Origin of the sequence: Thalassospira sp. MCCC 1A01428, from assembly GCF_002115825.1 — a bacterium.
Taxonomy (GTDB): domain Bacteria; phylum Pseudomonadota; class Alphaproteobacteria; order Rhodospirillales; family Thalassospiraceae; genus Thalassospira.
This window is the reverse complement of the sequence record NZ_JFJZ01000001.1, coordinates 230,686-288,356: the sequence shown is the minus strand read 5'-3', so window position 1 is coordinate 288,356 and position 57,671 is coordinate 230,686. Positions and strand designations below refer to the sequence as shown.

Annotated in this window: 55 protein-coding genes (2 of these 55 only partly in view); 40 read left to right on the top strand and 15 right to left on the bottom strand. The window is 56.2% G+C overall.

Annotated elements, in window-relative coordinates; genetic code table 11:
• The 4 genes from THS27_RS01340 to THS27_RS01315 form a co-directional block, all read left to right on the top strand.
• On the top strand, positions 1-91 hold the final stretch of the coding sequence (locus tag THS27_RS01340; protein ID WP_085587195.1) for a DUF932 domain-containing protein. It extends 737 nt beyond the left edge of the window; 91 of the gene's 828 nt are visible here — the last part of the coding sequence; its start codon lies off the left edge, out of view; its stop codon occupies positions 89-91.
• An 89-nt stretch (positions 92-180) separates the two neighbouring features.
• Positions 181-2,196: a ParB/RepB/Spo0J family partition protein gene (locus THS27_RS01335; RefSeq protein WP_246832791.1), complete on the top strand. Its 2,016-nt coding sequence runs from the start codon at positions 181-183 to the stop codon at positions 2,194-2,196.
• A 358-nt stretch (positions 2,197-2,554) separates the two neighbouring features.
• Complete coding sequence (locus tag THS27_RS01325; protein WP_085587192.1) at positions 2,555-3,310, top strand: hypothetical protein; 756 nt, start codon at positions 2,555-2,557, stop codon at positions 3,308-3,310.
• Positions 3,311-4,042: 732 nt separating this feature from the next.
• Complete coding sequence (locus THS27_RS01315; RefSeq protein ID WP_085587191.1) at positions 4,043-4,357, top strand: DUF736 domain-containing protein; 315 nt, start codon at positions 4,043-4,045, stop codon at positions 4,355-4,357.
• Between the two features lie 94 nt (positions 4,358-4,451).
• Here the strand turns inward: THS27_RS01315 and THS27_RS01310 are convergent, their stop codons facing one another.
• The 3 genes from THS27_RS01310 to THS27_RS01300 form a co-directional block, all read right to left on the bottom strand.
• Entirely contained in the window at positions 4,452-6,254 is a 1,803-nt protein-coding gene (locus THS27_RS01310; RefSeq protein ID WP_085587190.1) for an ATP-binding protein, read from the bottom strand.
• Complete coding sequence (locus tag THS27_RS01305; protein WP_168184792.1) at positions 6,251-7,453, bottom strand: SIR2 family protein; 1,203 nt, start codon at positions 7,451-7,453, stop codon at positions 6,251-6,253. Before THS27_RS01305 ends, THS27_RS01310 begins: the two co-directional genes overlap by 4 nt.
• A gap of 97 nt (positions 7,454-7,550) precedes the next feature.
• The gene (locus THS27_RS01300) at positions 7,551-7,838 is read right to left on the bottom strand and encodes a helix-turn-helix domain-containing protein (RefSeq protein ID WP_085587269.1); all 288 of its coding nucleotides are present in this window, start codon (positions 7,836-7,838) and stop codon (positions 7,551-7,553) included.
• Positions 7,839-8,123: 285 nt separating this feature from the next.
• Here THS27_RS01300 and THS27_RS01295 point away from each other — a divergent pair, with 285 nt between their 5' ends.
• The 9 genes from THS27_RS01295 (at position 8,124) to THS27_RS01250 (ending at position 15,548) form a co-directional block, all read left to right on the top strand.
• Entirely contained in the window at positions 8,124-8,453 is a 330-nt protein-coding gene (locus tag THS27_RS01295; RefSeq protein ID WP_022989477.1) for a DUF2958 domain-containing protein, read from the top strand.
• A 321-nt stretch (positions 8,454-8,774) separates the two neighbouring features.
• Positions 8,775-9,572 carry a DNA -binding domain-containing protein gene (locus THS27_RS01290; protein ID WP_085587188.1) on the top strand — a complete coding sequence of 266 codons (798 nt, stop codon included), beginning with the start codon at positions 8,775-8,777 and terminating at the stop codon, positions 9,570-9,572.
• Positions 9,573-9,655: 83 nt separating this feature from the next.
• Complete coding sequence (locus THS27_RS01285) at positions 9,656-9,940, top strand: AlpA family transcriptional regulator (protein ID WP_085587267.1); 285 nt, start codon at positions 9,656-9,658, stop codon at positions 9,938-9,940.
• A gap of 26 nt (positions 9,941-9,966) precedes the next feature.
• Positions 9,967-10,821 carry a replication initiator protein A gene (locus THS27_RS01280; protein WP_085587268.1) on the top strand — a complete coding sequence of 285 codons (855 nt, stop codon included), beginning with the start codon at positions 9,967-9,969 and terminating at the stop codon, positions 10,819-10,821.
• A 286-nt stretch (positions 10,822-11,107) separates the two neighbouring features.
• Complete coding sequence (gene parA, locus THS27_RS01275; RefSeq protein ID WP_085587187.1) at positions 11,108-11,746, top strand: ParA family partition ATPase; 639 nt, start codon at positions 11,108-11,110, stop codon at positions 11,744-11,746.
• Positions 11,743-11,994: a chromosome partitioning protein ParB gene (locus tag THS27_RS01270; protein WP_022989482.1), complete on the top strand. Its 252-nt coding sequence runs from the start codon at positions 11,743-11,745 to the stop codon at positions 11,992-11,994. Before parA ends, THS27_RS01270 begins: the two co-directional genes overlap by 4 nt.
• A complete protein-coding gene (locus tag THS27_RS01265) occupies positions 11,991-12,524 on the top strand; it encodes a DUF2840 domain-containing protein (RefSeq protein ID WP_085587186.1) in 534 nt (177 codons plus the stop codon). The genes THS27_RS01270 and THS27_RS01265 overlap by 4 nt, the downstream gene beginning before the upstream one ends.
• Positions 12,521-13,120: a S26 family signal peptidase gene (locus THS27_RS01260; RefSeq protein WP_085587185.1), complete on the top strand. Its 600-nt coding sequence runs from the start codon at positions 12,521-12,523 to the stop codon at positions 13,118-13,120. Before THS27_RS01265 ends, THS27_RS01260 begins: the two co-directional genes overlap by 4 nt.
• Before the next feature lie 436 nt (positions 13,121-13,556).
• The gene (locus THS27_RS01250) at positions 13,557-15,548 is read left to right on the top strand and encodes a relaxase/mobilization nuclease and DUF3363 domain-containing protein (protein WP_085587183.1); all 1,992 of its coding nucleotides are present in this window, start codon (positions 13,557-13,559) and stop codon (positions 15,546-15,548) included.
• A gap of 20 nt (positions 15,549-15,568) precedes the next feature.
• Here the strand turns inward: THS27_RS01250 and THS27_RS01245 are convergent, their stop codons facing one another.
• Positions 15,569-16,360, bottom strand: coding sequence for a TetR/AcrR family transcriptional regulator (locus tag THS27_RS01245; RefSeq protein WP_246832789.1), 792 nt, complete (start codon positions 16,358-16,360; stop codon positions 15,569-15,571).
• Positions 16,361-16,455: 95 nt separating this feature from the next.
• Between THS27_RS01245 and THS27_RS01240 the strand changes: the two genes are divergently transcribed.
• From THS27_RS01240 to THS27_RS01150, 19 genes are all read left to right on the top strand, one after another.
• Positions 16,456-17,955, top strand: a complete 1,500-nt coding sequence (locus THS27_RS01240) for an efflux transporter outer membrane subunit (protein WP_085587182.1) — start codon at positions 16,456-16,458, stop codon at positions 17,953-17,955.
• Complete coding sequence (locus THS27_RS01235; RefSeq protein ID WP_210402796.1) at positions 17,952-19,133, top strand: HlyD family efflux transporter periplasmic adaptor subunit; 1,182 nt, start codon at positions 17,952-17,954, stop codon at positions 19,131-19,133. The genes THS27_RS01240 and THS27_RS01235 overlap by 4 nt, the downstream gene beginning before the upstream one ends.
• A gap of 4 nt (positions 19,134-19,137) precedes the next feature.
• Positions 19,138-20,673 carry a DHA2 family efflux MFS transporter permease subunit gene (locus THS27_RS01230; protein WP_085587181.1) on the top strand — a complete coding sequence of 512 codons (1,536 nt, stop codon included), beginning with the start codon at positions 19,138-19,140 and terminating at the stop codon, positions 20,671-20,673.
• A gap of 48 nt (positions 20,674-20,721) precedes the next feature.
• Positions 20,722-22,470 (top strand): thiamine pyrophosphate-dependent enzyme, encoded by a 1,749-nt coding sequence (locus THS27_RS01225; protein WP_085587180.1) that lies wholly within the window; start codon positions 20,722-20,724, stop codon positions 22,468-22,470.
• Positions 22,467-24,062 (top strand): FMN-binding glutamate synthase family protein, encoded by a 1,596-nt coding sequence (locus THS27_RS01220; protein ID WP_085587179.1) that lies wholly within the window; start codon positions 22,467-22,469, stop codon positions 24,060-24,062. Before THS27_RS01225 ends, THS27_RS01220 begins: the two co-directional genes overlap by 4 nt.
• A gap of 195 nt (positions 24,063-24,257) precedes the next feature.
• Positions 24,258-25,202, top strand: coding sequence for a LysR family transcriptional regulator (locus THS27_RS01215; protein WP_085587178.1), 945 nt, complete (start codon positions 24,258-24,260; stop codon positions 25,200-25,202).
• Positions 25,199-25,477: an entry exclusion lipoprotein TrbK gene (locus THS27_RS01210; RefSeq protein WP_085587177.1), complete on the top strand. Its 279-nt coding sequence runs from the start codon at positions 25,199-25,201 to the stop codon at positions 25,475-25,477. The genes THS27_RS01215 and THS27_RS01210 overlap by 4 nt, the downstream gene beginning before the upstream one ends.
• A 231-nt stretch (positions 25,478-25,708) precedes the next feature.
• A complete protein-coding gene (locus THS27_RS01205; RefSeq protein WP_085587176.1) occupies positions 25,709-27,718 on the top strand; it encodes a conjugal transfer protein TraG in 2,010 nt (669 codons plus the stop codon).
• Positions 27,715-28,191 carry a ribbon-helix-helix protein, CopG family gene (locus THS27_RS01200; RefSeq protein ID WP_085587175.1) on the top strand — a complete coding sequence of 159 codons (477 nt, stop codon included), beginning with the start codon at positions 27,715-27,717 and terminating at the stop codon, positions 28,189-28,191. Before THS27_RS01205 ends, THS27_RS01200 begins: the two co-directional genes overlap by 4 nt.
• Positions 28,188-29,204, top strand: coding sequence for a P-type conjugative transfer ATPase TrbB (gene trbB / locus THS27_RS01195; RefSeq protein ID WP_085587174.1), 1,017 nt, complete (start codon positions 28,188-28,190; stop codon positions 29,202-29,204). Before THS27_RS01200 ends, trbB begins: the two co-directional genes overlap by 4 nt.
• Positions 29,201-29,578, top strand: coding sequence for a TrbC/VirB2 family protein (locus THS27_RS01190; protein WP_085587173.1), 378 nt, complete (start codon positions 29,201-29,203; stop codon positions 29,576-29,578). Before trbB ends, THS27_RS01190 begins: the two co-directional genes overlap by 4 nt.
• Positions 29,575-29,859 (top strand): VirB3 family type IV secretion system protein, encoded by a 285-nt coding sequence (locus tag THS27_RS01185; protein ID WP_085587172.1) that lies wholly within the window; start codon positions 29,575-29,577, stop codon positions 29,857-29,859. The genes THS27_RS01190 and THS27_RS01185 overlap by 4 nt, the downstream gene beginning before the upstream one ends.
• 12 nt (positions 29,860-29,871) lie before the next feature.
• The gene (gene trbE / locus THS27_RS01180; protein ID WP_085587171.1) at positions 29,872-32,331 is read left to right on the top strand and encodes a conjugal transfer protein TrbE; all 2,460 of its coding nucleotides are present in this window, start codon (positions 29,872-29,874) and stop codon (positions 32,329-32,331) included.
• On the top strand, positions 32,328-33,056 hold the full coding sequence (gene trbJ / locus THS27_RS01175; RefSeq protein WP_085587170.1) for a P-type conjugative transfer protein TrbJ: 729 nt from the start codon (positions 32,328-32,330) through the stop codon (positions 33,054-33,056). The genes trbE and trbJ overlap by 4 nt, the downstream gene beginning before the upstream one ends.
• 12 nt (positions 33,057-33,068) lie before the next feature.
• On the top strand, positions 33,069-34,436 hold the full coding sequence (gene trbL / locus THS27_RS01170; RefSeq protein WP_085587169.1) for a P-type conjugative transfer protein TrbL: 1,368 nt from the start codon (positions 33,069-33,071) through the stop codon (positions 34,434-34,436).
• A 30-nt stretch (positions 34,437-34,466) separates the two neighbouring features.
• Complete coding sequence (gene trbF, locus THS27_RS01165; protein ID WP_085587168.1) at positions 34,467-35,171, top strand: conjugal transfer protein TrbF; 705 nt, start codon at positions 34,467-34,469, stop codon at positions 35,169-35,171.
• Positions 35,168-36,160 (top strand): P-type conjugative transfer protein TrbG, encoded by a 993-nt coding sequence (gene trbG, locus THS27_RS01160; protein WP_085587167.1) that lies wholly within the window; start codon positions 35,168-35,170, stop codon positions 36,158-36,160. The genes trbF and trbG overlap by 4 nt, the downstream gene beginning before the upstream one ends.
• A 2-nt stretch (positions 36,161-36,162) precedes the next feature.
• Complete coding sequence (locus THS27_RS01155) at positions 36,163-37,437, top strand: TrbI/VirB10 family protein (RefSeq protein ID WP_085587166.1); 1,275 nt, start codon at positions 36,163-36,165, stop codon at positions 37,435-37,437.
• Positions 37,438-37,448: 11 nt separating this feature from the next.
• On the top strand, positions 37,449-37,709 hold the full coding sequence (locus THS27_RS01150) for a DUF2274 domain-containing protein (RefSeq protein ID WP_085587165.1): 261 nt from the start codon (positions 37,449-37,451) through the stop codon (positions 37,707-37,709).
• On the opposite strand, the gene THS27_RS01145 is transcribed toward THS27_RS01150, so the two are convergent.
• The 3 genes from THS27_RS01145 to THS27_RS01135 form a co-directional block, all read right to left on the bottom strand.
• A complete protein-coding gene (locus THS27_RS01145; protein WP_085587164.1) occupies positions 37,683-38,474 on the bottom strand; it encodes a hypothetical protein in 792 nt (263 codons plus the stop codon). The two genes, THS27_RS01150 and THS27_RS01145, sit on opposite strands and share 27 nt — an antisense overlap.
• A gap of 247 nt (positions 38,475-38,721) precedes the next feature.
• Positions 38,722-39,054 carry a hypothetical protein gene (locus THS27_RS01140; protein ID WP_085587163.1) on the bottom strand — a complete coding sequence of 111 codons (333 nt, stop codon included), beginning with the start codon at positions 39,052-39,054 and terminating at the stop codon, positions 38,722-38,724.
• A gap of 185 nt (positions 39,055-39,239) precedes the next feature.
• Positions 39,240-40,583, bottom strand: coding sequence for an MFS transporter (locus THS27_RS01135; protein WP_246832788.1), 1,344 nt, complete (start codon positions 40,581-40,583; stop codon positions 39,240-39,242).
• Positions 40,584-40,733: 150 nt separating this feature from the next.
• Here THS27_RS01135 and THS27_RS01130 point away from each other — a divergent pair, with 150 nt between their 5' ends.
• The gene (locus THS27_RS01130) at positions 40,734-41,525 is read left to right on the top strand and encodes a helix-turn-helix domain-containing protein (protein WP_085587162.1); all 792 of its coding nucleotides are present in this window, start codon (positions 40,734-40,736) and stop codon (positions 41,523-41,525) included.
• 173 nt (positions 41,526-41,698) lie between these two features.
• Here THS27_RS01130 and THS27_RS01125 read toward each other — a convergent pair whose 3' ends face one another.
• Positions 41,699-42,163 carry a hypothetical protein gene (locus tag THS27_RS01125; RefSeq protein WP_168184791.1) on the bottom strand — a complete coding sequence of 155 codons (465 nt, stop codon included), beginning with the start codon at positions 42,161-42,163 and terminating at the stop codon, positions 41,699-41,701.
• Between the two features lie 559 nt (positions 42,164-42,722).
• On the opposite strand from THS27_RS01125, the gene THS27_RS01120 reads away from it, so the two are divergent.
• The 3 genes from THS27_RS01120 to THS27_RS01110 are packed head-to-tail and all read left to right on the top strand — an operon-like array spanning position 42,723 to position 45,908.
• Positions 42,723-43,739 (top strand): DUF4123 domain-containing protein, encoded by a 1,017-nt coding sequence (locus tag THS27_RS01120; protein WP_168184790.1) that lies wholly within the window; start codon positions 42,723-42,725, stop codon positions 43,737-43,739.
• Positions 43,687-45,156 (top strand): hypothetical protein, encoded by a 1,470-nt coding sequence (locus THS27_RS01115; protein WP_139835434.1) that lies wholly within the window; start codon positions 43,687-43,689, stop codon positions 45,154-45,156. The genes THS27_RS01120 and THS27_RS01115 overlap by 53 nt, the downstream gene beginning before the upstream one ends.
• A complete protein-coding gene (locus THS27_RS01110) occupies positions 45,153-45,908 on the top strand; it encodes a hypothetical protein (RefSeq protein ID WP_085587158.1) in 756 nt (251 codons plus the stop codon). The genes THS27_RS01115 and THS27_RS01110 overlap by 4 nt, the downstream gene beginning before the upstream one ends.
• 173 nt (positions 45,909-46,081) lie before the next feature.
• Here THS27_RS01110 and THS27_RS01105 read toward each other — a convergent pair whose 3' ends face one another.
• From THS27_RS01105 to THS27_RS01095, 3 genes are all read right to left on the bottom strand, one after another.
• Positions 46,082-46,714, bottom strand: a complete 633-nt coding sequence (locus tag THS27_RS01105; RefSeq protein WP_085587157.1) for a DUF4347 domain-containing protein — start codon at positions 46,712-46,714, stop codon at positions 46,082-46,084.
• Positions 46,715-46,922: 208 nt separating this feature from the next.
• On the bottom strand, positions 46,923-47,831 hold the full coding sequence (locus tag THS27_RS01100) for a ketopantoate reductase family protein (protein WP_085587156.1): 909 nt from the start codon (positions 47,829-47,831) through the stop codon (positions 46,923-46,925).
• A gap of 34 nt (positions 47,832-47,865) precedes the next feature.
• The gene (locus THS27_RS01095) at positions 47,866-49,101 is read right to left on the bottom strand and encodes an ROK family protein (protein WP_210402794.1); all 1,236 of its coding nucleotides are present in this window, start codon (positions 49,099-49,101) and stop codon (positions 47,866-47,868) included.
• Positions 49,102-49,277: 176 nt separating this feature from the next.
• Here THS27_RS01095 and THS27_RS01090 point away from each other — a divergent pair, with 176 nt between their 5' ends.
• Both THS27_RS01090 and THS27_RS01085 read left to right on the top strand, forming a co-directional pair.
• Positions 49,278-50,900, top strand: coding sequence for an FGGY-family carbohydrate kinase (locus THS27_RS01090; RefSeq protein ID WP_085587154.1), 1,623 nt, complete (start codon positions 49,278-49,280; stop codon positions 50,898-50,900).
• Positions 50,901-51,040: 140 nt separating this feature from the next.
• Entirely contained in the window at positions 51,041-51,817 is a 777-nt protein-coding gene (locus THS27_RS01085) for an SDR family NAD(P)-dependent oxidoreductase (RefSeq protein ID WP_085587153.1), read from the top strand.
• A 79-nt stretch (positions 51,818-51,896) separates the two neighbouring features.
• Here THS27_RS01085 and THS27_RS01080 read toward each other — a convergent pair whose 3' ends face one another.
• Positions 51,897-52,223 carry a DUF6506 family protein gene (locus tag THS27_RS01080; RefSeq protein ID WP_139835433.1) on the bottom strand — a complete coding sequence of 109 codons (327 nt, stop codon included), beginning with the start codon at positions 52,221-52,223 and terminating at the stop codon, positions 51,897-51,899.
• A 351-nt stretch (positions 52,224-52,574) separates the two neighbouring features.
• Between THS27_RS01080 and THS27_RS01075 the strand changes: the two genes are divergently transcribed.
• Entirely contained in the window at positions 52,575-53,462 is an 888-nt protein-coding gene (locus THS27_RS01075) for a DMT family transporter (RefSeq protein WP_085587151.1), read from the top strand.
• 34 nt (positions 53,463-53,496) lie between these two features.
• Here THS27_RS01075 and THS27_RS01070 read toward each other — a convergent pair whose 3' ends face one another.
• Both THS27_RS01070 and THS27_RS01065 read right to left on the bottom strand, forming a co-directional pair.
• Complete coding sequence (locus THS27_RS01070; RefSeq protein ID WP_085587150.1) at positions 53,497-54,720, bottom strand: CaiB/BaiF CoA-transferase family protein; 1,224 nt, start codon at positions 54,718-54,720, stop codon at positions 53,497-53,499.
• Between the two features lie 113 nt (positions 54,721-54,833).
• Positions 54,834-56,018: an acyl-CoA dehydrogenase gene (locus tag THS27_RS01065; protein WP_210402793.1), complete on the bottom strand. Its 1,185-nt coding sequence runs from the start codon at positions 56,016-56,018 to the stop codon at positions 54,834-54,836.
• A gap of 200 nt (positions 56,019-56,218) precedes the next feature.
• Between THS27_RS01065 and gcvA the strand changes: the two genes are divergently transcribed.
• Positions 56,219-57,109 (top strand): transcriptional regulator GcvA, encoded by an 891-nt coding sequence (gene gcvA, locus THS27_RS01060; RefSeq protein ID WP_085587148.1) that lies wholly within the window; start codon positions 56,219-56,221, stop codon positions 57,107-57,109.
• Between the two features lie 44 nt (positions 57,110-57,153).
• Here gcvA and THS27_RS01055 read toward each other — a convergent pair whose 3' ends face one another.
• On the bottom strand, positions 57,154-57,671 hold the end of the coding sequence (locus THS27_RS01055) for a hypothetical protein (RefSeq protein ID WP_085587147.1). Its footprint extends 916 nt past the window's final position; 518 of the gene's 1,434 nt are visible here — the last part of the coding sequence; its start codon lies off the right edge, out of view; its stop codon occupies positions 57,154-57,156.

Genomic DNA, 57,671 nt, shown 5'->3' with positions numbered 1-57,671 from the left:
CACCCGCGCCGTGCAGGGCATTGATTCCGATGTGCGCCTGAACCGCGCCCTGTGGTTGCTGGCCGATGGCCTGCGCCAATTGAAAGCCTGAACTCTCACGCGGCAGGGGCAGGCAGCAGCCCTTGCCGCGTCTTTTGCTGCTGCAACCCTGAACCGATAGGAGTTATCACCATGACTACCATGACTCAACCCGAAACTGTTGACGCCACCGCACAGGACAACCCCGCTTTGACGCTAGACCTGATGCGTGTGCCGCTGTCGCAACTTCGACCCTCGCGCCGCAACGTGCGCAAAACCACTGGCCAGTCCATTGAGGCACTGGCCGCCAGCATCCAGCGCGTAGGCTTGCTGCAAAACCTGACCGTGATACAGGCCCGTGATGGCGAGCATTACGATGTGGTGGCCGGTAGCCGTCGCCTTACCGCTCTCAAACGGCTGGCGAAGAAACGGCGCATTCCCAAGGATTGGGCAGTGCCTTGCCTGCTGGTAAGTGATGGCAGCGCCCGCACTGTGAGCCTGACCGAAAACGTACAGCGGGAGGCCATGCACCCGGCAGACCAGTTTGAAGCCTTCGCGGCACTGGTGGCCGAAGGACGGCCTATTGAGGACATTGCAGCGGATTTTTCCGTCACGCCGCTGGTGGTACAGCGCCGCTTGAAACTGGCGAACGTCTCCCCGCGCCTGATGGTCGACTATCGAGCCGATGCGGTGAGCCTTGACCAGTTAATGGCCCTTGCCATCACCGACGACCATACGGCGCAGGAGAGTGCGTTCTACGATGCGCCGGAATGGCAGCGCAGCCCGCATAGCTTGCGCGAACGCTTGACCGAGCGCGAGATTGAAGCCCACCGGCATCCGCTGGTGCGTTTTGTCGGGCTGGATGGCTACGAGACTGCTGGCGGCGGTGTCCGACGCGACCTGTTCGCGGAGGATGACGAGGGCGTGTACCTGACCGATGCCCCACTGCTGGAAAGGTTGGCACAAGAGAAGCTGGCTGAAACTGCCGCTGAGGTGAAGGCGGAAGGCTGGGGATGGGTCGATGCCACACCCGCCATGACCCACGCCGATTTACACGCCTTTCACCGTGCTCCCAGAGAGCGCCGCCGCCCGACCAAACGCGAAGCCGAGCGTATCGCAAAGCTGCAAACCAAGATGCTGGTCATTGATGACGCTGTGGATAGCGCGCTGGACGCCGATGACGAGGAAAAAGCCGATGCGCTGCAAGTCGAGGGAGAGCGGATGGGCGAGCAATTGCAGGCGCTGGAAGATCGCTTGCAGGACTACGACCCGAACGTGAAAGCTGCCGCCGGTGCCATTGTCACCATTGATCGCAATGGCGAGGCTGTCATTCATCGCGGCTTGATGCGCGAGGCCGAGGCCAAGGCGCTGCGCACGCTGGAACGGTTGCGGGAGGGACTGGCTGGCGTGGATGCTGAGAGCGACAATGAAGGCGACACGGCAGGCGAGGCACAATCCCCGGTCATATCCGACCGGCTGGCGCAGCGGTTGAGCGCGCATCGCACCGCCGCGCTGAAAATCGAAGTGGCCCGGCATCCGCAAACTGCGCTGGCCGCCGTGGTGCATGGCATGGTGCAGACCGTCTTGCAGGAAAGCCACTATGGCCGCGACTTGCCGCTAGGCGTGAGCCTGAAAGTGCAAGACCGGTTGGAAGGCATGGCCCCGGACTGGCCGGAATCACCCGCCGCTGTGGCACTGCGCGAATTGCAGCAAGTCGCGGGTGAAGCGCTGCCGGAGGACAGCGCCGAACTGTTCACCGCGCTGCTGGCGAAGTCGCAGGATGAACTGGTGCGGCTGCTGGCCGTGTGCGTGGCTTCCACGGTGGACGTGGTGACGCTCCGCGCTACGCCGCACCAGCCCGGCGCGGAACTGGCGCAGGCCGTCGGCCTCGACATGGCCGCATGGTGGCAGCCAACTGCCGAAGGTTACTTCAAGCACGTTCCGAAGGCAGCGATTTTGAAAGCCGTGGGCGAGTACGCGCCGGAGCACGTCACCCGGCTGGCGAAGTTGAAGAAGGCCGACATTGCCAGCGAAGCGGAACGACTGGTCGAAGGCACCGGCTGGATGCCCGCCCTGTTCGCAGTCGAAGGCAGCGCCACGCAGGACGGCAATTCGGAAGCAGCGCAGGACGCCGACGTGGAGGCCGACAGCGAAGCGGCAGACGCACTGGAGGCATGAGGTAGCTGCATTCGGCATGACCCCGGCGCAGCCCGCGCCGGGCTTTATCTGTCTTCAAAACCGTCGCGCCGCCGCCTTTAGTCAGGCGGCGGCGCGGTGGCGCACAAGTGACCTTGTGCGGGAACGGCTCAACCAGGCGTTGCAGTCAGCGACTGCCCGCCGGAATGCCAGTCCGGGGGCTGGCCTGCTTTATCTTCTTTGTGTGGCAGCAGATATGCCTTATCATGAGCAGACAGCCGCGTCACGCTGAACCTGCTGCCGGGTTAAACGACGTTTCTTCCTCGCTTTTTTCGTTGACCGTGCCTATTCCCGGTCGATGCGTAATCGGCAGACATCGACCTTGCAAGAGGAATCTGGCATGTCTGACTCTACGTTTTTTGTTTCCAAGTCCGCTGTGCGCGCGCTCAAGCAGAGTGCACAACGGCATGTTCGTGGTGTTTCTTCTTCCCACCTGAGTGAAGGGGTTGCGGCAGCTTTGGGTTTCAAGACCCACGCTGCGCTGCGAGCCGCGCTTGAAGGTCGTGCAACCGCCGAGGCCCAGAAGCCCAGCAATGCTAGGCTAGTGCAGCGTCTGCGCCAGCTAGGTTATACCTCGGTGCCTGATGACCTCCGATTGTTGCCGGAGTTCGAGCACTCTTATTCCCCTTTCCAGAACTTTCCGCTCAGGAAAGGACGCAGTGTGCGTTGGCGTGCATGGCGCAACCTGCTAGTAGCGGCGATCAATGCAGGTCTCGAACAGCGCTTGTTTGGGCTGTCACCAGGTGAGAACTGGTGGCCTGGCGGTGCGCCGGAAAGCCATGAGTGTGAACGCAGCACTTACCGCTTCATGGTTGATGGAGAGATAGCAGCGATTGCCAATGTGAACGCTATCAGCGGAGACGAGCTTTCCATCAGTGTCATTCTCAATCCCCGTAAAGCTGATATCCAACCAGAATGGTACTGCGGCCTGACTGACGGTGATGCGGTGGCGCATTGCTGGCTGGAGCGGCGTTTGGGTGCGTGGATTCAAGACGGTGGTGAGAACTTCAGGTGCAAGCGTGTCATGCAGTCACGGCTGGCAGATCTGACGATTGAGCCGAATGGTTATTCGGATCAAGGCAGTTTCTTCATGTAGTGACCTGTTGCAGTAGGGGCGCATTCCCGAAATAAGGCGTGTCGGCGCGATGCGCCGTCGGGCTTTCGGGCGTGCGCCCCATGCCAGCAAGCTGTCACGGCCATTCGGCGTCAATCCCTCACGTCTTCGCACCTGCGGTGCTGCGCGCTCCGCTTGCCTATCTTGCTCTGCGGTCCGTTACCGCAATGGCAATGCACCGACTACGCCCTGGCTTGCTGCGGCAGGTTGTGCGAAAGCGTGCCGTCCCCGACGCTGGCGGTTCAGCGCAATCACGTCACGAAAGACAGTTCACCGACACGCCGCCCGGCCTCGCTTCTATGGAGCTTTCACACCACTCCTCAAGCATGTGGCCGCGAGCTGCAGGAGGGACGCTCTGACCTTATCGTCGGGGCTTTGACCTGGTTCGCGTCAGGGCGCAAGCCGGTGCAGCCCTGACGCGGAAATGCCGAGTTGTCCAGGTCTCCTTTCGGAGCGGTTCGGCCCAAGGCGTCCTTGTGTCGTTGTGAATCCTGGCGGTGGCCCGGCTGCGCCTCGGGCTTTATGACTGCAACCGTGCGGCGCAAACAATTTCCCCTGCGCTGGGCGCATTCCTCGCGGGACAAATTGTTTGCGCCTTCCGGTTCTTCACTACGTTGCGACCGCAAGCGGTGCAGCCAGCCCGTCCCCCGCCGCTCGGATCACAACAAGGACGCGATGGGCGCGAACCTTGTTTAACCCGAAAGGAGAAACACCATGGCCAACATCGGCACTTTTACCGCAGACAAAGACGGCTTCACCGGCACTCTTCGCACCCTGACGCTCAACGTCAAGGTCAAGCTGGTGCCCAACGACAAGGGCGACAGCGAGAATGCTCCAGACTTTCGCCTCCAGGCCGCTGGGCACGACATCGGCGCGGCGTGGAAGAAAACCAGCGAGGCCGGGCGAGACTACCTGTCCGTCACCGCCGACGACCCTTCGTTCCCGGCTCCGGTTTACGCTCGCCTGATCGAGGGCGAGGACGGCACGCACGACCTGATCTGGTCGCGCAGCAAGCCCCAGGCGGCGTAAGGACCGGAGTACCCCGCCACTTCAGCGGGGTAACTCCATTCGCATGTCAGCGACTCGCTTGTGAGTAATCTACGAGGAGAGTAAAACCCTCGAACTAGCTACGGGCATCTTCATTGTCGTTAGCGGATGCGCTCCAAAGCTTTTCGAGGTCTACGTCCTCGCTTGTAGGCTGCTTATTATTTGGTAAACGATCTACTTGTATCACCATCGGTAAGTCGAAGGCTGTGCCTGTAACCACACAACAACCTTGGGATAACCCTGGAATGAGATTGCGTGACAGAGTGTCCAGCGTCGAAATCGTATTGTCGATCAGGTACAGATCTCGGTCATTCACTAGTCGATGGATGAAGAAGTTATGCAGTTGAGAAATAATGGTCGGGGAGATGTCAGCAGGCCTTTGACTAGCGATCGTGACAAACATTCCAAACTTTCTCCCCTCTTTAATAATTTCCTCGAATTGTTCTAGGCGATAATCTTTCCAGCTTTCACTTTCGCGTGTGGATTGGTCAGACAGGATGTTGTGGGCTTCATCGATAATGATATGAACAGTTTGGTCGGGGGGAGTGGCCACGACAGCCTTATGTGCATTGTAGTAGTGTTTGGCAAATAGCAGCGGTAAGACTTTTTTGACTTCGTTGTTGCAGCGACGTAGGGAAACGACCGTTAGCAGCCTTTCCGGTTGCGGGGCGTCTCCAATGACCAAGACTTTACGCATACTGGACAGCGACGATTCAACACGCTTCAGTAGTGGCTGGATATGTTCAAATTGAACATATCCAGCATTCAGGTCAGACATCAATTGCAGATTGACACGAAGAACGAGTTCATCAAATTCGTCAATATCTTGAATATCTAGCGTATCTACGGTCGGTGCGATGTGTGCGGCGTATTGATTTCCATCAGGATCAATGAATGCTCTGTAGTGGAAGCGACCATTACGGTACCATGTAACCTCCGCCAAGAGATCCTGAACAGCCTGGTTGTTCATGCGCCGAGCAATCGTTCGCATCAGGTCTAGCGTTGCTGGCTTAACTTCACCTGCACAGAACGACTGGCGGAACTTGGATTTCGCGTAGTTCGCCAATGCGGCACGATTGCCGCCGTACCTCAATTTCCCGGAAATAACCCGGTTTAGAAAGGGCCTCTGCGTATTGGTGGTCGCTTGGAAAAGCAATGACAGCGTTTCAATATCCCAAAACTCTTGTGGTGCCAATGGAAAGCGGGCATTGGAATCATGAGGGTCTGGATTTGTCAGGGTGGAGAGCTGGTAGACGGTTTTGTGTGCCGCTGGGGCCAACTGTTCGCCTCCATATTCCCCGTTGAAGTCGAGAATAATGAAACGGCTCTTCCCAGAGATTAGCTGGAGTTTTTGATCAAAGAGAACGGAGTAGAGCTTCGCAAGCGTATTGGACTTTCCGCTACCAGTATTACCAAATATGCCAACGTGGCTATTAAAGAGACGTCTCCATGGAAGCCCTACTGCGATTTCCTCTTTCAGCATGTGTCCGATTTTGAAATCGCCATCAGAATTTCGGTCAAAGATGGATCGTATTCTCTCCTCCGGCATTAGAAATGCCGGGTCCTGAATCATTGGCAAGTACTTTATTCCTTGAGAAAAGCCTGCATGGTCAAAGAATCCAATGGGTCTAGCTTCAACCTTCCTCACATAAGAGGGCTTTCCATCCCTTGTTTCAATTCGGCTTTCGTCAAGGTATTCACCCTCAACCATGCATATGATGTCTCGAAAACCACGCTGGATAGAAAGGTATTCGCGGATTGATACCCCTTTATATTTCTTGCCATCGTAGAATAATGACTCCTTACTAGACGTCTCGTCGATTTTGAGAATCACCTTCGTGCCATGAATGGCGATGACATCGCCAACTCGGATGCTCATACGCTTGCTTCGGCTCCATCGTCTACCGCATCAGATCCTGCCTCAACCACAGATTGTGCTGTTTCTTTTGTTTCTGGCCATGCCAGAACCTTTTTGTTGAACGTGGTGAAATCTAAGTTTTCCCCATCAATGGTTAGACACTGGACATTGCGGTAGCTTTTGAATTTCTCACACATCACTTGGTGTTCAGAGGCATCAAAGCAGCATACAAATACCTGTAGTCCCGGGTTTGACAAGGAGCGCATCACAAGGTTGAGGATATGTTCGTCAGCGAAGGAAAAACCGAAGGTAATAAGCACTGCATTGGGTTTCTCAAGCTCATAGCTGAGCAACCGGAGCATCTGGTAGTAGTGTTCCTCATACACGGTTTCATGGAACTTCCACTTGGTCGGGTTGACGATAGGTATCTGTTCATACTTCGCCCAAAATGTGGATAGGGCATCGTCATCAAAATTTGGTTCTTGCAAATCTTCGAGCGTGGCAGCGGAACTATTGAGAGTCTCTGAAAATTGCTGCAACACAGTTGTCGAGTCTTCGTTCAGCAACGACTCTTTGGATAAAATATCGTAGTCGACTACGATCGCACTATCTGCTTTGCTCCAATACACGGAGCCGTGGAGATGGATCAGGTTGATTTGTGGGATGCTGCTTTGATAACGGCCGAAAACACCGGTTTGGCAAAGATAGGAGCCGAAATTTCTAGCCTGCAATATCCGTTTAGTAAAACCTCGCGAGCCATCATTCAAGACAAAGTCCGTATTTCCCTCTTTGAGCAATTGGTCGGCTACAAGAGGGAAGCATCCATCGTAATTCGTTGTGAAAACGTTGCAGCAACGATCCAACGCCTTTCTCCGTTTGACCATTTCCAAAATTGTAGTGAGAAAAGTGCGATAGTTCTCGATGACCGGCCTGCCTGAGTCGGTAGCCGTTGCTGTTTCAAGGGTGAGTTGTTCTGCAGGCCTGATGCAGGTGGAGTAATAGTGCATGAATAATGGAACAAAACGCCGATCACGGTCTTTCTCGAATTTCGTCGCCAGCTCTTCTAGCGTAAATTTTCGACCATTCTCATCAGATAGTTGGAGTTGCAGCGTAGGAAGAAGTCCAAATGAAGCTCCTGAGCCAAACAGGAAATTGATATCCTTGTCGTAAATATCACTGATAGAGATCACGTCTTCCCCCGTATGGTTGTTGTTCGTCATCCTGCAAGATGTTGGAAGTCAATAACTTGTGCGTGACAGTCAAAATAGGTTGAAGTTTTTCCGCTCTTTGCAACAGTAGATAGCTCACCTCAATTACTTAAAGGTCGTTTTTAGTAATCTCTTCCAACTCTTGGCGAACCAGCGCCAACAACTCGTCGGCCTGATTTTCACTGTCACCGCTGTAGGCCAGCGTCAGTAGCGTCAAGGGGTGAACTTCCATCACCTCACACAGCTCAGCCAGCTTGCTGAGGGTCGGGCTTTTCAGATCGCGCTCCAGGGTACTCAGGTAGGTACGGCTGGACACATCAGAGAAGGCTTCCTGGCTCAAGCCACGCGCCTTTCTGACGGCCTTCAATGCCTTCGCCAATGAGTACTGTTCTGCCACCAATGGTTTCCCCTCAAAAACCAAGATGACAGCCTATTGCGCCCTATAGGGCTACAATCTATAGTGTTCATTTGGTATTACTCTGTGTTTTCGTGCCTTTACGGAAATCCGCTTTTGCGGATCATGTGCCATCCGGAGAGCCGTATTCGTGCCTTTGCTGATAGACGCCAATGCGCTTTCACACTTCTACGTTTTCGTGGAATTGAGGGAGTGCGCTTGCGTGTGTTTGTACACAAACGCTGATGCGGTTCTGCGGTTCAGTGCCTTTGTGGTGGGTGGGCGGCCATGACTGCACTCGTCACTGATGCGGAGCGTGCGCAACTGCTTGCCAACAATCAGGAGGCCGACCCGGTGCCCGTTGTGCGCTTATTCACCCCGGATGCGCACGCCACCTGGCTGCTGGCCTCGCTCGACCCTGCCGATGGCGACACCGCCCACGGCCTGATCGACCTGGGAATCGGTATGCCTGAGTTGGGGATGGTGAAATTGTCCGATCTGGCGTCCATCGTCGGGCCGCAGGGACAGCCTGTGATGCGTGATCGCTACTTTCAGCCGGTGCGGCGACTATCGGAATACCTGCGGCTGGCCGAGGAAAATGGGTCAATGACCGACTGAACCGCCACGTCAGTGGCGGCCCACTGTGTCTTTTTAGGTCTGACCTCAGACCGACAGGGTCTGGATAAGCAACCTTGCACCGACGCAGTGCATAGCTGCCCGAAACAGTCATGATGCACGGCGCGGCTTTTGGCAGGCTGGCCAATACGGCACGCCATTTTGGGGCGAGCCGTCGTCGCATTCGGACGAAACCCGCAACGCACCGGAGCCAATCGGTCTTGACGCTGACAATATACCGTTTCACCCATGATGTTGCGATGATGGCTTCATAGTGCAATTTTCCACCGTGGCGACGTTCCTCAAGCCGAGGGAGGTTGCGCCATGGCTGATTCCTGCGCCCCGTCCTGGTATCCGACGGCGGCCTATCTCTACGTCCTGCACCTGGATGGCCAGGCGCTGGCCTGGGAGTATCTGCGCCGCCACCCGGATTACCGCCGGGACTGGCGCCGTTGCCGTCGATCTGATGCGGCACAACGCTGGGGGCTGCGCCTGCTGGAAAACCCGACCCTGGATGCGCGCGACGCGCACCCCGCTTGGTTTCCCGATCATGATGCCGTGCTGCAACTCTATCCGGATACCGACCCACCGCCCGAGGCGGTGGCCTTCGCGTTGTGGCAGCTTCCTGGCCACAAACACCTGATCCATGATGGCCAGCGTCTGTTGTTGGTAAGCCGCTGGGCGGGTGGCTGCCTGCGCTTCGCGTTGGCACCAGATCTGGCCGATGGCATGGCCTACGCATATGCCGTGCGGGCCAGCGACGCCTCCCAGGCACATTGTCAGGCGCTGTCGGCTTCCCTGAAGCAGTTGGCCACTGCCACCGGCACGTCTCTTGTGGCAGTGACTCGACCACGGCCCTCTCTCACGAGCTTATTGGAACTGCATACCTTGCAGGCGCTCGACGCGACCCTGGCGGGTGCGTCCTTGCGCGAAGTGGCCGAAGGGCTGTTCGGTACTGATGCAGTCGCGGCCGACTGGCACGCCGACAGCGCCTTGCGTGCCCGCGTGCGCCGTCTGGTTCGCCGGGGCAATAGGTTGATGCAGAGCGGCTATCGCCACCTGGCACAACTTCCACCTGCTGAGCAGGGGGGACGCGCGGCGGTGTCTGTAAAACGTCCCTGAGCAAACGTCCTGCCTTATCTGAGACTGCCTCCATCCGGTCACGCGGTGTGGCTGGACGTTTACAACCGATGGAGGTGCCCACCATGCGACCCAATCCCTCGCGGCCCGCTGCTGCCGCAACTGATGCGCCCGCGCAGCCCCAACGCTACCTGACCAATGACGAAGCCGCCGAGTATCTGCGCTTGTCGCCGCGCACACTGGAAAAACAGCGCGTGATTGGCGGTGGCCCCAAGTTTCGCAAGTTCGGCCGTCGCGTCATGTACGCCGTGGCTGATCTCGATGCCTGGGCCGACGCGCGCAGTTATGAGGCCACGTCCGATCCCGAATACGCCGAACGCCACGCGGGTGACTACCGTGATGGCCGCTGATCGGCAGTGTGTCGGTGGCCATCGTCATGCCCAACTCATCGCTGCCGTCGCGGCAGCAGCCAGCGCAGCGGGAACAGCTCGATCTGTTCCGCGCACTGCCGGGCGAGGACATGGCGCCGCGCGATGCCCAGGACCTGATGGCCTATCCGTTCTTCTCATTGGCCAAGTCGCGCCGTATCGCGCCGATCGACTTTCGCAGTGGCAATATCACCCTGCGCGTCGAAGGCACCCAGGAACACGGCATCGCCACCATTTGGGACGCCGACATTCTGATCTGGGCCGCCAGCCAGATCGTGGAAGCCCGCGATGCGGGCATCCAGCCGTCACGCCGGATGCAGGCCACGCCCTACGAGATCCTGCGTTTTATCCGGCGCGGTACCTCATTGCGCGACTACCAGCGCCTCAAGGCCGCGCTCGACCGGCTGCAATCGACCACGGTGGCCACCTCCATCCGCGAGAGCACCGGGCGGCGCCTGCACCGATTTTCCTGGATCAACGAGTGGAAAGAACTGGCCGATGCCAACGGCAAGCCGCTGGGCATCGAGCTGATCCTGCCGGACTGGTTCTACGCGGGTGTCGTGGATGCTGCCTTGGTGCTCACTATAGACCCTACGTATTTCCGGCTCACCGGCGGCATCGAGCGCTGGCTGTACCGGTTGGTGCGCAAGCATGGCGGTCGGCAGGCAAACGGTTGGCAGTTCGATTTCCCTTACCTGTATCGCAAGTCCGGCAGTCTGGCGCAGCCGCGCGATTTTGCCCGCGATCTGCGCAGGCTGGTGGTGAAGCAGTCACTGCCCGGTTACGAGTTGTCCATCGCACGTTGGCCCGGCGAACCGGAGATGCTTTTCTTTCGGCCCGTGCCGCAAACGGCACGGGGATAAGTCAGAGGATAGCGGTAGAACAAGCTGTGAATGGGCTCGTGCTATCGGGCGCGCGGAGACTCGTGCTATCAGGCGCACCGGTATCGTGCTATCAGGCGCGCAAATCGCAGGTAAGCCCAAGAACAGGAAGGTTTTTTCCGGCTCTTAACTTAATATCTAACTTAAAATCTTATCTAACCAATAATAATATACAGCTATTACGGCGGTGGATAACCGCCAGCCCGCAACAGCCAATGCGTTTTCTAGGCCGTTCATGGGGTCGCTTTCCGACAGGGAGGGTGATGCCATGATTGTCGCGTTGCTCAATCAAAAAGGCGGCGTGGGCAAGACCACGCTGGCCACTCACATTGCCGGCGAACTCGCACTACGTGGTCAGAACGTCATCTTGCTGGATGCCGACCCGCAGGGCTCGTCGCTGGACTGGACGCAGCGCCGAAGCCAACAAGGCTTGCCCCGGCTGTTCAGTGTCGTCGGGCTCGCCCGCGAAACCCTGCACCAGGAAGCCCCCGAACTCGCTCGGCGCGCTGATCACGTCATCATCGACGGGCCACCCAGGATCGCCGCTCTGGCGCGCTCCGCACTGTTGGCCGCTGAACGTGTACTGATCCCGGTGCAGCCCAGTCCCTACGACCTGTGGGCCAGTGCCGAGATGGTGGCGCTGGTTCGCGAGGCCCAGGTGTTCCGCCCGCAGCTCATGGCGGCGTTCGCCATCAACCGGCGGGTCAGTACCACCGTGATCGGGCGTGAAGCCCGTCAGGCCCTCGTGGAACAACCGCTGCCCGCACTGCGCGCCGAGGTACGCCAGCGCATCGTCTTTGCCGATAGCGTGGCCGCTGGTCGCCTGGCACGTGAAATAGCATCAGACAGCCTCGCTGCTCGTGAAATCACGGCGTTGGTGGATGAACTGTTGCGGTGGCCGTTATGAGCAAGACACACAGCAAACGCATCGGCATCGGTGCGCGTCCGCCCGCCAATCCACAGGCGGAGGCATGGATTCGCCAGGGCGACGCCGATGCTGTCAACAAAGGCGACCTCTACACCGCCCGATTGACCCTCGACATCACACCCGCCATGCGGGCACGCATCAAAGTGTTGGCCTTCACGCAGGGCGTGACCGTGGCCGAGTTGCTGCGCGCGTTGCTGGAACGCGAGTTCCCGGAGAATCCATCATGAACACACAGTCTTCGGCGACGACGACAGCATTGCCGCCACCGCTTGCCACGTTCTCCGGTCAGAACGATGGCGCACCGTTGACGCGCGTCTTGCTGGCCTATTTCGAATCCCGCTTCAAGCTTTACCTACGCTTCGGTGAACCCGTGCGCGTCGTTCGGTTCGACCGCTGGCGACGCGTGGCGGTGTTCCCGCTGGGTGCCATAGTCTGCCGCATTCGCTGGCAGGCGAACGACTACGGCACGGTGCGTTGGCAACTGATGGTAATGCAGGCTGGTCTGCCACGGGATGTCATGCAGCGCATCCCCGGCGTGCAGCCCGGCGCGCGCCTGCTGCTGCACACTGAAGGCGACCATGCTGTGCGCACCGTGCTGGCATGCATCGACGCTATTGAAGCCTTGGGGATTGCACCGGTAACAGTGTCGCCTGCGTACTGGCGTACGCTAGCCAACCGACTCGCTGCGGGTTTTCCGTTGCCCGAATATACCACCGAGCGGCATGCCGCTTGGCTGGCCGGGAGGACATTGTCATGACACTCCATATCACTGAGTCAGGATCCCCTCAAACAGCGCCGCATTTTCGCTCGCGCCACCGCGTCTGCATCGTTTTGGCGGTTCTGTCCGCCTGTGGCCTTGCCGCACTGGCCTGGGCGTCTTTTGTGCAGCCACTACCGCGCCTGATCTACAACCCATCCAACAGTGTGGCAGTGGGTTGGTACCGCCTTGATCCGTTACAACATCAATCTGGTTCGTCGCCACTTCGGCTGGAGGTCGGCAGCGTCGTTCTGACCACTTTGCCGCCAGACGCCGCCATCTTGGCGGCGCAACGCGGATACCTGCCAAACCACATTCCATTGCTGAAACGTGTGGGTGCAGTCGCACCGCAGCACGTTTGCATTGTCGCAGGCCAGGTGCGTATCGACGGTGCATCAGTCGGAAAAACATTGTCAGCCGATCGGCTAGGCCGCCCGCTGTCATCCTGGTCAGCCTGTCGGCAGCTTCAGCCTGGTGAACTCTTCCTGTTGAGCATCACCAATCCGACGTCGTTCGACAGTCGCTATTTCGGGCCGGTCAATGTATCCGACGTGATCGGTGTCGCACATCCGCTCTGGCTGGAGACACGCCGATGATGACCGCCGATTCACTGCGCTTCATCGTGCCATCCGGCGTGTCGATACACTGGCCGTCACCACGTCGTTGCGCGTGCAGTGCGAGCGCCGATCCTACGTATCGAGCATCGCATTTAGCGCTGCCTTCCCACGTGCAGACGTCTTGCCTCGAACACGCCCGGCCTACGGCCATTGGCGTGTTCCCCAGCGGGCTGTCTGCCAGCAGCACAGCGCCGCCGGGCCGCCGACGCCCTGAGCGTCAGCGAAGGGCAAAGGCGGAAGGCAAGACAAAAGGGGGCGGCACCTGGCGGCCCGCAAAGTCAGTCTGCACGTGGGGGGTATGCGGCACGATGCGGCTTTGCCGCCGTGCCGTGAGATGTATGAAGCCTGCGTCAACTCTGAGATACCGGCGTGCTTCATACGACGAAGCACGCCACCCTTTGCTAGTGGCGTGGTTATGAGTGACCAGCGTGATGATGACTTTCGACTCCGCCCCGGCACCCCGAAACACCGGGGCAAGGGTCAGGGTTTCGTTTCCAAAGTCCTCAAGCAGACGGGGAAGACCAGTGGTGGCAAATCTTCGGCACGGGGTCAGACATCGGTGGGCAACACCGGCCAGCGCCCCGGTTCGCGTTTGGGCCGTGGCCATACGGCGGCTCAATTTACGGGAAAATCCCTGACGCCGTTCTCTCGCCGAGTCACCATCAAAACCTTGCTGGTCAATCAACGCTGGGCCAGCCCGCAGTCGCTGGCGAAACACCTGCGCTATATCGAGCGCGATGGTGCGGGCCGTGAGGGTGAGCCAGGCCGGGCCTACGGGCCGCAGATTGACGAAGCTGATCTCGATGCTTTCAAGGAACGTAGCCAAGGCGACCGGCATCATTTCCGCTTTATTCTCTCGCCCGAGGATGGGGTTGAGTTGGATGATTTGCGCACCTACACACGTCACCTGATGAGCCGGGTGGAAGCCGACCTGGGTACGCAGCTGGATTGGGTGGCAGTGGATCACTGGAACACCGACAACCCCCACACCCATCTGGTGGTACGTGGGTGTGACGACACCGGCAAAGACCTCATTATCGCTGGCGACTACATCGCCCATGGCTTCCGCCACCGAGCCGCTGAACTGGCGACGGAATGGCTGGGACGGCGCACCGAACTGGAGATCCAACAGACCTTGCGGCGTGAGGTGGAACAGGGGCGGTGGACGAACCTGGATCGCACACTGCAACGTGAGGCTGACAACGAGCACCGGGTGCAGATCAAACGCTTTAACGATCCAAAACTACAAGGCCAGAGGCAACTACTCATTGGCCGCTTGCAGCACTTGCAGCAACTGGGCCTGGCGGACGAGGTGCAGCCGGGAACCTGGGACATCCACACTGACGCCGAGAAGACCTTGCGTGCTCTGGGCGAACGTGGCGATATCATCCGCACCCTGCAACGCGCCATGCGTGGCCAGTCACGAGAACTGGCCGTCTTTGAGCCGGGCCAAAACGATCCTGGACACGGGCGTACCATTGTTGGCCGTGTCACCAGCAAGGGGCTGGCGGATGAACTGCATGATCGCGGTTATCTGGTAGTCGATGGTGTGGACGGCAAAGCCCATTACGTTGCGCTGAATGCGCGCGATGAGTTGGCGAGCTATCCCACCGGCGCGGTGGTGGAAGTACGCGGCTCCGTTGAGCAGCGCACGGCCGACCGCAACATTGCAGCGTTGGCCAACGATGGCCTGTACCGCACCGACCATCACCTGGTGATCGAACAAGGTCGGGGCAACACGGGACGCGACCCGCAAGACGTTGTGGCATCCCATGTTCGCCGGCTGGAAGCGCTACGCCGCGCCGGTATCGTCGAGCGCGTGACTGAAGGGCTCTGGAAGGTGCCGGGCGACTTGCCCGAGCGTGGCCGCCAGTACGACGCGCAGCGCCTGGGTGGCGTGGCGGTGGAACTGAAATCCCACCTGCCCATTGAGCGGCAGGCCCGTGTGATCGGGGCTACCTGGCTGGATCAGCAATTGATCAAGGGTGGTAACGACTTGAGTGACTTGGGCTTTGGCAGCGACGCAAAACAGGCGATGCGGGAACGCGCGGATTTTCTGGTCGAACAAGGGCTTGCCGAAAAGCGCGGGCAGCACATCGTCCTTGCCCGAAACCTGCTGAGAACTTTACGAAACAGAGAGTTGGCGCAAGCGGCAAAAGACATTGTAGCCGAGACTGGCCTGGAGCATCGGCCTGTGACAGATGGGCAGCGTGTGACGGGTATTTACCGGCGCAGTGTTATGCTCGCCAGCGGACGCTTCGCCATGCTGGATGAGGGTATGGGATTCAGCTTGGTGCCGTGGCGGCCGGTGATAGAACAACGATTGGGGCAGCAACTTACAGCAGTGGTGCGCGGTGATTTTGTATCATGGAAGCTGGGGCGGTCACGCGGCCCAGCAATTAGCTGACGCCGCTGGGACGTTAATACTTAAGGCTGAGTACTGTTCTTGGACTTCTTCTGAAAGGCGAGGAGAAACGCGGTAACAGCATCTTTGGCCCAGTGATCGCGCTGAGCGGCTGATGCTGGGGCATCGGGGTGCATCAAACACTGCATTTGTGCTTCGCCACGTACCATATTTACGAACAGCGAGGCGGCGGAATCAAGTCCAATGCCTCCAAGATCTAATTCACCTTTCGATACAGCGCTTTCTAGTCTTTCTGCCACTATACGATTGATCGTGGCGGGGCCGGCAAGGTAAAAGCGTCGCCCTAGTTCGGGAAACCTTGGAGCCTCGGCCGCAATCATGCGATATAGCGCTAATCCATCGGTTGAAAGGACGATCTTCAGATAGGCTTGTGCCATCGAGTTCAATATGTCTGCCAGTCGCTCTTCCGTCAGATTCGGCTGGCGAACCGTTCTCAAGAACTGTTCGCATTCTGCTTCAACGACAGCTACGAACAGCGCCTCTTTGTTCGGATAGTGAGCGTACATCGTCGACTTCGACACGCCAGCCGCTTGATGGATCATATCGGTGGTTGCCCCGGCAAAACCATTGGCAAGAAAAATATCTCTTGCTGCATTGAGAACAGCTCGCGCCTTCTTAGACAACACTGGCGCATCCCCTGTCGGAAGGCGTTGGAAAGACGTTCCGGTGCTTGAGTTGGCGGATGCGGTAACCATGTTCTGCTCTTCCCTCATTGCTGGTGTGTCTTTGGAGCATACCATGCCGAACACCATTATCATACCGGCTAGTTCGGTATTGTTTTTTCCTAACGTCATTATATTTGGCTTTATTTCCTGTGCTTCCCCTCTTGATCAAACCGAGCGGTTCGGTTTATATTTGCCAAAATGTCTAATTTCTGAAGGCGGTAACCATGCGGTATCAGCTAACTTCACTGTGGTGCATGTCACATGGGCGGGGATGTGGACTCCTCCGACGCCTGACGGCCGCCGCAATACCCTCGCTATGCGTTGTTTTGAGTTCGTGCGCACTGGTTCCTGATCTGGGGCCGGCACCACAGCCGGTCCAGGCATCCGAATTGGTATCTAAGCGGAGTCTTGCCGCGCCGGAGGCTGATTGGCCGACTCAGGATTGGTGGACCCGATTCGGCGATCACCAGTTAGACGAACTGATGATCGAGGCGTTGGCTCATTCACCTTCGATGGCACAGGCCTCGGCGCGAGTACGTGAGGCAATTTCTCGTACGCAGGCGGCCCGATCAACGTTGTACCCATCACTGGGTGCGAACGCAGCAGCGAGTAAACAGAAACTCAGCTACAACTACATCTTTCCGAAAACCGCCGTTCCTCGCGGTTGGAATGACATGGGTGAGGTCACGCTGGATTTCAGTTGGGAGCTGGATTTTTGGGGGAAAAATCGCGATGCCCTGAAGGCTGCAACATCGGAAGCTCAAGCCGTCGAGGCGGATGCTGCGGCCGCGCGGTTACTGTTGACAACAACGCTCGCGAACGCCTATGTGCAGTTGCAATATCTCTATCATTACAGGGATATAACAACCGAAACGCTTCGCAACCGCCAAGAGTCTGCCCACCTTGTGCAGCGGCGTGCCGCGGAGGGTTTGAATGCCCAGGCGGATATAGAGGAATCCGAGGTCCGGCTGAATACGGCCGAGGCTGCTCTGGCCGAATCCAATGAGTGGATACAGCTCGCCAAGAATGGTATTGCCGCCCTGTTGGGCAAAGGGCCGGACAGGGCGCTCGATATTACTCAGCCCTCGTTGTCGATCCGCCGGCCGATTGGCGTCCCTGCCTCCTTAGACGCCAATCTGCTGGGAAGAATTCCCGAGGTGGTTGCCGCACGTTGGCGCGTCGAAGCTGCTGCCAAACGTGTTGGTGTGGCACGGAGCGAATTTTACCCGAACGTCAATCTCACGGCATTCATCGGATTTCAATCCTTGGGACTTAATAACCTGACAAGTTCCGGCTCCGATGTCGGCGCTATCGGGCCGGCGATCAATTTGCCGATCTTCAAGGGTGGGAGCCTGCGCGCCAACTATCGCGGCGCACGAGCCGAATACGATTTCGCCGTCGCGTCATATGATCAGGCATTGACCCAAGCCTTGCATGAGACTGCGGATGCTCTTCAGAGCCTGACAGCCGTCGCCGACAGATCGGTGGCCACCAGTTCCGTTCTGGCCCACAGCAAAACGTCATATCGTCTGACAAAAGAACGTTACCAAGGCGGCCTCGCCAATTATCTGACAGTACTCACCGCCGAAGATGCGTTACTTCAGGCGCGGCTTGCCGATGCCGCCATTCATGCCCGCGGATACTCCCTCGATGTGGCTTTGGTGAAAGCCTTGGGAGGCGGATTCGAATCACCTTCAACCTTTGAGACGAGAGTAGAGCCGTGAGTAACGAACACGTTGAACATCATGAGAATGAACAATCGACAGCCGCTGATAACACGACCATGAAAGAAAAGCGCAAGAAAATGCTCCTGGCATTTGGCGGTGTGCTGATTTTGATAGGTGTGAGTTATTTTGTCTGGTTACTCTTCTTTGCCGGGAAGAGCGTCTCTACGGATAACGCCTATACCGACGTTGAGGTGGCAGAGGTCACACCACTGCTCAATGGCCCGGTTAAGGAGGTCAAAGTGGTAGATACCCAGACCGTTCATGCCGGAGATGTTCTGGTGGTGCTTGATGATACAGATGCCAGGATAGCCGTCAGGCGGGCCGAGGCGGATCTGGGGAGTGCTCGTCGTAAGGTCCAGCAGATTATGGCCAGTGACAAGACGCTCACCGGACAGTCTGATCAGCGCGAGGCCCAGGTACACGGCGCTGAACAATCGGTCGCTAGGGCTCGCGCCAGATATGATAAAGCCGTGCTTGACGAGAAGCGTCGCCGAAACCTCGTGGAAGGCGGGGCCGTGTCCAGGCAAGAGTTTACTGATTCTCAGGCAGAGCTGCGCGAGGCAACAGCGGCTCTGGAGCAGGCGGAAGCCAATCTCACGGCATCACGTGCCGCCAGCGTATCAGCACAAGGGGCGCGGCAAGCCAACCAGACTCTGTTCCTGGACAGCACGGTCGAGACCAACCCCATAGTCATGGCTGCCAAAGCACGGCTGGAACAGGCTCGCGTCGATCTTGAACGAACCGTCATAAGAGCCCCTGTTGATGGCATCGTGACACAGCGATCCGTGGATATCGGGCAGCACGTTCAGTCAGGCATGCGCCTGATGAAAATCGTCCCCATTAAACGCATCTATGTGAATGCCAACTTTAAGGAAACCCAATTGGGTCATGTGAGGCCAGGGCAAACGGTTCACCTGACCTCTGACCTCTATGGCAACGACGTGGTCTACAACGGTCAGATCGAGGGGTTCGCCGGAGGAAGCGGAGCGGCCTTGTCGGTGATCCCGGCTCAAAACGCTACGGGCAATTGGATCAAAGTGGTGCGGCGTCTACCGGTGCGTATCCGTCTCGACCCCGAACAGCTCGAAAGACACCCCTTGCGTATCGGCCTGTCAATGGAAGCGACAGTCGATCTGACGTCTTCGGGGAGTTCTTCGGGTCACGTGCAGGAATAGTACCATGTCTTCTTCCAACGAATTTCCGCCGCTATCCGGCCTTAAACTCGTCTTCGCGGCGATCGTACTTGCGCTGGGAAATTTCATGGTGGTGTTGGACACCACTATTGCCAACGTCGCAATGCCGACGATTTCAGGTTACCTCGGTGTATCAACGAATGAAGGGATTTGGATAATTACTTCCTACGCTGTGGCGGAGGCAATTACTGTTCCGCTCTCTGGTTGGCTAGCGCTGCAATTTGGCCAGGTTCGTGTTTTTATCGTTTCGGTTGTTGGATTCGTTATATTCTCCGTATGCTGTGGCCTCTCATGGTCTCTGCCCAGTCTGGTAATTTTCCGAATATTGCAAGGACTTACCGGTGGCCCTTTGATCCCCCTCTCCGCGACGTTGCTGCTAGCAGTTTTCCCTAAAGAAAAATCCAATATTGCAATGGCTATTTGGGGCATGATGACCGTGGTGGCACCGATTTTTGGCCCGATACTTGGCGGCCTGATTACCGACAATTGGAGTTGGCATTGGGTATTTTACATCAATATCGGTTTCGGTCTTTTGGTGGGGGTAGGAAGCTGGTGGGTACTGAAGGGACGAGAAACGATCATTAAACGCTCTCGTTTCGATGGCATTGGCTTGGCACTTCTCGTTATTTTCGTGACAGCGTTTCAAGTAATGCTGGACAAAGGGCGTGACCTGGATTGGTTTTCGTCCAACTTCATTGTGATTTGTGCCATTGTCTCAGCGATATCATTAGTGGTTTTCATCATCTGGGAACTGACCGATAAAGCGCCCGTTATCGATTTGTCCGTCTTCAAATCACGCAATTGGCTGGTTTCGACGATCGCCCTTTGCCTGATGTTCGGTATCTTTTTCGGCAATATTGTCTTGACGCCACTGTGGTTACAAAAGTTCATGGGATATACCGCAACTTTAGCGGGGTATGCGACCGCACCCATGGGCGTCCTCGCCGTCGTAACCGCACCTATCATAGGCCGTCTATTGCCAAAAGTTGATCCACGCTTGCTCGTCAGTTATGGCATGGGCATCTTGGCGGTTTCATTCGGCATGAGAGCACTTCTGACAACGCAAGTGGATTTTATGTCCGTGGCAATCCCTATGTTTGTACTGGGCGCGGGTGTGCCCGCCTGCCTCATCACGCTCACATCCTTGGGGGTTTCCGACCTGCCAGAAGAGAAGATTGCCGGCGGCGCGGGACTACAGAATTTTCTTCGCGTCTTGTGCATGGCAGTTGGCTCGTCGCTCACCCAGACCTATTGGGAACACATAACCAAGTTCAATCGTGTGGAACTTGTTACGGCTATCGACCCCCAGACGCCCATGCAGATCGGTTCACAGCTTGAGAATTTGGGTGTTCCCTCTCAAAGCGCGGTGGCGATGTTCTCCCAAATTGTGGACAGCCAGGCGGTGATGCTGGCAACCAACGACTTCTACCAATCCGCGACAATTATGATGCTTGCGTCCATCGGTGTTATCTGGTTCGTCAAGCGACCGAAAGGCCCCCTTAAGAAAGTCACGGGCCATTAGGTATGGACCTCCAGCAACACCTCTATCAGACAATTTACAGGAGGCTATATGGCCCGCAGTATCTCTACAGCAATCTTGGATGTTCTGGCAGAGGCTGGTGCTCGCGATATCTTTGGCATGGTCGGTGACGTAATCAATCCGTTCGTGCTCCATGCGATCAAGGATCCCCGCTTCAACTGGATCACTGTTCGTCATGAGGAGCACGCCGCCTACGCTGCGGCTGCCCAGTCAGAGTTGACCGGCTCTGTTGGTGTATGTGCCGGAACAGCAGGACCCGGAGCCTTACACCTAATTAACGGCTTGTATAACGCGCAAAAAGAGGGTGGCGCGGTGGTGGCGATTACCGGGCAGGTGCCGACTGCCCAGCGCGGCAGTGATTTTCATAAGGAAATGGATCTCACCAAAGTATTCGATGATGTCTGCGCTTACCAGGCGATCATTGAAACGCCCGAGCAGGTTCCGCGCATGGTCGAAATTGCGGTGCAGAAGGCTCTCACTGAACGGGTGGTGGTACGCATTGAAGTTGCAGCTGACATATTTCCGAAAAACATCGCCAGCGAACATTACACCCACCCACTGGTACATGAGCTTCCTGTCTTTGCGGCACCGGCTACACAGATTGAGAAAGCGGCCCGCATACTGGCCAATGGCAAGCGTGTCACTGTGTTTTGCGGTATAGGCTGCCGTGAAGCCAAGTCGGAGGTTCTCCGTTTAGCCCAAAAACTAGGCTCACCGATCGCCCATACATTACGTGCCATGGACGTGTTTGACTACCGTGACGGATCTGTGGTCGGGCTTACCGGCAATATTGGCAATCCGGCGGGGTTTCATGCCGTTAACGATTGTGATGTGTTGTTGATGTTGGGTACCGACTTTCCGTATACAGAATTTCTTCCTGACGGGAGGCCTATCATCCAGGTGGATACGCGGGTCGATCATATCGGAAGGCGGGCGCCTGTTACTCTGGGTCTGGTAGGAGATGCTGGCGCGACTGTAAGGGCACTGCTGCCTATGCTCGATGACCATCAACGTTCCACGGAATTCCGCGACTTATTACTGGGCATACGTGACAAGTGGCTTGCACACAGCAACAAGCAGTCCAGCCTTGGGCGACGGGATGAACCCTTACATCCGCAGATTTTCGCTAAGGCGATCAGCGATGCCGCGGCCGACGATGCAATATTCGCTGTAGACGTAGGTGAGTGCACAATATGGACGGCGCGCAATATGTCGATGGCTGGCGACCGCCGAATGGTAGGCGGTTTTAATCACGGCTCCCTAGGACCCGGATTGCCCGCAGCTCTCGGCGCGGCAGCCCTATATCCATCCCGCCAAATCTGGGCTCTGTGTGGTGATGGCGGCTTTGGCATGTCCATGAACGATTTCGTCACCGCCGTACGCTACAACTGGCCTATCAAAGTAATCGTATTCAATAACAGCGAGCTGGGATTTGTCGCCATGGAAATGCAGGTTTCCGGTATGGCCAAGAGTCACGAAGCCACCGGGCTTACCAATCCGGATTTCGCAGCTTACGCAAAGGCCTGTGGAGGTGACGGCGTGAGAGTAGAACACGCGGACGATATTCTTCCCGCAATTGAAAAAGCGATTCTGTCCGACAAGCCCTTCATCATTGATGCCATTGTCAGTTCCGGCGAACTTGCTATGCCGCCTCATGTAACAGTCCAGGAGGTATGGGGATTTGGTATATCAAAGGTGAAAGAAGGGGTGCTTGGGCTGAAAGGTGACCATCGTGTCTGGCAGGAATGGCGGGATGAACTAAAAGGATTTGATAGATGACCCCACTACAGAGTGTATTTTGGCTGGTCGCAGTTTTTGTGCTTCCTGCCAGCGCCTACCTTTCCTATTCTTTCTGGCAACATGGCTACTTTATAACGCTGGTTCTGGGGCTTTATGTACTGGTGGGTTTATATGATATCTGGTTCAGTCGACATACGCTGAATCGCCTGTATCCGGTCGCTGCCTATTTCCGCTATGCACTGGAATACATTGGTCCGGAGATACGGCAGTATTTTGTGGCTAATGATACCGAGGAACTCCCATTTAATCGTGAACAACGCGCCCTGATATACCGCCGCGCCCAGAACCTGGACGATAGCCAGCCGTTTGGTACCGAACATGACATTACTGATACCGGCTGGCTGGGCGCCGCTCATTCCATTGCCCCGACTGTTATTCGGGAGGAGACAAAGCGTGTCGTCATTGGCGGTGCCCAGTGCAAACAACCCTACAGCGCCTCTCGCCTGAATTGCTCGGCAATGAGTTTTGGGGCGCTCAGTAGCAATGCGATTATGGCGCTCAATCGAGGGGCTAGGCTCGGTGGGTTCTACCATAACACCGGCGAGGGCGGCTACAGTCCGTATCACGAACAGGGTGGTGATATCGTCTGGCAGATTGGTACTGGTTATTTTGGCTGCCGCACACCCGACGGGAATTTTGACCCCAACGCCTTTGCCGAGCGCGCAATCCGGGAGCAGGTGAAAATGATCGAGATCAAAATATCCCAGGGGGCGAAACCCTCGCATGGCGGGGTGCTCCCGGCAGCCAAGGTCACAGAAGAAATTGCCATGATTCGCTTGGTTGAAATGGGCAAGGACGTATTGTCACCTCCCGCTCACCGCACCTACGATTCCCCCATAGGCTTGCTTGATTTTGTCACGCAGTTGCGAGAATTGAGTGGCGGAAAACCCGTGGGGTTCAAACTCTGCATAGGGCGTAAACACGAATTCATGGCGATATGCAAAGCCATGCTGGCAACAGGTGTTTATCCGGATTTCATCACGGTTGATGGTGCTGAAGGTGGTACGGGTGCGGCACCTGTGGAATTCAGTAATCGCTTTGGCATGCCCTGTTTAGAAGGGGTTAATTTTGTACACAATTGCCTGACTGGCATCGGCCTGCGCGACAAGATAAAGATTATCGCTTCGGGAAAAACGGCCACTGGTTTCGACATCGTGACCAAACTGGCGGTTGGCGCGGACGTTGTCAACGCCGCACGCACCATGATGCTGGCACTGGGGTGCATTCAGTCTCAGTCCTGCAACACTAACAAGTGCCCCACCGGTATCGCCACTCAGAATCCAAGAAGAGGACGAGCACTAGACGTGGAGCGACGCCACACGCGTGTAGCCAATTTTCAGAAACGGACACTAGATTCGGCATTCGACATGATCGGAGCCATGGGGATAGACGATCCGGATAAATTGTTTCCGCACCTGATCTGGCGCCGAAATGCGGACGAAACGTCGCAGCACTTCGATGATGTCTATCCAGATATAAAGAACAATTCACTGTTGGGCGACAACATTCCAGAGAGTTATGCCCATGACTGGCGAATCGCTTCAGCACAAACCTTTGCGCCGCAGCCTTGATTCAGTCTCTGGTTGGAAACGTACATCTACATGAAGCTCAGAGCATCATGGTAAATGAATGCGGATATTGTAGAACCGATATGGTGACACCCTGTGACTTCCAGTTAACAGCAATGAATGGTTGAAGCGTATGTTTTTTAGCAGTCTTTTTGATGTTGCGTAATCAATGTAAATAAAGCTCGGACATGAGGAGATATGGAACTTCGTCACCTTCGCTGCTTTCTTGCCGTCGCTGAAGAACTCCACTTCGCCCGCGCGGCCGAGCGCCTGCACATCGAGCAATCGCCGTTGTCGCGCACCATTAAGGAACTGGAAGAAGATTTGGGCGAGCTATTGTTTGTCCGCACCAGTCGCAGCACGCGGTTAACCCGTGCAGGCAAACTGTTTTTGGAGCATGTTCCGCGCGTTTTTACAGCTTTAGAGCAGGCGCGTGACAGCGTGAAAGCTGCGGCTAATGGTTTTCACGGGCAGTTGCGTATCGCGCTTTCAGATGGCGTGACTCCCTCGCGACTCCCGACCTTGTTGGCGCTGTGTCGCCAAGAGGAACCGGAGGTGGAAATACGCCTGTTTGAGGTGCCATTGTCCCAGCAACTTAGGGGCTTGCAGGATGACCTGTACGACGTGGGGTTCGCGCAATCCGATGAGGTAGGCGAAGGCATCATGGTTGCGGCGGTCTGGGCCGATCCGATCATGGTTGCCGTACCTGCCCGCCACCCCTTGTTGACCCACAAACGCATTCCTTTGGAGGAAGTGCTGCGCTATCCCTTGGTGCTGTGCGATCCACAAGCCTGTGAGGGCCATGCGCGCCAGATTGATCGACTGCTGCGACGGGTGGAGCAGGAGCCCATGATTGCTGAGCGCGTCGCTTCGTGTGACTTGATGATGGCGCTGGTGTCGGCGGGGTTTGCCTTGGGACTGGCCGGCGCGGCACACATCAGTACGAGCCGTGAGTCGGGTGTAGTCGCCCGGCCATTGTCGGGGCGTTCACCGATGCTGACGACCTATTTGCTGCATCGGGAAGCTGAGACCTCAGAGGTATTGGCCCGCTTCGTTGAGCGGGTACATGCCATTGAGCCTTCCGATGCGCCCAGACCTGTCAGACCACCAGAGCCCGATCCCGAAGAGGAGACTGAACCATGAAACACGCTGTTCTTTTATTGCTGGCAATCATGCTGACCGCCTGCAATCCCTCGGAGCCTCCTGCTCCGGAGGCAACTGACACCGCTAACATCCCAAGCGTGGAGGAGTTGGCTGTCGATCCTGACCGACTGAGAGAATTGCGCCAGCAGTGCAAGACTGACCGGCCAACGCTGGGCGATGTGTTGTGCAATCGCGTGGCCGAGGCTACGCGCAAGCGCTTCTACGGTGATGGCGATACCCCCTATATACCGCCGGAAGATTCGCCGTCATTCTGATTGTCTGCCATTTATAAAAAATTCTGCTTTTTCTGGCTGACACGCCGCAGCGCGCCCGCTCTTGCCGTGTTTTTATGGCTCATTCTCCTGCCTGAAACGATGTTTTTTGCATCACCTAGCTGTCGATAACGGTCTTTGACCGGCACTGGCCCGGCACCGATCCTCGCCTTATACGGCACATCCTTGTGTCGCAATTAAACGAGGTATCACAAAGGTATCGGGAGCCAGTCAATGCAGACTCAGGGCGTATTGTTCGGACAGATCGCAGCCGTTTTCGGTATCGTGATCGCTGGTGTGTGGGGTGCCACTCAGTGGACCGCCGCCACCCTGGGCTATCAGCCCCGACTTGGCTTGCCCTGGTTCGACCTCTTCGACACGCCGATCTACCTCCCCTGGAAACTGTTTGAATGGTGGTTCTTCTTCGGCGCCTACGCGCCGGAGGTGTTCGACACCGGCGGAGCTATTGCGGGCGGCAGTGGCCTCGTGGCCGTTGCGGTGGCTATCGCCATGTCGGTATGGCGATCCCGGCAATCCAAACAAGTCACCACCTACGGCTCGGCACGCTGGGCCAATGACACAGATATCCGCAAGGCGGGACTCTCCCAGCCGGTGGGTGTGTTCCTGGGCCTGCACAATGACCAGTACCTGCGCCATGAAGGCCCGGAACATGTATTGGCCTTTGCGCCCACCCGTTCTGGCAAAGGCGTCGGCTTGGTGGTACCCACCTTGTTGAGCTGGCCGACGTCGGTGGTCATCCACGACATCAAGGGCGAGAACTGGCAGCTTACCGCGGGCTGGCGTTCACGCTTTTCACACTGCCTTCTTTTCAATCCCACGGATTCCAACTCGGCCGGTTACAACCCGCTGCTGGAAGTCCGACGTGGTGCCCATGAAGTGCGCGACGTGCAGAACATTGCCGATATCCTCGTCGATCCCGAAGGTGCGCTGGAGCGACGCAATCACTGGGAGAAAACCAGCCACGCGTTGCTGGTAGGCGCCATCCTGCATGTGCTCTATGCCAGTGAGGACAAGACCCTGCGGGGCGTTGCCAATTTCCTCTCCGATCCGGCGTGCCCGTTCGAGCTGACCCTGCACCGGATGATGACCACCAAGCATTTGGGTGACGCACCACACCCTGTCGTGGCTTCCGCAGCACGCGAGGTGCTCAACAAGGCGGACAACGAACGTTCAGGCGTGCTCTCCACCGCCATGTCGTTCCTGGGGCTGTACCGCGACCCCACGGTGGCGGAAGTCACCTCGCGCTGCGACTGGCGCATCGCTGACCTGATCGCCGCTGAACATCCGGTCTCGCTGTACCTGGTGGTGCCGCCATCGGACATCAGCCGCACCAAGCCACTGATTCGATTGATCCTCAATCAGATCGGGCGACGACTCACCGAATCCCTTGACGGCTCAGACGGCATCGAACGTCGCCACAAGCTGTTGTTGATGCTGGATGAGTTCCCGGCATTGGGCCGGCTCGATTTCTTCGAGACCGCCTTGGCCTTCATGGCTGGCTACGGCATTCGCAGCTTCCTGATTGCGCAGTCGCTCAACCAGATCGACAAAGCCTACGGTCAGAATCACTCGATTCTGGACAACTGCCATGTGCGGGTGACCTTCGCCACCAATGATGAACGCACTGCCAAGCGCATTTCCGAGACGCTAGGCACCGCCACTGAACTGCGCGCCCAGCGCAACTACGCTGGCCACCGGCTTGCCCCCTGGCTGGGCCATCTGATGGTGTCGCGGCAGGAAACGGCCCGACCACTGCTGACGCCCGGTGAAGTGATGCAGCTTCCGCCCGACGAGGCGGTGGTGATGGTGTCCAGCGTGGCACCGATCAAGGCCAGGAAGCTGCGCTATTACGCGGACGCCAATTTTAAGCAACGCGTACTGCCACCGCCTGCGTTGGTCAATTCCTCTCATGTTGAGCGTTATGCCGATGCACCTCCCTTGCGGCCAGATGACTGGAGCGAGCTGGAGATTCCGGCCCCGCCCGCTGCATCGGTTGCAGCATCCACTGACGGTTTGGGTAGCGAGGACGACGGCGGGCCTCGTCGTCAGCCTGAGTTATCCGACAGTGTCGCCTACGACCCAGAACCGGAACAGGCGGTCAGCGATCTGGCGCTACTGGATGACGACGACCCGGCGCCAGTGCTTCCCCAGCAGCTTGACCCGGCCATGCAGCGCGTGGCGCGGCTGGCGACCCTCGACCCGGATGATGGAATCCTGCTATGAGCCGATACCGCTTGAATCTCTTTATCCAACCCGAGCATGCCAGGCGTCTGGATGAGTTGGCCGCCAAGAAAGGCGTCTCGAAATCCAGCATCGTCGCGGCGGCCCTGGCGTCCTGGTTGTCACCGGACGCCGCCGACCAGCGCGAGGCCGCCATCGCCAAGCGGTTGGATCGGCTGTCACGCCAGTTCGAAAAGCTGGAGCGCGATCAGAACATTGAGATAGAGACCCTAGCGCTGTTCGTGCGCTACTTCCTGACAGTGAGCACACCAGTGCCAGAAGCGCATCAGGATGCGGCCCGCGCCCAAGGCAAGGCCCGCTTCGAGCAATTCGTTGAACAGCTTGGCCGTCACCTGTTGCGCGGACGCAGCCTGGTGCGTGATGTGGTGGAGGAGTTGCACCCCGAGCCCGTGCGCACAGATGACACCTCAGCGCCATATGAATCAGCGGAACACACGGGGGAGCCTCTGTCATGAACGCCTCGTCCGCGTCCACGGCATCACTGGATCGGCGCATCCAGATGCTGCGCACGGCGATGGGGCCGTTGATTGCCGCCGCGCTGGAAGACCCGGACGTGGTGGAAATCATGCTTAACCCCGACCGCACATTGTGGGTGGATCGCCTGTCCACCGGTCGTGCGCCGTTGGGGGCGGAACTCTCCACCGAAGACGGTGAACGTATCATCCGCTTGGTGGCCGCCCATGTCGGTGCGGAGGTGCATCGCGGTCAGCCACTGCTATCCGCCGAGTTGCCGGAAACCGGCGAGCGCTTCGAAGGCATCTTGCCACCCGCTGCGCCGGGGCCGGCCTTCGCCTTGCGCAAACGCGCTGTGGGCGTGATTCCGCTGGCGCGCTACATCGCCGACGGCATGATGACCGCGCAACAGGCCGATTTTCTGCGTTGTGCGGTAGGTGAGCGTCAGAACATTTTGATTGCCGGTGGCACCAGCACGGGCAAGACCACGCTGGCCAACGCCTTGTTGGCGGAGATTGCCACTACTGGCGACCGCGTTTTGGTGCTGGAAGACACTATCGAACTGCAATGCGCCGCCCGCGATCACGTGCCTCTTCGTACCCGTGCCGGAGTGGTGAGCATGAGCGAACTGGTGCGCGCCACCATGCGGCTGCGCCCCGATCGTGTGGTGGTCGGCGAGGTACGCGGTGGCGAAGCACTGGATCTGGTCAAAGTCTGGGGCACGGGCCATCCCGGTGGTATTGCCACCATTCACGCAGGCTCTGCGCTTGGCGCGCTTCTGCGTCTGGAGCAACTGATTCTTGAAGTGGCGGTGAATCCACCGCGTCCTCTGATCGCCGAAGCAGTCAATGTCGTGATTCATATCGCTGGACGTGGCCGCAAGCGCCGTATTGCAAGCATTGCCCGTGTAACAGGCTTCGATTCAACGGGTTACTACCTCACGGACGTACTGCCCATCGTGCCGACATCTTCCGATCCCACCCCGTCCACTGATCAAACAGGAGAGCCGCTATGACCTTACTTGTTACTTTACGTATTTCTGACCACCCATTGTCTGTCCTGGCGCGATTGCGCCCATTGGCCGCCCTTGCTGGACAAGGGCTGTTGCTGGCCGTGTTGATGCTCCTGCTGACCAGCACAGCACAGGCTGCCGGCTCCTCCATGCCCTGGGAAGGGCCGCTGCAATCCATTCTGGATTCTATCCAGGGGCCGGTGGCACGCATTGTCGCGGTGATCATCATCATTGCCACGGGGCTGGCGCTGGCCTTTGGCGATTCCAGCGGGGGCGCCCGCAAACTGATCCAAATCGTGTTCGGACTCTCCATTGCCTTCGCCGCCTCGTCATTCTTTCTGTCGTTCTTCAGCTTTTCCGGCGGGGCGGTGGTATGAGCACTGCCAACGACCATGCAACGGGGTTTGCCCCCGGCTTTGAAATTCCGCTGCACCGTTCGCTGACCGAGCCGATTCTGCTGGGCGGTGCACCGCGCACCGTGGCCATCGCCAACGGAACCCTGGCCGCTGCAGTGGGGCTCGGCCTGCAATTGTGGATTCCAGGGCTGGTGCTGTGGATCGTCGGTCATTCGCTGGCGGTGTGGGGTGCACGAATTGATGCCCAGTTCATGCAGGTCTTCTCCCGGCACATCAAACACAAGCCGCTGCTGGACGTGTAAGGAGATGTCGAGATGCTGAACCTCACCGAATATCGCCAGCGTCCCGTGCTGCTGGCCGACTGGTTGCCCTGGGCCGGACTGGTGGCCTCTGGTGTTGTGTTGAACAAAGACGGCAGCTTTCAGCGCACGGCGCGGTTTCGTGGTCCGGATCTTGATAGTGCAACACAAGGCGAAATGATTGCCACCACCGCACGGCTCAACAACGCGCTGCGACGGTTGGGCTCGGGTTGGGCGCTGTTCATTGAGGCCGAACGCCAGCCAGCGGCGGACTACCCGCAGTCTGATTTTCCTGAGGCGCTGTCCTGGTTGGTGGATGAAGAGCGCCGCGCGGCCTTCGAGGAAGCGGGCCAGCACTTTGAAAGCAACTACCACCTCACACTGCAATACCTGCCGCCGGAAGAATCCCATGCCCGCGCCGCCAGGATGCTGTACGAAAACGCCCCCGGTGAGGGTGTGGATTGGCGGGGTCGGCTGGATGCCTTCGTGGCGGAAACTGATCGCGTGTTTGATCTGCTCGATGGAGTGATGCCGGCCATTGCCTGGCTGGATGATGGCCAGACGCTGACCTACCTGCACGGGAAAATTTCGACACACCGCTACGAGATCGGTGTTCCCGAGGTGCCGTTTCACCTGGATGCGCTGCTGACCGACTGCTCACTGGTCGGCGGGTTGGCGCCGATACTCGGTGATCACCACCTGCGCGTGGTGTCGGTGCGCGGCTTTCCGACCTCGACCTGGCCGGGCATTCTGGACGACCTCAACCGCTTGGGCTTCGCCTACCGCTGGAGCACGCGCTTTCTGTGCATGGACAAGGCCGAGGCGGAAAAGGCACTGGGCCGCCTGCGCCGCCAGTGGTTCGCCAAGCGCAAGAACGTGGTGGCGCTACTGCGCGAAACCATTTTCCAGCAGGAAAGCCCATTGGTGGATACCGACGCCAACAACAAGGCGGCGGACGCCGATGCCGCCTTGCAGGAGTTGGGTAGCGATCAAGTCGCTTTTGGCTACCTGACGGCCACGGTCACGGTGATGGACACGGATGCCGACCTAGCCGATGAGAAGCGGCGCATGGTCGAGCGTGTGATTCAGGGCCGTGGTTTTGTCACCATTCCCGAAACACTCAACGCGGTTGACGCCTGGTTCTCTTCCATTCCCGGTAATGCCTACGCGAATGTGCGCCAACCCATCGTCTCGACGCTGAACCTGGCGCACCTGATGCCGGTGTCGGCGGTATGGGCGGGGCCGGAGAAGAACGATCACCTGGATGGCCCGCCGCTGATCGTTACCCGTACCGATGGTGCCACGCCGTTCCGACTGGTAACGCACATCGGCGACGTGGGGCACACCCTCGTCGTGGGGCCGACCGGTATGGGCAAGTCGGTGTTGCTGGCCACACTGGCGATGCAGTTCCGCCGTTATCCCGCCTCGCGCATCTTTGCGTTTGATATGGGCCGCTCAATGCGCGCCACCATTCTGGGCTTGGGCGGCGAACATTACGACTTGGGCGCCGATGGCGGCATTGCCTTACAGCCACTCGCACAAATCGAGCAGGCCAGCTATCGCACCTGGGCTGCTGAGTGGGTGGAAGGTCGCTTGCTGCACGAGGGTGTTGCCATTGGCCCCGACGAGAAGGCGGTCATCTGGTCGGCGCTGGAGAGCCTGGCCGGAGCCCCCAGGGAACAGCGCACAATGACCGGCCTGTCCGTGCTGTTGCAATCCAACGCCCTGCGTCAGGCGCTCGCACCTTATGCGTTGGGTGGAGCCCACGGCAAGCTGCTGGATGCCGACCATGACCGGCTCGGCAGCGCCGACGTACAGGGCTTCGAGATGGAAGAGCTGATGCACAGTAAGGCGGCGGTGCTGGCTGTACTGGGCTATCTGTTCGCGCGTTTTGACGAACGCTTTGATGGTGCCCCCTCGTTATTGGTTCTTGATGAGTCCTGGCTGTTCCTCGATGACCCGGTGTTTGCCGCGCGCATCCGCCAGTGGCTGAAGACGCTGCGCAAAAAGAATGTCAGCGTTATCTTCGCCACGCAGTCGCTGGCCGACATCAAGGATTCCAGCATTGCGCCGGCCATTATCGAAAGCTGCGCCAGCCGCATCTTCCTGCCCAACCCGCAGGCCACCGAGCCGCAGATCCGTACCATTTACGAGGGTTTTGGTCTCAACAGCCGGCAAATCGAGATCGTCGCTACCGCGCAGCCCAAGCGCGATTACTACTACCAGTCGCGGCTGGGCAATCGCCTGTTTGACCTCGATCTGGGAGCGGTTGCACTGGCGTTTGCAGGAGCTTCCACCCCGCAGGACCAACGCGCCATCGACCGTGTGCTGCTGGACGCTGGCGAGCCGGGGTTCGCCGGTGCCTGGCTTCGTCATCGCGGTCTCGACTGGGGCGCTGATCTGCTGCCGTCGTTTCCTGATCTTGCTTTGGCTGAATCTCGCCTCACCCATCCACCACAGGAGAATCCATCATGAAACTACGTGTTCTTGCCATCGTTATCGTGGCCATGCTTGGCACCGTGTCTACGGCCCAAGCCCAGTGGGTCGTGGTCGATCCCACCAACCTTGTGCAGAACGCGCTCACCGCGATTCGCACGCTGGAGCAGATCAACAACCAGATCAATCAGCTACAGAATGAGGCGCAGATGTTGCGGAATCAGGCGCGCAATTTGGCGGGTCTGGATTACAACGTCATCAATCGGCTGCGTTCGACGCTGGCCACCACCGAACGCCTGATCGCTGAAGCGCAGGGTTTGGCCTATGACGTACAAACACTCGACCGCGAGTTTGCACAACTCTACCCGGAAGAATACGCCGCGACGGTCAGTGGCGATCAGATGTATCAGGATGCGCAGCAACGCTGGCGGCACACCCTTGACGGGTTGCACACCGCGATGCGGGTACAAGCGCAGGCGTCGCAGAATCTGGCACAGGACGAAAGCGCGTTAGCTGACCTGGTGAATGAGAGCCAGTCGGCAGAAGGCGCCTTGCAAGCCATGCAGGCGACCAATCAGCTTCTGGCCTTACAGGCCAAGCAGTCGATCCAGGCCCAACAGCTTCAGATCACCCAGGAGCGGGCCGCCGCATTGGAACTGGCGCGGCAGGCGGCCGCCACCGAGCGAGCCCGTGAAGTGCGACGCCGCTTTCTTGGTACCGGCACACCCTATACGCCGCAACGCGTGGATTTCTATTCCAACTGATCGGGCATGGCCATGAGTGACGTGACGGTCATCGACCGCTTCCTGAATACCTTCTCTACCTACATCGACTCGGGGTTCGGGTTGTTGCAGGGCGAGGTAGCGTTCTTGACTGCCACGTTGATCATCATTGATATGACCCTTGCCGGTTTGTACTGGGCGATGAGCCACGCCACCGGTCAGGGCGAAGACGTGATCGCCAGGCTTCTGCGCAAGGTGCTTTATGTCGGTGCCTTCGCCTACATCATTGGCAACTTCAACTGGTTGGCAGGGATCGTGTTTCGTTCTTTTGCAGGTCTTGGCCTAACGGCCACTGGCTCGTCATTAACGATGGAGCATTTCCTGCAACCGGGGCGACTGGCCAAGACCGGCATCGACGCAGCAGCGCCGATTCTGGAACAGATTGGCGAGATGGCGGGCTTCCCCGAAGTGTTCGTCAATCTTGATCCCATCGTGGTGATGTTCCTCGCCTGGTTGGTGGTGATCCTGTGCTTCTTTATTTTGTCGATCCAGCTCTTCATTACGCTCATCGAGTTCAAGCTAACCACGCTGGCGGGCTTCGTGCTGGTGCCGTTTGCCCTGTGGAACAAGACCGCGTTTCTCGCTGAGAAGGTGCTGGGCAATATCGTGTCCTCCGGCATCAAGGTGTTGGTGCTGGCGGTGATCGTCGGTATTGGCACGGGATTGTTCGCGGAGTTTCAGGTGCATCCGGACGAGCCGTCCATCGACCATGCGCTGGTTCTTATGTTGGCATCGCTCGCTTTGCTGGCGTTGGGCATCTTCGGACCAGGCATCGCCACCGGGCTGATTTCCGGTGGGCCGCAACTGGGTGCTGGGGCTATGGCTGGTGCCACCATCGGCGCGGCCGGAACCGCCATGGCCGTGGGTGCTGCGGCCACAGGCGTGGGTGGCGCGGTACTGGCCGGGGCTCGGATGGCTCCGGCTGCTGCCCGATTGGCCGGTTCCGGCGCACGGACGGCTACCTCGACCCTTGGCAGCGCCCGTTCTGCATTCCAGTCCGGTTCGGCTGCCGCCAGTGGTGGTCTCAAGGGGGCAGCAGCGGGCCTTGGCAATGTTGCCAGGTCCGGCGCTCAGGCTGTCGGGCGAAGTATGGTCGCTCGTGCTTCCGCTGCCGGGCAGCGTATGACGGCTCCCTTTCGGGCGGGCTGGAACGGCTCGTCGCCTGATGATAGTTCGGGTGGCAGCACCACTGGCATGAGCCAGAGCGCCGCATCCCCAGCCCAACAACAACCCGCTTGGGCCAAACGCCTGCACCGCCGCCAGCATATTACCCAGGCCGCCACGACGACGGCACATACCCTGCGCGGTGGCGACAGCAGTGGTGCGGGTTCTGGCCCAAGTTTGCGTAATCAAGATGAATAAGGTGATACCTGACCCTCAAGGAGAAGGCTTATGCGATTCAAACGACCGAGGGTGCGCTATGCGGAATCGCCGCAACCGGCCACCCCGTATCAATCCGCCGCTCAAGTGTGGGACGAGCGTATCGGCTCGGCCCGTGCGCAGGCGAAGAACTGGCGCTTGATGGCCTTCGGCTGCCTGATGCTGGCCTTGTTGATGGCGGGCGGTCTGGTGTGGCGTTCGGCACAGTCCATCGTTACCCCCTACGTGGTGGAGGTGGATGAAGTGGGACAGGTACGCGCTGTGGGCGAAGCCGCCACGCAGTACCGGCCCACTGACGCGCAGATTGCGCACCACCTGGCGGGTTTTGTGACACGGGTGCGCGGGCTGTCCATCGATCCCATTGTGGTGCGACAGAGCTGGCTCGACGCCTACGACTACACCACCGACAAGGGCGCGGCGGTGCTCAACGACTATGCCCGTACCAACGACCCCTTTGCCCGCATCGGCAAGGAGTCAGTGACGGTACAGATCACCAGTGTCGTGCGTGCCAGCGAGTCGTCGTTCAATGTCCGCTGGACCGAACGCCGCTACGTCAATGGCGCTGTCGCCGGACAGGCGCGCTGGACCGCCGTGGTGTCCATCGTGCTGCAAACCCCGCGCACCGAAGACCGTCTGCGCAAGAACCCCCTGGGCATCTACGTCAATGGTCTGTCGTGGAGCCGTGAACTGGATACGTCCGAAGGAGCCCAGCCATGAAATCGTCTTTCCGTTTTTACGCTTTTCCACTCATCCTGCTGGTTTTGTCGGGCTGCGCCACGCAGGGCAAGCCGCCACCCGCCATCTCGCTTGATGAACCTGTGTTGGCTCATCCCTTGCCCGAGGCGCCCCTGCCGGTGGAAGTGGTGGCGGTGCCTGAAGTGCTGCCGATGCCGGGGCAGATGAAACCGCTGCTGGAGGTCGAAGAAGCAGACGCCGCACCTGAGACTGCCGATGAAACCGTGCGCGTGTCACTGGCCAATGAGCAAGCGCGTATGGCGCCGACGCGTGAGGGCTACGTCAATGCCATTCAGGTCTGGCCCTTCACCGAGGGGGCGCTGTATCAGGTCTATTCGGCAGTTGGACGCGTGACAGTGATTGCGCTCCAACTGGGTGAGGAACTGGTGACGGTGGCGGCTGGGGATACCGTGCGTTGGGTCGTGGGTGACACGTCCAGCGGTGCTGGTGACGAGCTACGGGTCAATGTACTGGTCAAGCCGATCCGTTCGGGCCTGAACACCAATCTGGTCATCACCACCAGTCGGCGTACCTACCTGTTGGAACTGACCTCGACCGACCAGGCATGGATGGCATCGGTGTCCTGGGACTACCCGCGTGACCAGATGCTGGCCTTACAGCGCCGCAATCAAACTGCGCAGGCGACCGTACCCATTGATACTGGACTGGCACTGGAGAACCTGCGCTTTCGCTATGCAATTAGCGGCAGCCAGCCGCCCTGGAAACCGTTACGCGCTTTCGACGACGGCCGGAAGGTCTATATCCAGTTCCCGGCGGGGATTGCCCAAGGAGAACTGCCACCACTGTTCGTGATCGGCGCCGAAGGGGATGGGCAACTGGTGAACTACCGGTTCCGCCCGCCGTATTACATCGTCGATCGGCTGTTCGGCGCGGCGGAACTGCGCCTGGGTGGTGACAAGGGCGACGTAGTACGCATCGAGCGCACGGATGGCGTGGCACGGAGGGATTGAATATGAATCAGGACGAAACTGCTGACCGGAGCACGACGCCAGTGGATAAAGTCGCCCCCGACACCGTGACCCTGCGTGCCCAACCGCGCCCGGTGACGCGACTGAACCGTCGTACCCTGGCGATCCTGACCGGAAGCCTGGCAGTCGCTGTGCTCGGGGCCACATTCTGGTCATTGCAGCCGCCACAGAGAGGGAGCACTGAGCAAACGGAGTTGTACAACGTGGAGCGAGTGTCACGCTCCGATGCGCTAGAGCAGTTGCCCACCGACTATTCCATGCTGCCACCTAAGGCACCGCCCGACGTACCGGTATTGGGACCACCGTTACCGGGGGATCTGGGGCCGGCCATTGTGAATGCGCAACAGCCATCAGTGGCCAGTTATTCGGCACATGGCCATGATCCCGCCGCCGCGCTACGCGAAGAGTCGGAAGCGGCGGCTGCCTCGTCGCTGTTCTTCCAGACCGGCAATCGCAACCAGACTAACCCGACTGCCACGGTGGCTTCGCAGCCTGCTGTGCCAGACATGGGGAGCACCATGGCGGCTTTTGATGCACTGGTCGGCAGCTCGGCCTCAGCGGTGGCGCAACCGGCTGATTCGACGGCTGTGCAGAACCGGCAAGACCAGAAAGAAGCATTCCTGCAATCCGGTTCTACGGAAACTCGTAATACCGGGCACCTGCAATTGCCAAGTTCACCCTATCAGGTCATGGCCGGTACAGTGATCGCCGGGGCTTTGGTGACCGGTATCCAATCCGACCTGCCTAGCGATGTGATCGCCACGGTCACGGAGCCAGTCTACGACACGGCAACGGGTCAGCATCTGCTGATCCCGCAGGGCTCCCGCATTCTGGGACGCTACAACAGCCAGGTCAGCTACGGGCAGAGCCGCGTTCAAGTTGTCTGGAACCGCATCATCCTGCCGGATACTTCCTCGCTGGCGCTGGACAACCTGGTCGGCACCGATCCGACGGGTTACGCCGGTCTAGAAGATGGCGTCGATTGGCATTGGGATCGCATCTTTGCCGGTGCGGTGCTGACAACACTGCTGGGTGTTGGCGCTGAACTGGCCGCGCCGGAAAACCGGCAGGATGGTGATCGAGTCATTATTGCGGGTCGCGACAGCGCGCAGGACAGCATCAACCAGGTTGGCCAGGAGATGACCCGACGCAATCTGAACATCCAACCCACCTTGACGGAGCGGCCCGGCTTGCCAGTACGCATCATCGTCAACCGCGACTTGGTACTTCGTCCTTATCAACCATTGTTCATCAATTAGGGAGCGTCGCAATGACTATCACCCGAAAGTTACGTCTCGGCCCACTGCCCAAGACTGAAACCACTAAGCTGACCTTCGCCTGTCCGGCCAGTCTGAGGGCTGATCTGGAGCGCTATGCTGAGTTGCATAGCCAGACCTACAGCCAGCCGGTGGATGCGGTAACGCTGATCCCGTACATGCTGGAGGCGTTTATCGCAAGAGATCGGGGTTTTCGTCGCAACAGGAGCAACACGCATACGCGCTCGTTAACGGATCGCCAAGACTCTGAGTAACAGAGATGACCATTTGATAGAGTCATAAACCAATGCGCTGATGACTGGCTTGGTACCGTGTACATCGCCCATGTCAGACCGTAACTTTTGCATCACAAAGGCTGCTTGGTTTAATGATCCCTCCAGATTTGTAGACAGCGGTTTGTAGTCAGATTCAGGCCATCCAATCTCAGACAGTTCGTTTATCAGACTGTCTGTTACGTTCAAGGCGCCAATAGACTTTTTGATACGTTCTTGGAACGATGCTTTGCCAGCATCGCCCAAATTATATCGGCTGTAAATATCACTGGTCACAGTGTCCAGAGCACCACAGGCGGCCGATAATGCCCCACTCAAATCCCCATCGCGCAGACGACTCGCCGCCTTCTGAATATCCGTATGCGCCGCGTCGGGAATATTGATGAGTTCCGAGATATCAAAAATCTCAATAGGGATAAGTACAGTGCCGGAGAACTTCCAACCCACTCTGGATAGAACTCGTTCTAATTCACTGATGACGTCGGGTTTACGACGCATCATTTCCTCGCAGCAGATCGATGCAAATGCGCTGCGATTATTTTCATTCATCATCCCAACCTGTTTGTCAATTTCGCTGAGAAGCTGGGACTTCGATGCGCCGTTCTGAGGTTTTTGTTCGAGGTGAGCAAGCCGTGACATATCCAAATCGCCATAACCGACGATTTGCTTAATGTCACCAAAGCTGAATTTCTCTGTCAGTGTTGAGCGTATAGGCCCCCATGGAATTGCATTGCTGACTCTGGCCATATATTTCCCCGTCGATATTTATTCGTCCCACGAACTCGCCCCAATACGCGGTGAGTCATCTGTGGACCCAGGATACATGTTATTATGGCTAAGGCTCCGTGGTCGCTCACCCTTAACGATAGAGCTTGCTCTGGCTTGATCTTTCAACGCTCTTATATGGCTCCTGGCTCGCAAAGCAGTAGCTTCACAAAGCAGGCCAAAGTAGAGATAACTCCATGTCCTATATATGAATTCGCCCCTTGGCCGGCTACGTCAAGGGGCTTGACATGAGTCTTTTTTTAAGGCCGTGGCGCTTGGCCATATAGTCGCCCAGCGGGTTGCCCTGAATAAGGTCACCATTGTCAATCAGGATGGCATTGTCGGCTTCGTCGCGGGCCTTTTTGATCAGAGTGGCATCTTTCGCCAGGCCAACGGTTTGCGACGCGGCATCGCGGTAATAGTCGTAATTGACCAGATGCGAATGAATGTCGGTGGTTTCCAGTATCCGCAGGGATACCGAACTGTCGGCAAGGGCTGTGCCCGCCATCAGGCTAACCGACAGACCGATAAAAACGCTCGCCAGTGGACGATAGAAAGTCATTTAATGCACCCCTGAAAATGATGGTCAGTCTGACAAATATATTCTTGTTCGGATGGTCAGGTTTTGAAGATTTTGCGAAAATAGACGCCAACACGCAAACAAAAACGCCTGCTCGTGGGAACAGGCGTTTTGTTAATTGAATGTTTACGCCAAAAAATCAAACGGCGCGAACGGCTTACGTAAAATTACCGAGCCGCCTGGCCCATGGCACCCACATCATTGGCACCGCCCAAAACCACTTCATTGCCCGGTCGCGGGTCATGGGGCACGTTAAACGACAGAATCAACGACCCAAGCGCCAAAGCCGCACCGGTCAAAAATACCGCACTGGGCGAAATCAGCCATAACAGGCCAAACGCAGCAGGCAAGAACACAGCGGCAATGTGATTGATGGTAAAGCTCACCCCTGCGGTTGAGGAAATGTCGCCCGGATCCGCAATTTTCTGGAAATAGGTTTTCATCGCAATTGCCATGGCAAAAAACAAATGGTCAACCACATACAACCCGGCAGCCAGATGCGAATTTTGCACAAAAGCATAGCCGGTAAAGACCAGAAACAGCCCGCAATATTCAAATATCAGCGCCTTGCGTTCCCCCCATTTACCAATCAGCCTGCCAATTTGGGGGGCCAACACCATGTTAATGGCATGGTTTAGCAAATATAGAATGGTGATGGTGCCAACATCGTAGCCAAATTTTTCCACCATCAAAAATCCGGCAAAAACGGTAAAAATCTGGCGCCGTGCGCCCGCCATAAAGGTCAGCGCGTAATAAAGCCAATAGCGACGACGCAGCACCAGTTTGCGGGTTTGCGGGTGGGCATCGGTAAATTTGGGAAACACCATCCAGGCCACAAGTGCAACAACAATCGTCAGCGCACCACCGACCACATATACCCCGCGATAGGGCATATCAAAAACTTCCATCATCACCCAGACGCCGCCAAACATCAGCAACGAGGCAATTGATTTGGCCGATAATTGTCGCCCCATCACCATGGCCGTTCGATTTTTAGCAACCCACTGCAATGACAGCGCCTGTTGCATGGTTTCAAAATAATGAAACCCGATCGACATTAAAACAGTGGTGCAATAAAGCCCGACAATGGTGGGAAAATACCCGCTGATCGCCACACCAATGCCCAGCACCATAAGCGAAATCAGGGCAAAGGTTTGCTCGCGAAAAATCAACAGGGCAAAAATGGCGCTAAAGGCCAAAAATCCCGGAATTTCGCGCAAAGACTGTAAAATGCCAATTTCACGACCGGTGAAATCGGCCATTTCGACCGAAAAATTGTTTAAAAGCGCCATCCATGTTGAAAAAGATAATGGCATTGCCGTCGCCATTAAAATCAACAGGATCTCCGGGTTACCCCGCCAGCCACTTTTGCCATTGGCTGTTAACGGCATAAAGGCCGTTTTTTCGGGGGCCGATGCCGCCAGGTTACCCGGGGCATGGGCATCGGGTTCGGTCGGGTTGTGGGCGTCGGGTATCTCCGGCGTCCGTGGGGTTGGATAAGGCGTTGGCATATGCGATAATTTCCTGATGGTACAAAGACCCGGCGGGTACGGGTCAGGGGCGTTTGCCCCGGTTGTCTGGATTTACTCCAAACTAAACCTGTCATTTTCGTCTGTCTCACGGTAATCTGCCATTGAATACGGCAAACAGGACATTTCCCCGTGCTAAGACCCGAAAAATTACCCCCGCCCCGACCGCGCCCGGATATTTTACCGCGACCGATCTATATTCGGATCAATGATGTTGCTGCCGGGCATTGTGTTGGCTCGCACCACCATGACTGGTACCAGTTGATCTATGCCAGCGAAGGCACAATGACCGTGACCACCAATGCCGGTATCTGGGTTGTCCCCCCGCAGCGCGCGGTATGGGTACCGCCAGGTATTGACCATGCCGTCGCCCATTCCACATTTTGCCGGGCACGACACATATACATTGCCCGCGATGCCCACGCCGGCTTACCCGAAAGCTGCATGGTGATCGAGGTCAACCCGCTTTTGCGCGAACTGGTTCAGGCCGCGATAAAATTCCCTGTCGAATATAACGAACACGGCCCGGAAGGCCGGCTGGTTGATGTCTTGCTCGATCAATTGGCGGCATCGGCCCATACCACCAATCTGCACCTTCCTGCGCCCAAAGATGCGCGGCTATCGCGTATTTGCGAACAGTTACAGGCCGATCCGGCAGATAACCGCACGCTCGAGGAATGGTCTCGCGATTGTGGCGCATCCTCTCGCACGCTGGCGCGCTTGTTCCTGCGCGAAACCGGCATGCCGTTTCGTGAATGGCGACAAAAACTGCGTCTTTTATATGCGTTGGAAAAACTGGCTCATCATCGACCGGTCACAGAAATTGCCCTGGATCTTGGCTATGAAAATACATCGGCCTTCATTGCCATGTTCCGCAAGGCCACGGGCAAAACGCCGGGAACCTATTTAAACGTGCCTCGCTGATGTCACTGCACGGGGCCCAGCACAGCCCTTTTTACAGACGAACAATGGGCGTCTGGCTAAATTTATCCAAAACACCACCTGGCGCTGCCCCAAAGCCCCCCTTGTCGCAACTGCGCGACAGACAACCCTCACATAACGCCGGGTATCCTGCCTGCATCATGGCAAGTTGCGCGCTAATCCTTCGTCGACCAGAACGGATAGGTTGGCGGCAGAATATTATCATCCTCCAGCTTTTGGCGGTTTTGATAACGCGATGTCGCCTCTGGTCCGTTGCGTCCCATCCGGCGCGTTTCCGAACACAAATTATGAATTTCCACTGCGTCGGCAATCGTCCAGTTACGCGCCCTGTCCCCCTTGCGTCGCCCCGGATGATCCACACCAAAACCACCGTCCCGGCCCTTCTCGGTCAGAAGGTTTAAAAGCCGGGTCAGATCGGGCAGTGCCTCGATAACGGAATGAAGGTTGGCAAGACTATTTGAAAGCGCCCCCAGCATCTCGGACGTATTTTCAGACCAGTCGGATAGGTTTCCGGAGGCCTCAAGGTCAGCGTCGCCCCCGGTATCGCCATCAATCGTATTGGCATTGGCATTGGCATTGGCATTGGCAAAACGATCCTGCTGATCCATCGCCTCAGCCACAAGATTCAAACCCTTGAATTTTGTCCATGCCAAATGGTTCGGCTCACCGCGTCTGCGGCCCGGACTTATGACTAGGCGCGTGGTATTAGGCCCACGATAATTCGCCTCGCCCTTTCTACGGGTGGGATGCTGATCACCGACCGTATGCATTTTCTCCTCCTGAGAAGCCGCAATACCTTAAGTTTCAGACACTTCGCCGAAACAGGATTGTTCTTACTACCTATAAGAACGACAATATTACCAAATTTTGCGAATAATGGATACACAGAGTTTCATCATCTATCCCATTCGCATTGAGCAAGCAAAACCAATACTTCCGAACAGGGGTATGGACTAACCGTCAACATAGTTGTCAGCACCAATAATGCATTTATTATAAGTTGCAGTCTGTTATGCAAAATTCGCCAGATTGACACGAAATAAAACCGGCAAACGGTTGATTGGGACATGAAACAAACAATAAAGCACGGCGGCCTCATCCGGGCCGACCGGATATTTTTATCTGCCCGTATTTCTGCTTTTCCCAATGGAAAAGCCTCCATTTTTTATGGGCGAAATCATGACCGAACATGAAGCATGGGTCGGTCAATGCCATCTACAGAATATTGACGACAATAGCGAATGTCGCTGTCTTGTCGCTATCTGGGCAAACAGTGCCGAAACGTTTCACACCAACCTGACAGCACAGGCAGAAATACAAGGCTGGAAGGTTTTGTGGGTAGAAGACGTTCTCAGCGCGTCTCAATATCTAAATCGCCACGCAACACCACTGGAAATAGCGCCATTGGCCCGCGCTGTGCATCCAGGGCATCTGGTCGAATTTGGTCGCAAAACAGAAGCAAGTTCCCCTACCGAACCTGCAGAGCACCTGATGGTGGCACAACATTCGTTTTATCCCCCGCCCGATCAATCTGATATCCCTTCGTGGGAACGAAAATGGATCGCGCCTGCCCTTAAAGACCTTCTTTTCGGCCCCACCGCAGATGGAGAAACGCTGAATACCTATTTCATTGTGGATTCAGCTTTGCGCAAAAATGTTACCGGCCTGTTCGACTTGGATGATGATGTACTTGATATACCATTTCAATCGCTGTTCAACGGAGAAGCTGCGAAAGACCTCAGGGAAAACGCGCCCTATATCATCGACATGACACTCCCTGACGGTGCGTGGGACGACCGCGACCGTGTCCCGGCCTTCCACATCGATTTTTTCGCGCGACATTGGCGCGAAAAAACCGGTATTTTTGTCCGTTCACGCGATGATATGCGCACTGTACGCACCCATTTCCGAAAATTTACCCGGGTCGCGATGGAAGAGGAGGGCCGCTGGGTTTATTTCCGCTTTGCCGACCCGCGCATTATTTCCACCTTTGTTGAGGCTCTCGACGAAGATGACCTGCATAAATTTCTGGGCACCTCGACGCTCATAACTCCCGCAATAGATAACGACAGCGAAATTCTGGAATATCGCGCTGCATTCCCGGTTGGTGATAACCAACGACAGGCCCTGCCAGAAAGGCAATTTGTTTCTCAACCAGTTACCGCTGGATGCACCACCATTTTCATGCAGCGTTAACGGGCTTAATACGGGCCCCTTGCCAACCGACCTGATTTACAAACTTGGCAATTCCCTTGATGGCACGGCAAACCGCCTGACCATCACCCCACATGGTGCGCGCGAAATCACGCTGATCCAAGACCTGAAACAATTCAGCCAAAACAAGCCGGAAGATGTGGGGGTTTATGTTGGAGTATTGCCCGAAGAGTCTTCAAACAGCACCTTAACCCCGGCGGGCGAATCACGTACGGATCGTGCATTTCGCTTGCTACGCGAATACGACATGCCATCGCCTATCACATATTCGGATCAACTCCGCACATATGAAAATCGCATTGCGCATGGAAATGCAGATAATGACACCTACGTAGCGCGTAACAATCTGTTGGCGGAAATCGAAGATCACGCCATCCAAAACGGTTTTATGGACGCACCGACGGGTGAAGAAGACCTTTATGCCCTGGAAGTACCAGAATGGCTAAAACCATCCCTTTCTGAAGGCACGTTTGACCTCGAAAAATTCACAGAAGAAGAACTTCACCCTATTGCATTAGCCATTGCAAACGGCCTGCACCTTGTTGATGAAGCAACATTAATGCAAGCCTTAAGCGACAAAACCGGAGGAAGTATCGACTTCACATTGAGAGGCACGAACACAGCCCCCCTGGCAGCAGAACTGGTTGATATGCTAAGACGAGGCGAGAACAGAAGTTTCCTGCGTGAATTAATCAAACATCGTGGAGGCATCCGGCTCGGCAAGGTCTGGACGAACGCGAGCGGCAATTTATTACTCTCGTTTCGTGGATATGCTGGTGTACGACAATTTCTGAACGCCACAACCTACGCTGCTTCAAACTCAAAAGTTTCCGTCATTAGCTCGGCAATTAGAAATTCACGCAACTGGGCTGGATCACTAAAATCCGTAGGGGGTCGAATCCCGATAATTTCGTATGTAATTGTCGGAACATTTGACGTTGCTGAATGGCTAGCCCAACCTGAGGGAGAAAGAGAACTTTCAGACCTCACAGGCCAACTAATTGTTGATATTTCAAAAGTAGCAATATCAACACTTGCCGCCACTATATCGGCTGCCGTCACTATTTCACTTGCTGCCAGTGCAGGTCTCCTTTTACCTGTATATATCATTATTGGCGCGGGCATCTTCGGGGGCGTTCTTGTTGGAATAGTCCTCGACACGTTGGATGCAAGCTTGGGCGTTACGGATGAAGTTAAAGAGATATCTGCTCAGTTCGGATTTGATTTAGAAATATTTCTTGAAAAAAAGCAAAGCCTTGTACCGACTAGACAAGTTCCTATCGGCCAAGTTTCATCTGCGAGATTACCAGGACAAATGGGCACAATCCCCGCAGGATACGAAACCAATGCATTAGACGTAATCTCAGAACAAAGTCGTCTATATAAGGGAACCCCATGAAAACAATTCACGGACAAGAAATTGTCATGTCAGAAGCAGCAATGGAGCGAGCATCAGGATTTAACTTTCTTGCCTGCTGTATGCCTTTATTTCTAATCATGTCACTCTTTCCATTATTCATGGCATCTTATAAATACGAAATACTGAACAAAAACTATATATACACTACTGTTATCTTCTTAATAAGCATTTACACACTATATGCAATCGCAATTAAATTTTTATTTTTTGAAAAAAATCATCCATTTTCCATATACTTAATTGGATTCCCTTTTCATTTTAGAAACTTTTACATTTCGTCATTATGTTGCTTCATAATGGCCTCAACTCACTGGATAATAATTTTTTTCGTAATACTAGGATGGCTATTATCTGAATTCATACATTTTCATGACCAAAAAAAAAATAGTGATGAAAAGATAACAGAAGCATTTAAAAAAAATTTCAAAAGCAATCCGGACGGAAAGATACACTACACGCCAAGCGACAAGGGAACAGAAAATATTTTAAAAATTGAACAACCAACCTTATTTAACTTTATCGACAAAATAGGTATTATCGGATGCGGAATTATTGCACTTACGGGGCCTTTCCTTATTCCCACCAGTCAATTATACCGAGATAATTTTGAGCCCAGATATATAATAGCAGGAACTCTGGCCTTCTTTCTAGGCGCTGGCGTCCGTACTTTTAACACAAAGTTTTCTCTCAGCATGCGTGCCGTAAAACTAAAAAAGAACGGTAGATTTTAGCAAAAAAGAACCGGTAAAGTCATCATCCAAACAAAAAGCCGGAGACCACATTCATGATCTCCGGCTTTGTGACTGGCACAAAATATGGCTCTGCCTCCCCCGAGCGTGCCACATCCCTGCCGGTCGAGCGCGGGCCGTTTAACGCCGTAGCGTAAAGGGTCGCGCTGGAAACATCAGGATCGACGCCGCCCTTCTCCCCGGCGATCAACACCGGACCGCCGTTCAATTCGGGACATAACGGACGAATACCCGTCACGATCAGCATGATCATCGGTCGTGAGGAAAACAGGAGAAGACGACCGCGCTGTTTGCGGGCGATCCTTGCCAACATTGATCAGGGCGCCGGTAAACGCTTCTAGCGAAGCACTCAGCACCTGGTCAAAGGAAGGATCTGTGACAGCACAGCCATGAAAAAAGAAAAACGCATCATTGGCCAGGCCATTGCGCCAGTTGCGAAATTTTTCCGGATGGCGGCGCAAACACGGGGTATCGAGCAATGCTTCACCCAGCCACATGCCATTGTCGCACGCCCGGCCAAATACATGCACCGTCTGCACCATTGTACGTTGCGACAACACATTGCCAATAACGGCAAGGCCGTCTTGCGATGCGCCAATCATAAAAATTTCGGCAATCCCGGCATACCGCCAGACAATCGCTTCGATATCGACCAAAGACTGATCAATGAAAACAAGGCACCCTGCACGCCCCTGGCGCGCACCAAACCCTGCTTTACGTACCGAGGCTGACAACCGTCCAACTTTGGACCGCATCAGCTGATTAAGGGAATAATTCCCGTTATCCATAGATGCCCCCTACCTGTGGTCATCTTGCGTTATAAAAAGTGCCCCGTTTGCCGCCCTATACCTCAGGCGACTATTATTTTACTTATACCCGTATCTGTACCCCAAACTATACGACTCGTCCAGTTATAATCACTTGCAGTTACAAACCACCCCTGTTTTCTACCGAAAGGATGGGCTGGTGCCCGTATGATCACCCACCCGGCAAGCCTCACCCTTTCGAGGGTTGATCTGCCTGCATCTCAAGCAATTTTACCATCGTATATAAAACCTGGTTGGCTGGCGTCGCCACGCCAAGCTCGCCGCCCTTGCGCACGATATAGCCATTGAGATAATCAATCTCGCTGGGTTTGCCCCGCATCAGGTCCTGTGCGGTTGATGAATATTGTGCCGGCATCGTTTTAATAATGCCCGCCACCGCGGCACCAACATCGCCCGGCACAACAATACCAAGCCCCCCGGCAACTGCCAGGCATTCCGCCACCACATTTTCAATCACCGTCATCACGCCATCGCCTTTTGCAAGCTCGCCATACGGCAAGCGCGATACCGCCGACAAGGCATTATAGGCGCAATTCAAAATCATTTTCGCCCACAACGCCCCCTGGGCATTTTCCGAAATATCCACCGAAATACCCGCCGGGCGCATGGTTTGCGCAATCACATCACTGGCATCATCAGGGCCAATCACCAGTTCGCCCCGGCCAAAATGGGTCACATGCCCCGCCCCGGCCATGCCAACGGCCACATAAACCACCGCAGGTACGACCAAACGGCCAATAATCGCACTCAACCGTTCGGCGTTATCCACCCCGTTTTGCAGGCTCATAACCACCGCATTATCACCCAGATGCGGTGCAATCGCCGCCCCGGCACTGGCCGTGTCGGTTGATTTGACACAAAACAGCACAATATCTGCCCCGGCTACCGCCGCCGGCTCAATACTGGCCGCAAGGCCAACCGTTGTGCGGACACCGCCACTTTCAAACAAAAGGCCGTTTTTATTGATTTCGCGCACATGGGCGGGCCGGCCGATCAAAACAACATCGTGGCCATGTTGCGCCAGCTTCGCCCCGTAATAACACCCAACCGCACCTGCTCCCATAACGACTATTTTCATTTCCGGCCTCTCGCACAAATAATCACTGAATGGATCAAACCATAGCGCGCAGCGACCGTTGTGCAAAGCGGATCAGGGTTCCTTCCACCTGGCGGGACGAAAACACATCTTCAAGCGCCAACAGGGCCGCGCCAAAAAGTTCGCTTTGCCGGGCGGGCGGAGCGGCACAAATACGCAGATTTTGTGTCGCAGCAGGCAAACATTGCTGTGCCACCTGCTGACGAATGCCATTTAATAAAACATCCCCGGCCCCTGCCAGTGTACCGCCAATAACAATACATCCCGGGTTCAAAACGCTTATCATACCGGCAATGACATCCCCCAGAATCCGTCCGCTTTGCGCCACCAGATCCAGCGCAAGCGGCTGGTTCATCGTGAAGGCTGTCATCACATCGCGTGCGGTTTTTGCCGGGGTTCCGGCGTTTGTCAAATCACGGGCCAGCGCCCACCCTGCTGCCTGTGCCTCAACACAGCCTGTTTTGCCGCAGCGGCATTGTGGCAATGTATCTTTGCCCAAAACGGCCTGCATTTGAATATGGCCGATATCCCCGGCAACACCCCTTGCCCCGCGTAACAAACGGTTTTGCGAAATAATGCCACTGCCAATTCCCGTTCCGGCCTTGATAAAAACCAGGTTCGGTTCGGTCGCAAAACAGGCGCGATGCTGATGCAGGGTCATCGCGTTCACATCATTTTCCCCATAAACCGGGGCGGTAAAGCGCTGGCTAAAAAAGCCGGCAATATCCAGGTCTTCCCACCCGGGCAAAACAGACGGACCATAGACCCGGCAATTTTCATAATCCACAGGGGCGGGCAGGCTTAAACTTATGGCCAGCAACATTTGCCCGGCAACTCCCCCGGCATGATCACGGCGCAAAGCCTCAAAACCATCGGCGATTTGTTGCAGGGTATGCTCTGGTGCTGCGTCGGCCTGGCGGGCACAGGTGCTTTGGGCAATCATTGCGGCCGTGGCGGTTAACATCGCCAGTTGGATTTGCGTTTCGCCAATATTGGCAACCAGCACATATCCACAGGCAGCATTAAGGGCCAACACCCGTGATGGCCGCCCGCCAGTAGCCTGCATGTCGTCGCTTTCACATATCAAACCTGCCCCCAGCAAGGTATTAACCCGCTGTGTTACCGTCACACGTGACAAGCCGGTATGCGCCTGCAAAGCCGGACGCGACACAGCAATCTCTTGCGCGATCAGCGATAATATCGACCCGGCATTTGAAAGCCCGTTCAGAACCTCAACAGGGATACCCGACACCTTTTTCACCTGTAATTTTGCATCCATCCCGCCGCGAAAACCCCACAACCATCGTCGTAAACAGCTTTCTCTAACAGCAAACATTCACTTATGTATATTTTTATACATAAGTGAATTGACTTTGTCGCCAACAGTTTGGAAACTGCCGACAACACCACCATATACAGGCGGGCAACATGGCATCTTTTATCGTTGGGCTGGATTACGGAACCCAATCCGCACGGGGGGTTCTTGTCGATTGTGCGAGCGGGCAAATCGTTGCCTGTCACACGCAAGCCTATCGCCACGGTGTCATGACCGAAACCTTGCCCAATGGCGCTAAACTGCCCCGTTCATGGGCGCTGCAAAATGCACCGGATTACACCGAGGCCTGCCTTGAAATTCTGACAAAACTGGGCCAGGGCCGCATTATTGAAGGCATCGGCATTGGCTTTACCGCCAGTACCCCGCTTCCTGCCACTGCCGATGGCACGGCGTTGTCCGTTCTTTATCCCGATGAAAAACACGCCTATGTCAAACTGTGGAAACATGGTTCTGCCCAACCCTGGGCCGACAGCATAAACCGGCAGGGCGGCGACTTTCTGGCACCGTTTGGTGGCAAACTTTCGGGGGAATGGCTTATTGCCAAAGCCGCACAAGTCGCGGCTGACGCCCCCACCATCTGGGATAAAACCGAAAAATTCATCGAGGCTGGCGACTGGCTGGTATGGCAATTGACCGGGCAGGAGCGCAGAAGCCTCGGTCTTGCCACCTATAAAGCACAATACGACCCTGAAACCGGCCAATACCCCGATGGACTGGTGCCAGAGTTGTTAACCCGCCTGTCCACACCGCACCGTGTTGGGACATCAGCAGGCAAACTCACCAAAGGCTGGCAGGATAAAACCGGCATTCTCAACCAGCCTGATATCGCTGTTGCTGTCATTGATTCGCACGTTGTTCTGCCTGCGGTGGGCGGGGTAACGTCAGGCTGCTTTGTAGGTGCCCTGGGCACATCGGCCGTTTATTTATACCTAAACCAAACCGCCCGCGACTTACCCCCCGGCATTGAAGGCATGGGCTTTGATGGTTCCATGCGGGATCTTTGGTGTTTCGAAGCGGGCCAGGCCGGGTTTGGCGATACCCTGGCATGGTTTGTTAATACCTTTCCGTTATCGGGCAATCGCGACGATATAGCGGAAAATTTCCGGCTTTATAACGATGAAGCCAGCAAAATAACACCAGGAAGTCACCATGTGGTGGCATTGGACTGGTGGAATGGCAACCGTGTCCCCCACGCAAATTCCGCGCTTGGCGGGGTGTTAATGGGCCTTCGGACCGACACCACGGCAGCCGATATTTACCGCGCCCTTCTTGAATCCTTGTGTTTTGGTGCCCGTTCAGTGCTGGAGCTGTTTCGCGCTGGAAACTTCCCAATCAATCGTATCGTACTCACCAGCGGCCTTGCACAGAACAACCCGCTTCTGGTGCAAATTATGGCCGACATCCTGAACCATCCGGTCGAAATTCCCGAAATTGACCATGCCACCGCCGTCGGCGCCGCCATTCACGGGGCTGTGGCCGCCGGTATTGTTGCCGATTACGGCGCAGGTACCCAAAAATTCGGGGCAAAAACCTGTCGCACGGTTCGCCCTGATGCCCGGCACAGCGCCATTTATGAACAGCTTTTTGCCCAATATCAAACCATGGCAAATAACCCGGCCCTGCACCAAACCCTGCAAAATATTGACCAAATCGCCATGTCCCCGGCAATAAATGACGGTAATGCTGAAACCGGATCAGGCACGCCGCCGTCCTGATATATCGCATTCCCCACAAATACTGCGCAGGCATATAAGCGCGCACCACAATCACACGGTCACAAGCTGCGCAAAACCACACAGGCACCACACCATTCCACGTATCTCGTCATGACAACCTTCATCACAGGAATGCCCCGATGGACTATTTAAATCAGTTTCGCCTTGATGGCCGCACCGCCTTTATCACCGGGGCGGGCCGCGGCATTGGCCTTTGTACTGCCGATGCGCTGGCACAGGCGGGTGCAAACATTATCATTTCCGGCATTGACCAGGCCGACCTTGACACCGCCGCCGACCAGTTGCGCGCCAAAGGCCACAATGTTCGCGCCATGCTGCTTGATGTTACCAATTCAGCCGCCACCTCCGAAATTGCCGACAAGCTGGCGGGTGATGGCACAATGGTGGATATCTTAATCGCCAATGCCGGTATTGCCTGGGCTGATACCAAAGCCGAAGACATGGACGATGCCGCCTGGGCAAAGGTGCTTGATGTTAATCTGACCGGAGCGTTTTATTCCTGCCGCGCCTTTGGCCGCCACATGCTGCAACGTCGGCGCGGGTCCATTGTCACGGTCGGCTCCATGTCGGGTTTTATTTCCAACAAGCCGCAAAATCAGGTGCATTACAATGCGTCAAAGGCGGGCCTGCATCATCTGACCAAATCGCTTGCCGGGGAATGGGCGGATCGTAATGTACGAGTTAACGGTGTTGCCCCCACTTATGTCAACACGGTGATGTCAAACGTTACAGCACAAGACCCCGACTATTTCGGCCCATGGATGGAAAACACCCCCATGAAACGCATGATCGAACCCGAAGAAGTCGCGACCACCAACCTGTTTCTGGCATCTGATGCCTCAAGCGGACTGACCGGCTCCATCGTTATGGTCGATGCCGGATACACCATCTGGTAAATCCGGGATAATCGCCACGCGCGGCATATAAAACCATCAAAGGGCCGGTGATCCCGGCCCTTTAGCTTTTATCGTGCGATTATGAACGCTGCCGTTGCCGCCCCTGCATCAGAAGGGTGGTATTTTTTTCATCAAATCCGACCCGCCCTAGAGGAATGGCACCGCCAATTGCTTCACTTATCCGGGCGTAATCCTCATCATTAAATCCGCCACATAGCTCAATCAGTTGCATGCCTTCGGCAACCATTGCCAGCGCCTCGGCCACCAGGGCATCAATATCGCCGCTGGCAAAAATCGTACTGTTAAACCCGTCCCCCGGCAGTGTTGTTCTTAAACCTCCGGGAGGATATCCACGTGCCTTGATCAGAAATGCGTATTTTCGCAATACCATACGGGGTCCTTTCATGATCGGGCCTAGCGCATTTCCTACAGTGACAGGCGACGCTGCGGCGCACAACCCCGAACACAATTTTATGATTGATCTATTTTAATTACATATTTGAAATAAAATAGAAAACAGGCACTAAAACCGGCCTGAGATGCCCTGTTTTTTTTTAAAATTGACGGCGAAATTTGGCCAAATTTTTCCTACGTCAAAATCCACCTGACGCAATCGTAAAACCCCGTCACAGCACCACCATGCCAGCTGACACATAACGATCACAGATGCAGGTTTCGCAGAATGTCAAAACTCTACTGACACAAAGCTGTCATCACACAGCGGTTAAAACAGGGTTTCATCAGACCGGGAAAAACCATGCCCCTGTTCGCCCACGCCACTGACTGCCGACAAACAAGCGGTTTTCAGCTTGTTTGTCTTTCGGCTGTTTTATTTAGTACCGCCGGTGTTTTCACCAAAGGTGTCAGTGCCGATGCCTGGAGCATCATCTTCTGGCGCGGCCTGGTCGCAGCCCTTTTTGCAGTTATTTTGCTGGTATTGCGCGGTGAACTGCGCCGCGAAATACGCCAGTTTCGCGGGCCTGCCATTGGGGCAACATTGCTTATGGCCAGTGGTACAGCGGCGTTTGTTCCGGCTTTCAAATTAACAACCATCGCCAATGTCGCCCTGATTTACGCCGCAGCCCCCTTTTTTGCCGCCCTGCTGGGCTGGGTATTTTTGCGCGAACGCCCATCGCTTACAATTATTGCGGGCAGTCTTGCTGCACTTAGCGGCGTTATCATTATTTTTAATGGCACCCCCACGCCGGGCGACTGGTGGGGAAATATACTGGCCGGCTGGATGACACTGGTTATGGCGGCCATCACCCTTATTTACCGGCGCTGGCCCGACACACCAACAACGCTGCCCGGTGCGGCATCGGCCATTTTATTAACCCCGATTGCCGCCAGCTTTGGCGCCCCCACCGCCACATCCATATCAGAGCTGATCATTCTGATCGGTTTTGGCGTTACCTTTGCCCTTGCCTTTATCCTGTTATCAGCAGGGGCCAAACATTTACCCCCCGCCGAAACAGCATTGTTAAGCGCGCTTGAAACACCTTTGGCGCCAATATGGGGGATCATATTTTTTAACGAACACCCCACCGGCCAAACCATGATCGGCGGCAGTTTGATCATGATTGCGGTTTTTGGGTCCTATGGCTGGCAATGGCACACCCGGCGCAAACACGCCCGGCCAGCCTAAACCTCAACCGGTAACTTGCGGCGGACAATGCCTGTCAAATCACGCCAGCGGCGCGCAAACGGGCAATCTGGTCATCACTTAACCCGCCAATTTCGCGCAGCAATTCTTCGCTATGCTGGCCCAATATTGGCGGTGCGGTTTCACCCGCAATTGGCGTTTGCGACATTTTTAGGGGGTTGCTAACTGTCGGTACTTTCCCGGCCAAGGGATGATCCAGATATTTTACCGTACCGCGATGTTTAACCTGCGGATTATCAAAAACCCGGTCCAGCGTATTAATGGGCCCACAAGGCACATTCGCCGTTTCCAGAATATCAATCCATTCATCGGTGGTTTTCATTACCATGGCCCGGCGCACCATCGGCACCAGATCAGTGCGGTTGGCAACCCGGGCGCGGTTGGTTCCAAACCGCGCATCATCTGCCACCCCATCCAGCCCGGCAACCTTGCAAAAACTGGCAAACTGGCTGTCATTGCCAACAGCAAGAATGATATAGCCGTCCGCTGTTGGAAAGGCTTCGTAAGGCACAATATTGGGATGTGCATTACCTAACCGGCCCGGCGCATTGCCAGTGGTAAGATAATTCATCGCCTGATTGGCAAGGATGGCCGTTTGCACATCAAGCAAGGCCAGATCAATATATTGCCCCAGCCCGCTTTCATCACGGTGACGCAAGGCGGCCAAAATGCCAATGGTGGCATAAAGACCGGTAAAAATATCGGCCACGGCCACGCCCACCTTCATGGGTTGGCCGCCCGGTTCATGGTCGGGCGCACCGGTCAGGCTCATCAACCCGCCCATCGCCTGAATCATAAAGTCATATCCGGCCCGTTTGGCATAGGGGCCATCCTGCCCGAAACCGGTAATCGAACAATAAACCAGCCGGTCATTGACAGCCTTTAGCGATGCATAATCCAGCCCGTATTTCGCAAGCCCGCCAACCTTGAAATTCTCGATCACCACGTCGGATTTAACCGCCAGATCGCGAATGATCTGCTGGCCTTCATCCGTTGTCATATCCACCGTCAGCGATTTTTTACCGCGATTGGCCGACAGATAATAAGCCGCCTCGCCGGTGTCTTTGCCATCGGCATTTTTGGCATAGGGCGGCCCCCAGCCGCGCGTATCATCGCCATTGCCCGGCCGTTCAACCTTGATCACTTCTGCACCCAGATCGGCCAGTGTCTGGCTGGCCCACGGCCCGGCCAGCACACGCGAAAGATCCAGAACACGAATACCGTCAAGCGCGCCGGGCATGCTAATTTATCCTTTAAAAAGGTAATTCAGGCGAAAAATGAACGAAATATGCGCCATTAAACAGGAAACGGGTTACCCGCACCATATGCAGATAACCCGTTTTCACATCACAATCAGGCGGTAAAAGCCTGAATACCGGTTTGGGCGCGCCCCAAAATCAGGGCATGCACATCATGTGTACCTTCATAGGTATTGACCGCTTCAAGGTTCATCACATGGCGAATAACATGATATTCGTCGGCAATGCCGTTACCACCGTGCATATCGCGTGAGACCCTGGCAATATCAAGCGACTTGCCACAATTATTGCGCTTCATCAGCGAAATGGATTCCGGTGCTGCGGTGCCCGCATCCAGCATTCGGCCCAATTGCAACGCCCCTTGCAAACCAAGGGCAATTTCGGTTTGCATATTGGCCAGCTTTAACTGGATCAGCTGGTTTGCCGCCAACGGGCGGCCAAACTGCACCCGGTCAAGCGTATATTGACGGGCGGCATGCCAACAAAATTCAGCCGCGCCCATTGATCCCCAGGCAATGCCATAACGTGCCTTGTTCAGGCAACCAAACGGCCCGCCCAAACCTTTGGCATCGGGCAGCATGTTTTCAGCCGGCACAAAAACATTATCCATCACGATTTCACCGGTGATGGAGGCGCGCAGCGAAAACTTGCCTTCAATCTTGGGCGCGCTCAGGCCTTCCATGCCTTTTTCAAGGATGAAACCGCGGATAACGCCCTCGTCATCCTTGCCCCAAACGATAAAAACATCGGCAATCGGGCTGTTGGTGATCCACATTTTGGCACCATTCAGGGTAAAGCCGCCATCGACCTTACGGGCACGGGTTTTCATGCTGCCCGGGTCGGAGCCATGGTCGGGCTCGGTCAGGCCAAAACAGCCAACCCATTCACCACTTGCCAGTTTGGGCAAATATTTTTTGCGCTGCTCTTCGCTGCCATAGGCAAAAATCGGATGCATCACCAGCGAGCTTTGCACCGACATTGCCGAGCGATACCCGCTATCAACCCGCTCCACTTCGCGCGCCACCAGGCCATAGGCCACATGGTTCACACCCGGTCCGCCATATTCTTCGGGGATGGTGGGACCAAGCAGGCCAAGTTCGCCCATTTCGCTCATGATTTCGCGGTGGAAAATTTCGTGGCGGTTGGCTTCCAACACACGCGGCATCAGGCGTTCCTGGCAATAATCATGTGCTGCATCACGGATCATGCGTTCTTCTTCGCTTAACTGGGCATCAAGCCCCAGCGGATCTTCCCAGTGAAAATGTGCGCGGCCAGCCATGTGTGTCATCCCTTGAAAAATACGAAATCGGAAATGCCGCTACGGGCCATAAGGCCCCGTGGGCGAGACGGCGGCATTTCCGAAACTTTGATGTTTTGTTTCTAACACCAAGCTAGGCATTGGCAGCCACTTTCGCAAATGATAAATCCGCTGTAGTTTATGCAAAAAAATCATGAACTTTGACAATAAGGGCATATCGCATGGCACGACGCATTCCGGGGTTAAAGGCCCTGTCCTGTTTCGAACAAACTGCACGACACGGCAGTGTTTCACGCGCAGCCGAAGAACTTTATTTAACCCAAAGTGCCGTCAGCCGCCAATTACAGGGGCTTGAAACCTGGTTGAACTGCAAATTGTTCATGCGAAAAAAGCAACGGTTGATCCTGACCCCGGAAGGTGAAGACTATTTACAGGCCATTCGCCCGGCCCTGGACCAGCTTGAAACCGCCACTCTTAAATTACTATCGGGGGGCAGTGATGGCGGGGTGCTGACCATTGCCGCCCCGCCCACCTTTGGCAGCCGCCGCCTGATCCCGTTTTTGCCCGATTTTCGCGCCCGCCACCCCGATATCGTCATCAATTTCATTTCGCGCATCGGCATGCCCGATTTTGATCGCGAACAAATTGATATCGCCGTTCTGTTTGGCAATGGCGACTGGAACGGGCTGGAAGCACAACGGCTGGAAGGCGAAGACATGGTCCCGATATGCAGCCCCGGCCTGATCGCCAATATGGACCACACGCCCAAACCCGACGATTTACGCCAGTTTTCCCTGCTGCATATCGCCACCCGCCCCAATGGCTGGCGGGACTGGTTAAAGGCCGCCAATCTTGAAGGCATTGATGGCGAAAACGGCCCGAAATTTGAACATTTTACCATGGCGATGCAAGCCGCCATTGCCGGGTTGGGGGTGGCATTACTGCCGACATTTGCCATTGGCGATGAAATGGCCAATGGCCGCATCATCGCGCCCTTTGGCCCGCCGCGTGCCAGCCCGCATCATTATTTCGCCGCCTGCCCGCAAAGCCGGGTCCGCACCCCGAAAATTCGTGCTTTCATGAAATGGCTGGCTGACAGGGGTCAAAACTGAAACGCCATAAAACAATACTTGGGTTCCCTGCAACCAAAGGGAATTTACCCCCGCCCTTCGATGGCGCGCAGGGCCGACATCCCCCGACGTCGCAATAAATCGGCGTCTTCCGGCCCGTCAATAATTTCCAGCAAACGGACAACGGCCATCAAATGCCGTTGGGCATTGGCATAATCGGCCATTGTCAGGCGGCTCATCCCGTCAACACCGGCCCGGCCAACCTGGTTCAGTTTCTTTTTAATCTCGACCACGGCCTTCGTGGCCGAACTTTGCGCGGCAAGAATATGCGAAATACTTGCCGTCTCCGCTATGGCCTCGGCGGATTGTTCGGCTGCCAGTACTTTTTCACCATTAAACGGCAGGGCAAACAGCGGGGCCACAGTACCACCGCGCGGCACAGGCCCCCGTGGCGGTTGTGGCAGGGCCTCGGTTACGCGTTCGGGGCTGGCACCAAACATGGTATTGGCAATGGCCTGGCTCACCCGGCGGCGCGTGCCAAGCAGACGTTCGCCCCATGGGCCATCCTTGCGAATGTTTAATTCACGGGTAATACGAACAAATT

What these genes read in the sequence shown, in the direction of transcription:
- THS27_RS01335 (WP_246832791.1), top strand. Translation starts at nt 181, where the DNA reads ATGACTCAACCCGAAACTGTTGACGCCACCGCACAGGACAACCCCGCT.
- THS27_RS01325 (WP_085587192.1), top strand. Translation starts at nt 2,555, where the DNA reads ATGTCTGACTCTACGTTTTTTGTTTCCAAGTCCGCTGTGCGCGCGCTC.
- THS27_RS01315 (WP_085587191.1), top strand. Translation starts at nt 4,043, where the DNA reads ATGGCCAACATCGGCACTTTTACCGCAGACAAAGACGGCTTCACCGGC.
- THS27_RS01310 (WP_085587190.1), bottom strand. Translation starts at nt 6,254, where the DNA reads ATGAGCATCCGAGTTGGCGATGTCATCGCCATTCATGGCACGAAGGTG.
- THS27_RS01305 (WP_168184792.1), bottom strand. Translation starts at nt 7,453, where the DNA reads ATGACGAACAACAACCATACGGGGGAAGACGTGATCTCTATCAGTGAT.
- THS27_RS01295 (WP_022989477.1), top strand. Translation starts at nt 8,124, where the DNA reads ATGACTGCACTCGTCACTGATGCGGAGCGTGCGCAACTGCTTGCCAAC.
- THS27_RS01290 (WP_085587188.1), top strand. Translation starts at nt 8,775, where the DNA reads ATGGCTGATTCCTGCGCCCCGTCCTGGTATCCGACGGCGGCCTATCTC.
- THS27_RS01285 (WP_085587267.1), top strand. Translation starts at nt 9,656, where the DNA reads ATGCGACCCAATCCCTCGCGGCCCGCTGCTGCCGCAACTGATGCGCCC.
- THS27_RS01280 (WP_085587268.1), top strand. Translation starts at nt 9,967, where the DNA reads ATGCCCAACTCATCGCTGCCGTCGCGGCAGCAGCCAGCGCAGCGGGAA.
- parA (WP_085587187.1), top strand. Translation starts at nt 11,108, where the DNA reads ATGATTGTCGCGTTGCTCAATCAAAAAGGCGGCGTGGGCAAGACCACG.
- THS27_RS01270 (WP_022989482.1), top strand. Translation starts at nt 11,743, where the DNA reads ATGAGCAAGACACACAGCAAACGCATCGGCATCGGTGCGCGTCCGCCC.
- THS27_RS01265 (WP_085587186.1), top strand. Translation starts at nt 11,991, where the DNA reads ATGAACACACAGTCTTCGGCGACGACGACAGCATTGCCGCCACCGCTT.
- THS27_RS01260 (WP_085587185.1), top strand. Translation starts at nt 12,521, where the DNA reads ATGACACTCCATATCACTGAGTCAGGATCCCCTCAAACAGCGCCGCAT.
- THS27_RS01250 (WP_085587183.1), top strand. Translation starts at nt 13,557, where the DNA reads ATGAGTGACCAGCGTGATGATGACTTTCGACTCCGCCCCGGCACCCCG.
- THS27_RS01245 (WP_246832789.1), bottom strand. Translation starts at nt 16,360, where the DNA reads ATGACGTTAGGAAAAAACAATACCGAACTAGCCGGTATGATAATGGTG.
- THS27_RS01240 (WP_085587182.1), top strand. Translation starts at nt 16,456, where the DNA reads ATGCGGTATCAGCTAACTTCACTGTGGTGCATGTCACATGGGCGGGGA.
- THS27_RS01230 (WP_085587181.1), top strand. Translation starts at nt 19,138, where the DNA reads ATGTCTTCTTCCAACGAATTTCCGCCGCTATCCGGCCTTAAACTCGTC.
- THS27_RS01225 (WP_085587180.1), top strand. Translation starts at nt 20,722, where the DNA reads ATGGCCCGCAGTATCTCTACAGCAATCTTGGATGTTCTGGCAGAGGCT.
- THS27_RS01220 (WP_085587179.1), top strand. Translation starts at nt 22,467, where the DNA reads ATGACCCCACTACAGAGTGTATTTTGGCTGGTCGCAGTTTTTGTGCTT.
- THS27_RS01215 (WP_085587178.1), top strand. Translation starts at nt 24,258, where the DNA reads ATGGAACTTCGTCACCTTCGCTGCTTTCTTGCCGTCGCTGAAGAACTC.
- THS27_RS01210 (WP_085587177.1), top strand. Translation starts at nt 25,199, where the DNA reads ATGAAACACGCTGTTCTTTTATTGCTGGCAATCATGCTGACCGCCTGC.
- THS27_RS01205 (WP_085587176.1), top strand. Translation starts at nt 25,709, where the DNA reads ATGCAGACTCAGGGCGTATTGTTCGGACAGATCGCAGCCGTTTTCGGT.
- THS27_RS01200 (WP_085587175.1), top strand. Translation starts at nt 27,715, where the DNA reads ATGAGCCGATACCGCTTGAATCTCTTTATCCAACCCGAGCATGCCAGG.
- trbB (WP_085587174.1), top strand. Translation starts at nt 28,188, where the DNA reads ATGAACGCCTCGTCCGCGTCCACGGCATCACTGGATCGGCGCATCCAG.
- THS27_RS01190 (WP_085587173.1), top strand. Translation starts at nt 29,201, where the DNA reads ATGACCTTACTTGTTACTTTACGTATTTCTGACCACCCATTGTCTGTC.
- THS27_RS01185 (WP_085587172.1), top strand. Translation starts at nt 29,575, where the DNA reads ATGAGCACTGCCAACGACCATGCAACGGGGTTTGCCCCCGGCTTTGAA.
- trbE (WP_085587171.1), top strand. Translation starts at nt 29,872, where the DNA reads ATGCTGAACCTCACCGAATATCGCCAGCGTCCCGTGCTGCTGGCCGAC.
- trbJ (WP_085587170.1), top strand. Translation starts at nt 32,328, where the DNA reads ATGAAACTACGTGTTCTTGCCATCGTTATCGTGGCCATGCTTGGCACC.
- trbL (WP_085587169.1), top strand. Translation starts at nt 33,069, where the DNA reads ATGAGTGACGTGACGGTCATCGACCGCTTCCTGAATACCTTCTCTACC.
- trbF (WP_085587168.1), top strand. Translation starts at nt 34,467, where the DNA reads ATGCGATTCAAACGACCGAGGGTGCGCTATGCGGAATCGCCGCAACCG.
- trbG (WP_085587167.1), top strand. Translation starts at nt 35,168, where the DNA reads ATGAAATCGTCTTTCCGTTTTTACGCTTTTCCACTCATCCTGCTGGTT.
- THS27_RS01155 (WP_085587166.1), top strand. Translation starts at nt 36,163, where the DNA reads ATGAATCAGGACGAAACTGCTGACCGGAGCACGACGCCAGTGGATAAA.
- THS27_RS01150 (WP_085587165.1), top strand. Translation starts at nt 37,449, where the DNA reads ATGACTATCACCCGAAAGTTACGTCTCGGCCCACTGCCCAAGACTGAA.
- THS27_RS01145 (WP_085587164.1), bottom strand. Translation starts at nt 38,474, where the DNA reads ATGGCCAGAGTCAGCAATGCAATTCCATGGGGGCCTATACGCTCAACA.
- THS27_RS01140 (WP_085587163.1), bottom strand. Translation starts at nt 39,054, where the DNA reads ATGACTTTCTATCGTCCACTGGCGAGCGTTTTTATCGGTCTGTCGGTT.
- THS27_RS01135 (WP_246832788.1), bottom strand. Translation starts at nt 40,583, where the DNA reads ATGCCAACGCCTTATCCAACCCCACGGACGCCGGAGATACCCGACGCC.
- THS27_RS01120 (WP_168184790.1), top strand. Translation starts at nt 42,723, where the DNA reads ATGACCGAACATGAAGCATGGGTCGGTCAATGCCATCTACAGAATATT.
- THS27_RS01110 (WP_085587158.1), top strand. Translation starts at nt 45,153, where the DNA reads ATGAAAACAATTCACGGACAAGAAATTGTCATGTCAGAAGCAGCAATG.
- THS27_RS01105 (WP_085587157.1), bottom strand. Translation starts at nt 46,714, where the DNA reads ATGGATAACGGGAATTATTCCCTTAATCAGCTGATGCGGTCCAAAGTT.
- THS27_RS01100 (WP_085587156.1), bottom strand. Translation starts at nt 47,831, where the DNA reads ATGAAAATAGTCGTTATGGGAGCAGGTGCGGTTGGGTGTTATTACGGG.
- THS27_RS01090 (WP_085587154.1), top strand. Translation starts at nt 49,278, where the DNA reads ATGGCATCTTTTATCGTTGGGCTGGATTACGGAACCCAATCCGCACGG.
- THS27_RS01085 (WP_085587153.1), top strand. Translation starts at nt 51,041, where the DNA reads ATGGACTATTTAAATCAGTTTCGCCTTGATGGCCGCACCGCCTTTATC.
- THS27_RS01080 (WP_139835433.1), bottom strand. Translation starts at nt 52,223, where the DNA reads ATGAAAGGACCCCGTATGGTATTGCGAAAATACGCATTTCTGATCAAG.
- THS27_RS01075 (WP_085587151.1), top strand. Translation starts at nt 52,575, where the DNA reads ATGCCCCTGTTCGCCCACGCCACTGACTGCCGACAAACAAGCGGTTTT.
- THS27_RS01070 (WP_085587150.1), bottom strand. Translation starts at nt 54,720, where the DNA reads ATGCCCGGCGCGCTTGACGGTATTCGTGTTCTGGATCTTTCGCGTGTG.
- THS27_RS01065 (WP_210402793.1), bottom strand. Translation starts at nt 56,018, where the DNA reads ATGGCTGGCCGCGCACATTTTCACTGGGAAGATCCGCTGGGGCTTGAT.
- gcvA (WP_085587148.1), top strand. Translation starts at nt 56,219, where the DNA reads ATGGCACGACGCATTCCGGGGTTAAAGGCCCTGTCCTGTTTCGAACAA.